Annotated in this window: 38 protein-coding genes, 1 tRNA gene and 2 pseudogenes; 25 read left to right on the forward strand and 16 right to left on the reverse strand. The window is 66.9% G+C overall.

Going from position 1 to position 45,634, the window contains the following annotated elements; all coding sequences use genetic code 11:
* Positions 1-85 precede the first annotated feature (85 nt).
* Positions 86-460 (forward strand): hypothetical protein, encoded by a 375-nt coding sequence (locus PIJ50_RS14860; protein WP_271976308.1) that lies wholly within the window; start codon positions 86-88, stop codon positions 458-460.
* Positions 461-1,376: 916 nt separating this feature from the next.
* Here PIJ50_RS14860 and PIJ50_RS14865 read toward each other — a convergent pair.
* Complete coding sequence (locus PIJ50_RS14865) at positions 1,377-2,249, reverse strand: oxidoreductase (RefSeq protein ID WP_271976309.1); 873 nt, start codon at positions 2,247-2,249, stop codon at positions 1,377-1,379.
* A gap of 83 nt (positions 2,250-2,332) precedes the next feature.
* Between PIJ50_RS14865 and PIJ50_RS14870 the strand changes: the two genes are divergently transcribed.
* Complete coding sequence (locus tag PIJ50_RS14870; RefSeq protein WP_271976310.1) at positions 2,333-3,256, forward strand: LysR family transcriptional regulator; 924 nt, start codon at positions 2,333-2,335, stop codon at positions 3,254-3,256.
* A 331-nt stretch (positions 3,257-3,587) separates the two neighbouring features.
* Here the strand turns inward: PIJ50_RS14870 and PIJ50_RS14875 are convergent.
* A pseudogene (locus tag PIJ50_RS14875) lies at positions 3,588-4,945 on the reverse strand (transposase).
* Positions 4,946-5,350: 405 nt separating this feature from the next.
* Here PIJ50_RS14875 and PIJ50_RS14880 point away from each other — a divergent pair.
* Positions 5,351-9,649, forward strand: a complete 4,299-nt coding sequence (locus PIJ50_RS14880) for a Hint domain-containing protein (RefSeq protein WP_271976311.1) — start codon at positions 5,351-5,353, stop codon at positions 9,647-9,649.
* Positions 9,650-10,198: 549 nt separating this feature from the next.
* Here the strand turns inward: PIJ50_RS14880 and PIJ50_RS14885 are convergent.
* From PIJ50_RS14885 to PIJ50_RS14920, 8 genes are all read right to left on the reverse strand, one after another.
* Positions 10,199-11,686 carry an IS1182 family transposase gene (locus PIJ50_RS14885; RefSeq protein WP_271976312.1) on the reverse strand — a complete coding sequence of 496 codons (1,488 nt, stop codon included), beginning with the start codon at positions 11,684-11,686 and terminating at the stop codon, positions 10,199-10,201.
* Positions 11,683-11,970, reverse strand: a complete 288-nt coding sequence (locus PIJ50_RS14890; protein WP_271976313.1) for a hypothetical protein — start codon at positions 11,968-11,970, stop codon at positions 11,683-11,685. Before PIJ50_RS14890 ends, PIJ50_RS14885 begins: the two co-directional genes overlap by 4 nt.
* A 521-nt stretch (positions 11,971-12,491) precedes the next feature.
* Positions 12,492-13,922: an efflux transporter outer membrane subunit gene (locus PIJ50_RS14895; protein ID WP_271976314.1), complete on the reverse strand. Its 1,431-nt coding sequence runs from the start codon at positions 13,920-13,922 to the stop codon at positions 12,492-12,494.
* A gap of 227 nt (positions 13,923-14,149) precedes the next feature.
* Complete coding sequence (gene ggpS, locus PIJ50_RS14900; RefSeq protein WP_271976352.1) at positions 14,150-15,655, reverse strand: glucosylglycerol-phosphate synthase; 1,506 nt, start codon at positions 15,653-15,655, stop codon at positions 14,150-14,152.
* A 2-nt stretch (positions 15,656-15,657) separates the two neighbouring features.
* The gene (locus PIJ50_RS14905; protein WP_271976315.1) at positions 15,658-16,434 is read right to left on the reverse strand and encodes an HAD-IIB family hydrolase; all 777 of its coding nucleotides are present in this window, start codon (positions 16,432-16,434) and stop codon (positions 15,658-15,660) included.
* Complete coding sequence (locus tag PIJ50_RS14910; RefSeq protein WP_271976316.1) at positions 16,431-17,585, reverse strand: NAD(P)H-dependent glycerol-3-phosphate dehydrogenase; 1,155 nt, start codon at positions 17,583-17,585, stop codon at positions 16,431-16,433. The genes PIJ50_RS14905 and PIJ50_RS14910 overlap by 4 nt, the downstream gene beginning before the upstream one ends.
* Positions 17,586-17,666: 81 nt before the next feature.
* The gene (locus PIJ50_RS14915; RefSeq protein WP_271976317.1) at positions 17,667-18,233 is read right to left on the reverse strand and encodes a DUF1190 domain-containing protein; all 567 of its coding nucleotides are present in this window, start codon (positions 18,231-18,233) and stop codon (positions 17,667-17,669) included.
* 5 nt (positions 18,234-18,238) lie between these two features.
* Positions 18,239-19,444: a glutathionylspermidine synthase family protein gene (locus PIJ50_RS14920; RefSeq protein WP_271976318.1), complete on the reverse strand. Its 1,206-nt coding sequence runs from the start codon at positions 19,442-19,444 to the stop codon at positions 18,239-18,241.
* Between the two features lie 140 nt (positions 19,445-19,584).
* Between PIJ50_RS14920 and PIJ50_RS14925 the strand changes: the two genes are divergently transcribed.
* The 8 genes from PIJ50_RS14925 (at position 19,585) to PIJ50_RS14960 (ending at position 25,993) form a co-directional block, all read left to right on the forward strand.
* The gene (locus tag PIJ50_RS14925; protein WP_271976319.1) at positions 19,585-21,735 is read left to right on the forward strand and encodes an esterase-like activity of phytase family protein; all 2,151 of its coding nucleotides are present in this window, start codon (positions 19,585-19,587) and stop codon (positions 21,733-21,735) included.
* Between the two features lie 183 nt (positions 21,736-21,918).
* On the forward strand, positions 21,919-22,614 hold the full coding sequence (queC, locus tag PIJ50_RS14930) for a 7-cyano-7-deazaguanine synthase QueC (protein WP_271976320.1): 696 nt from the start codon (positions 21,919-21,921) through the stop codon (positions 22,612-22,614).
* On the forward strand, positions 22,614-22,970 hold the full coding sequence (locus PIJ50_RS14935; protein WP_271976321.1) for a 6-pyruvoyl trahydropterin synthase family protein: 357 nt from the start codon (positions 22,614-22,616) through the stop codon (positions 22,968-22,970). Before queC ends, PIJ50_RS14935 begins: the two co-directional genes overlap by 1 nt.
* A complete protein-coding gene (gene queE / locus PIJ50_RS14940) occupies positions 22,967-23,662 on the forward strand; it encodes a 7-carboxy-7-deazaguanine synthase QueE (RefSeq protein WP_271976322.1) in 696 nt (231 codons plus the stop codon). The genes PIJ50_RS14935 and queE overlap by 4 nt, the downstream gene beginning before the upstream one ends.
* Positions 23,662-24,123, forward strand: coding sequence for a preQ(1) synthase (gene queF / locus PIJ50_RS14945; RefSeq protein WP_271976323.1), 462 nt, complete (start codon positions 23,662-23,664; stop codon positions 24,121-24,123). The genes queE and queF overlap by 1 nt, the downstream gene beginning before the upstream one ends.
* A 39-nt stretch (positions 24,124-24,162) precedes the next feature.
* Positions 24,163-24,789 (forward strand): DUF1007 family protein, encoded by a 627-nt coding sequence (locus PIJ50_RS14950; protein ID WP_271976324.1) that lies wholly within the window; start codon positions 24,163-24,165, stop codon positions 24,787-24,789.
* Positions 24,780-25,637 carry a nickel/cobalt transporter gene (locus PIJ50_RS14955; protein WP_271976325.1) on the forward strand — a complete coding sequence of 286 codons (858 nt, stop codon included), beginning with the start codon at positions 24,780-24,782 and terminating at the stop codon, positions 25,635-25,637. Before PIJ50_RS14950 ends, PIJ50_RS14955 begins: the two co-directional genes overlap by 10 nt.
* On the forward strand, positions 25,634-25,993 hold the full coding sequence (locus PIJ50_RS14960) for a DoxX family protein (RefSeq protein ID WP_271976326.1): 360 nt from the start codon (positions 25,634-25,636) through the stop codon (positions 25,991-25,993). Before PIJ50_RS14955 ends, PIJ50_RS14960 begins: the two co-directional genes overlap by 4 nt.
* On the opposite strand, the gene PIJ50_RS14965 is transcribed toward PIJ50_RS14960, so the two are convergent.
* Positions 25,990-27,198 carry a M20/M25/M40 family metallo-hydrolase gene (locus PIJ50_RS14965; protein WP_271976327.1) on the reverse strand — a complete coding sequence of 403 codons (1,209 nt, stop codon included), beginning with the start codon at positions 27,196-27,198 and terminating at the stop codon, positions 25,990-25,992. The two genes, PIJ50_RS14960 and PIJ50_RS14965, sit on opposite strands and share 4 nt — an antisense overlap.
* Before the next feature lie 201 nt (positions 27,199-27,399).
* Between PIJ50_RS14965 and PIJ50_RS14970 the strand changes: the two genes are divergently transcribed.
* A complete protein-coding gene (locus PIJ50_RS14970; RefSeq protein ID WP_271976328.1) occupies positions 27,400-28,713 on the forward strand; it encodes a uracil-xanthine permease family protein in 1,314 nt (437 codons plus the stop codon).
* Here PIJ50_RS14970 and PIJ50_RS14975 read toward each other — a convergent pair.
* Positions 28,710-29,873 (reverse strand): MFS transporter, encoded by a 1,164-nt coding sequence (locus PIJ50_RS14975; RefSeq protein ID WP_271976329.1) that lies wholly within the window; start codon positions 29,871-29,873, stop codon positions 28,710-28,712. The two genes, PIJ50_RS14970 and PIJ50_RS14975, sit on opposite strands and share 4 nt — an antisense overlap.
* A 68-nt stretch (positions 29,874-29,941) precedes the next feature.
* Positions 29,942-30,448 carry a CHAP domain-containing protein gene (locus tag PIJ50_RS14980; protein ID WP_271976330.1) on the reverse strand — a complete coding sequence of 169 codons (507 nt, stop codon included), beginning with the start codon at positions 30,446-30,448 and terminating at the stop codon, positions 29,942-29,944.
* A gap of 263 nt (positions 30,449-30,711) precedes the next feature.
* On the opposite strand from PIJ50_RS14980, the gene PIJ50_RS14985 reads away from it, so the two are divergent.
* Positions 30,712-31,458, forward strand: a complete 747-nt coding sequence (locus PIJ50_RS14985; protein WP_271976331.1) for a 2-dehydro-3-deoxygalactonokinase — start codon at positions 30,712-30,714, stop codon at positions 31,456-31,458.
* 15 nt (positions 31,459-31,473) lie between these two features.
* On the forward strand, positions 31,474-32,346 hold the full coding sequence (locus tag PIJ50_RS14990; protein WP_271976332.1) for an SMP-30/gluconolactonase/LRE family protein: 873 nt from the start codon (positions 31,474-31,476) through the stop codon (positions 32,344-32,346).
* A 6-nt stretch (positions 32,347-32,352) separates the two neighbouring features.
* On the opposite strand, the gene PIJ50_RS14995 is transcribed toward PIJ50_RS14990, so the two are convergent.
* On the reverse strand, positions 32,353-33,087 hold the full coding sequence (locus PIJ50_RS14995) for a CDP-alcohol phosphatidyltransferase family protein (RefSeq protein ID WP_271976333.1): 735 nt from the start codon (positions 33,085-33,087) through the stop codon (positions 32,353-32,355).
* Positions 33,084-33,779, reverse strand: a pseudogene (locus PIJ50_RS15000) (phosphatidylserine decarboxylase); the annotation flags it as partial. The gene PIJ50_RS14995 and the pseudogene PIJ50_RS15000, both read right to left, overlap by 4 nt.
* Positions 33,780-33,929: 150 nt before the next feature.
* Here PIJ50_RS15000 and PIJ50_RS15005 point away from each other — a divergent pair.
* Genes PIJ50_RS15005 through PIJ50_RS15025 form a run of 5 tightly spaced genes read left to right on the forward strand, consistent with a single transcriptional unit; the run spans position 33,930 to position 40,640 of the window.
* Positions 33,930-36,047 (forward strand): TonB-dependent siderophore receptor, encoded by a 2,118-nt coding sequence (locus tag PIJ50_RS15005; protein WP_271976337.1) that lies wholly within the window; start codon positions 33,930-33,932, stop codon positions 36,045-36,047.
* Positions 36,044-36,898, forward strand: a complete 855-nt coding sequence (locus PIJ50_RS15010; RefSeq protein WP_442900748.1) for an ABC transporter substrate-binding protein — start codon at positions 36,044-36,046, stop codon at positions 36,896-36,898. Before PIJ50_RS15005 ends, PIJ50_RS15010 begins: the two co-directional genes overlap by 4 nt.
* A complete protein-coding gene (fhuB, locus tag PIJ50_RS15015; RefSeq protein ID WP_271976339.1) occupies positions 36,895-38,859 on the forward strand; it encodes a Fe(3+)-hydroxamate ABC transporter permease FhuB in 1,965 nt (654 codons plus the stop codon). The genes PIJ50_RS15010 and fhuB overlap by 4 nt, the downstream gene beginning before the upstream one ends.
* Positions 38,856-39,632 carry an ABC transporter ATP-binding protein gene (locus PIJ50_RS15020; RefSeq protein ID WP_271976340.1) on the forward strand — a complete coding sequence of 259 codons (777 nt, stop codon included), beginning with the start codon at positions 38,856-38,858 and terminating at the stop codon, positions 39,630-39,632. The genes fhuB and PIJ50_RS15020 overlap by 4 nt, the downstream gene beginning before the upstream one ends.
* A 9-nt stretch (positions 39,633-39,641) precedes the next feature.
* Positions 39,642-40,640 carry a siderophore-interacting protein gene (locus PIJ50_RS15025; RefSeq protein ID WP_271976341.1) on the forward strand — a complete coding sequence of 333 codons (999 nt, stop codon included), beginning with the start codon at positions 39,642-39,644 and terminating at the stop codon, positions 40,638-40,640.
* Between the two features lie 148 nt (positions 40,641-40,788).
* Here the strand turns inward: PIJ50_RS15025 and PIJ50_RS15030 are convergent.
* A tRNA-Leu gene (locus PIJ50_RS15030) sits at positions 40,789-40,873 on the reverse strand.
* 147 nt (positions 40,874-41,020) lie between these two features.
* Between PIJ50_RS15030 and PIJ50_RS15035 the strand changes: the two genes are divergently transcribed.
* The 6 genes from PIJ50_RS15035 to PIJ50_RS16455 form a co-directional block, all read left to right on the forward strand.
* Positions 41,021-41,992, forward strand: coding sequence for a complex I NDUFA9 subunit family protein (locus PIJ50_RS15035; protein ID WP_271976342.1), 972 nt, complete (start codon positions 41,021-41,023; stop codon positions 41,990-41,992).
* Between the two features lie 14 nt (positions 41,993-42,006).
* Entirely contained in the window at positions 42,007-42,807 is an 801-nt protein-coding gene (locus PIJ50_RS15040) for an undecaprenyl-diphosphate phosphatase (protein ID WP_271976344.1), read from the forward strand.
* A 162-nt stretch (positions 42,808-42,969) separates the two neighbouring features.
* Complete coding sequence (locus PIJ50_RS15045) at positions 42,970-44,406, forward strand: NAD(P)-dependent oxidoreductase (protein ID WP_271976346.1); 1,437 nt, start codon at positions 42,970-42,972, stop codon at positions 44,404-44,406.
* Entirely contained in the window at positions 44,403-45,065 is a 663-nt protein-coding gene (locus tag PIJ50_RS15050; protein ID WP_271976348.1) for a hypothetical protein, read from the forward strand. Before PIJ50_RS15045 ends, PIJ50_RS15050 begins: the two co-directional genes overlap by 4 nt.
* A gap of 11 nt (positions 45,066-45,076) precedes the next feature.
* Positions 45,077-45,487: a GFA family protein gene (locus PIJ50_RS15055; RefSeq protein ID WP_271976350.1), complete on the forward strand. Its 411-nt coding sequence runs from the start codon at positions 45,077-45,079 to the stop codon at positions 45,485-45,487.
* The coding region (locus tag PIJ50_RS16455) for a GFA family protein (protein ID WP_442900749.1) at positions 45,484-45,634 on the forward strand (151 nt) is incomplete at its 3' end. The genes PIJ50_RS15055 and PIJ50_RS16455, both read left to right, overlap by 4 nt.

Below are 45,634 nucleotides of genomic sequence, written 5' to 3' on the forward strand. Positions count from 1 at the left end.
CGACAAAACATCAGGGGGGTCAAAATTGGGCGCCGATACCCCCGTCTAAGGGGTCAAGATTGCATGCCGAAGCACACCCAGCCTCGTGACCGGGCGCCTAATCGACCGATTCGGTTATCTGCTGGTGATGCTGTCGGGCGTGGCGCTGATCGCGGCCGGTGCCATCATCGCCCTGTCGGGAGAACAACTGGCGCATTTCTGGACGACGCTCATTCTGCTGGGCGTGGGTTGGAACCTCGCCTATACCGGATCAACTGTCATGATCGCCAAGGCGAGCGCGCAGGATGTGCGTCTGCAGGGTGCGGCGGACTTCGCCATCTTCGGATTCGTAGCGGCGTCTTCTCTTCTTGCGGGAGCACTTTTTCATCTTGCGGATTGGGTCGCGCTGAATGTGCTCGTTCTCGTAATTCTGGCGTTGGCATCCGGCGCAATCTTGGTGAATCGCCTTCTGTCGTCCTGAGGTGTCTCCGGATCAGACTAGGTCGAAATCCATTGCAGCCGTTGAATATCGCAGGTCAGGCCATTCATGAGCTGCGGGAAGTCGGTTTCGGGCAAACGACGTGAGGCGGCCAAGATTATAGAACGGCGACCGGTCGACGATCAGCATTCGACCGCCCCGCATACATCAAGGGAAAAGCATGCTCCGATCGGGCCACTGCAGGATCCGAACAAGCTTTTGTCACGTTCAGACGATGGCGGACAGCCTAGGTAGATTACGGCGGTTGTCAGCTCCCGCAACCAACAATACAGACCCCAAAGGGTCACCCCTTCGCCTCCAGCCCCGGCAACCCGCCGGGGCTTTCTGTATTGCTGTGGCGTTCCCCAGACCTGAGGGCCAGATAACACGCCGTCTTCCGCCAAGCACAGGATGCCCGCAAGATCGCCCATCAGTTCCATCCGGTGGCCGCCCGGCGCGCCAACTTCCGGATCGATCGTAAGCGTCGCATCTGGCCCCGCCTCGGCGGCTGCCGACGGCGCTCCACGTTCGGTAACATCACCTCGCGGACAGAGCGAGGATGTGCCGGTGAACAAACAACCCTTCCGGAAAACCAGCGGCCAGATCTTCGAGGCGTTCGGGTTCAGCATCCCTGTGAACGACGATGTGGTGGCCGCTGGACGATCAGGACGTGTGGTGTCCGTGCAGGGAGGCAGTTCAGCGGACCAGGAACAGGATGGGCGTTGGATAGGAACGGTGGTATCGGACGGCGACGGTCAACTCCTTCATCTGCCCCAGAATGCAGCCTTCCCGAGGGGAAGGTGCTGGTACGAACGGAGGGCACGTGGCTTGTTGTCGAAATCCTGAAACATCCGCTCTTGGATGTCCTGCAGGCTATAACCGGAGCGGTCGATCGCCGGCCGCCCCAGTCCTTTCAGGTTTACATATCGCCCGCCTGTCCGATCGCACCCAGTCGCGCCGCCTGCGCCGAGGTGAACACGAGGTCCGCCGCCGCCACGTTCTCACGAAGATGGCTGCGGGAGGAGGTGCCCGGGATCACCAGAATGTTCGGGCTCCGCGCGAGCAACCATGCTAGGGTGACCTGCTGGGCACTGGCGCCGGCATCCTCGGCCACGGCCGTCAGTTCCGTTGATTGGAGGGCAGAGAAGCCGCCCAGCGGGAAAAACGGCACGTAGGCGATCCCGTCCTCGGCCAGCTGGTCGATCAGTGCGTCGTCCGCGCGATGCGCGAGGTTGTAGTGGTTCTGAACGCAGACGATGGACGCGATCTCGCGGGCAACGGCCACCTGATCAGCACCAACGTTGCTGATGCCGATGTGGGCGATCAACCCTTCGTCCCGCATCGCCCGCATGACGCGCATGGGGGCCGCGATGTCGTCGTGCAGTCCTTCCATGCGCAGGTTGACGATGGCCAATCGATCGAGACCGAGGCGGTTCAGGTTGTCCTCGACCGACTGACGCAGAAAGGCCTCGTCCCGTCGCAAGTTCCAGCCGCCTTGTTCGTCCCGCCAGGCGCCGATCTTCGTCACCAGAACCAGATCGCCGGCATAAGGGTGAAGTGTCTCGCGGATCAGTTCGTTCGTGACATGCGGGCCGTAGAAATCGCTGGTGTCGATGTGGTCGATGCCGAGTTCGAGCGCCTCGCGCAGCACGGCACGGGCCTCGTCGGGGTTCTTCGGGGGGCCGAAGACGTGAGGCCCGGCAAGCTGCATGGCGCCGTAGCCCATACGGTTTACCGAAAGGTCGGTGCCGGGAAAGGTGAAGCGGCCAGCGGCCGAAGCGGGGGTGGTCATGAGGGTGCTCCTTTGTCCTGATGGCAATCTGGACCGGAAGACGTCGTTTGATAATACGGACATGTCCGGATAGGCTGATCGGCATGCCGAACAATCCGCCGCTGGACGACCTGAACATATTCCTTGCCGTCGTGCGGGCCAAAGGGTTTCGCGGCGCCGCACGAACGCTCGGCCTGTCCCCCGCCACCGTCAGCGAAACCATCGCGCGATTGGAAGCGGGGTTGGACGTTCGCCTGCTGACCCGCACCACCCGCAGCGTGACCCCGACCGAGGCCGGTCGCGATCTTGCGACTCGCATCGCGCCGCTGCTGGCCGAGACGGCCGAGGCGCTGGATGCCATCCGCAGCCGCGACGGTGATCTGCGCGGGCATCTGAAGCTGAACGTGCCGGGGGCGGTGATGGTCGACATCCTGCCGCCGCTGGTGGACCGTTTCCTGACCCTTCATCCCGGCGTTACAATGGAGATCATGGTGGACGACCGCATGGTCGACGCCGTGGCGGCGGGATGCGACGCGGGCATCCGCTATGGCGAGGCGCTGGCGCAGGACATGATCGCCGTGCCCATCGGGCCGCGGCGGCAGCAGGTGGCGCTGGCGGCCGCGCCTTCTTATCTTGACCGCGCGGGAACGCCCGGGCACCCGCGTGACCTGCTGGCGCATTTCTGCATCCGCGGACGGTTCGGCAGCGGCGCGCTCGTCCCGTGGCAATTCGAACGGGGAGGCGAGGTGCTGACGCTCGATCCCGAAGCGCGCCTGATCGTCGGCACGAGCGGATCCGCCGCGATGATCGGGCACGCACTTGCAGGTCAGGGCCTTTGCATGACGTTCCGCAACTGGCTGGAGGCGCATTTCACAACGGGCGCGCTCACCCCCGTTCTGCCCGACTGGTGGCCTGAATTCGAAGGCCCTCATCTCTATTATCACGGGCGCAGGCCACCTGCGCCACTAAAGGCGTTCATCGATTTCCTGCGCGATGCCGAGGTCCGGCCCGATCAGGGCCTCAGATGAAACGCCGCGCCTAGCTTTCCAAAACGCGAACGGCTGCTTTGTCCTGATACTGTTGAAAAGCTTGGCGAGGTGCTTCAAGCGCCCAATCGCTTAGAACATCATGCTGCAATCTGCACCGTTCTACGCGCAAGGGCGAGGCAACTCGGATTTTTTTTGGAAAAGATTTTTAGCCTCGGGATGCTCAAATCAACCAATAGAGTTTTTCGACAGTATATTCAATGAGCTGTCATAGCTCGGCCCAAGCACATCCACAGCCGTAGGTCTGCTCGTAGGAAATTGTGATGAAAAGCTCGATCCAGATCCTGCGATGAGATCGGCCCGCGCGTTCCCTTCACGCCGCTTGCGGGCCATGGGGGAGCAGTTTTGCGAATTTGCGGAGGTTCTGTGCAGTTGCGGCGAGGTGGAACTCGTGTTTGGTGCCGTTTGGGCCGCGCAGGCGAAACGGCCAAGGCGCAGGATGCGCTTGAGGTGGGCGAAGAGCATCTCGACCTTCTTCCGCCGTCGGCTGCTGTCCAGATGAGCGGCGGTTCCGGCAAAGGCGCGGACCTTGTCGCGGACGACTTCATGACAGTGGCGAGAGATCTTGCGGGTGGCCTGGTTCGGCGTGCAGCGGGCCTTCAGGTCGCAGGTGCCGCAGTCCGCCTTGCTGGCGTAGTATCTCCGGAAGCCGTCGCCCCGTAGGCAGGACGCGGCTTGGCCATGGTGCGCCAATACTTCTTCAGCGTTCGGCCGCCGGGGCATGTGTATTCATCAGCCACAGGGTCGAAGCTGAAGGCGGTTCTCGGGAACGTGCCGTCGAGGCGTTCGGTCTTTTCGAAGACGGGAATGTGCTGAGTGATCTCGCGCTCGTCCAGCTAGGCCAGCATTTCGGCCGTAGGCCGTATCGGCCGCCAGGCGTTCCGGCTGCAGATCGAAGCGATCCTTCGTGCAGTCGATCATGGTCCGCGTCGCTCCCACCTCCGCCTGCCGGATGGACCGGCTGGCTTCGACCTCCACGATGACGGCGTTGTCGGTGTCGACCAGGTAGTTGGTGGAATAGGCAAAGATCGCAGGCGCGTTCATGGCGGCGGTCCACTGGCTCGCCGGACCGCTGCAGGACACGAACTTCGGGCGCACCTCGCTGGCCGCGCCGAAGGCGGCATCGTCCAGCGTCTCCAGATACTCGCGGATGGCGCGGGGAGCGGTGGCCTCGTTGATCTGGCTGCCCTGCCATAGTTGTTGGGACATGGATTACATCTTGCCGGCATCGGCGCGGATCAGGCTGGCGTCGGCGGCGAAGTCACGGCCGCCGACCAGTCCTTCGGTGATGCAGCGGTGGACGACCGTCTCGAAGACCTGGCGCAGCAGATCGCTGTCGCGGAAGCGACCAGGGCGGTTTTTGGAGAAGGTCGAATGATCCGGCACCGCCGTGTGCAAGTCGAGCCGGCAGAACCAGCGGTAGGCGAGGTTCCGATGGACCTCCTCGCAGATCCGCCGCTCCGACCGGATGCCGAAGCCGTAGCCGATCAGCAGCTCGGGATTGACGGAAGGGCGGCCCGTGCTGTTGTAGAACGGTGCCAGATGCTGACGGATGCTGCCCAGATCCACGAACCGGTCGATGGCCCGGATCAGGTGGTCCTGCGGGACGTGATCCTCCAGCGAGAACTCGTAGAAGAGTGCGCCTTGCGCCACCTGCCGCGATCCCATCATCCCGATCACCTCCACCACCCATGGCAGGAAGTGAATCAGCGCCCGACCGGGGGATCAACAAGTGTTTTTCAACACAATCAGGACAATCCGGACGTTTAAGTCGTAGTCGCCGAAGAGAAGCGCAGCCGCCCTTTGAGACAGCGATCTGTAAACAGGTCCCGACCAGCTGCCGCGCCTGGCTCATCGGACGCCATGGAACTTCCAATTGTTACATTGAACAATTTTCAATCACCTGTCGCGGATGCAGCGGCCTTCCAAGCGAAACCTCTGCTTCCTTTCCGCAACAGATGCCGCGTTCAGGCAAGCATTTTGATAAATATCGATTAATATTGTTTCTATCTGAGGCTCACCCCCTAAAGTTGCGTCGAATCCGCTTTCCAGCCAAAACCCACCGAAGGAGCCGACATGCCGACGACGTTCAACTGGATTTACCTGGGCCGTTCCACCACGTTTGTTGACCCTACGGAGGGCAACACGACCATCGAGAATGGAGCCGCCCTGCAGGGTACGACCTACGGAGCCCCCGCGGCTCCGCTTTACAGCCGCCTCGTTTCGTCGGAGTTGACCACCAACACCGGACGGGCCGACATCTACGACCCGAACAACTCCACCAACAACGACCAGTTCACGACGACGATCAACGGCACGCAGCAGACGCTGACTTATGATGGTGGCGGCATCTATACCGGCACGATCACCTATGCGAACGGGACCACCGCGACGAGCACCGTCCTGCGGATCGTTCAGGCCACAAATGGCGACCTGTTCCTGGCGCCACCGGCCGTTGGCGGATCCGACCCGACCCTCTCGGCGCAGGCCATTCAATCCCTTACGCTGACAACCTTCAACGGGGCGCTCGATTACCTTGTCGACCGGCAGACGCAGATCTTCAAGGACTACGTCGTGCAAGGCTCCGCCGGCAATGATCTGATCAACGGCAGCTTTGCCGAAGCCGGCGGATCGGATTTCGTTGACGCCAATGACGGGCCCAATGGCAGCAACAACGATGACATCCGGGCGGGCGCTGGCAACGACACGATCCTCGCGGGTCTGGGCAACGACATTGTCGATGCGGGCACCGGCAACGACTCTGTTCAGGGCGGCGCGGGCGCCGACACCCTGAACGGCGGCGCTGATTTCGACACGGTGGACTACAGCGAGTCCACGGCGGGCGTGAACGTCGATCTGACCGCCGGCACCGGGGCTGGCGGAACCGCGGCAGGCGACGTCCTGTCGAACTTCGAAGCCGTCACGGGGTCGGCGTTCAATGACACGCTGACAGGCTCTGCCACGGCGGACTCCCTCCTCGGCGGTGCCGGAGACGATGTTCTGGTCGGCAATAGCGGCAACGACACGCTCACAGGCGACCTTGGCAACGACACGATCACGGGTGGCGCGGGCGCGGACAGCCTGACGGGTGGTGCGGGCACGGACACGGTATCCTACAGCGGCTCGACCGCCGGAGTGGCGGTCAACCTCGCAACTGGTGCCGGCGCGGGTGGTGACGCGGCTGGCGACGTCCTTGGCGGATTCGAGAACATCACCGGCTCCGCCTTCGCCGACACGCTGACGGGCGATGCTGCGGCGAACCTGATCGACGCCGGGGGCGGCAATGACACGGTCATCGGCGGCGATGGGGCCGACACGCTGAACGGCGGCGCGGACATCGATACGGTGAACTACAGCGGGTCGGCGGCGGCGGTAAATGTCAACCTGACCACCGGCCTGGGCGCGGGCGGATCCGCAGCGGGTGACGTGCTGTCGAACTTCGAACATGTGGTGGGCTCGGCCTTCAATGACACCCTGACCGGATCGGTGAACGCCGACTCCCTGACGGGCGGCGACGGTAACGACTCGCTGGTCGGCAATGCCGGCAACGACACGCTGATCGGGGATGCGGGCAATGACACGCTTGCGGGTGGTGCGGGTGCGGACGCGCTGGTGGGCGGCGCAGGGCTCGACCTCGCGGACTACAGCACATCCGGGGGTGCGTTGCAGATCAACCTCGCAACCGGTGCCATCACGGGCGGCGACGCGACGGGCGATACGGTCACCGGTATGGACGGGGCGATCGGAACCAGCTTCAACGACACCATGGTCGGGTTCGACCAGGCGGGTGCTGCGCCCAACTTCTACACGAACGTCTTCTATGGTGCCGCGGGCGACGACGTCCTCTCCGGCCTCGGCGGCGGTGACAGCTTGTATGGCGGCACGGGCAACGACACCATCTATGGCGACCGAGAGGGCAACACCTTTGTGGGCGCCGACGCAGACCTCCTCGACGGCGGTGACGGCAACGATCTTCTCGACGGCGGTGCAGACAACGACACCGTCACGGGCGGCGCGGGCAGTGACACGGTTCGGGGTGGCATAGGCGCCGATTCGCTGGACGGCGGCGCGGACATCGACACGCTGGACTACAGCACCAGCGCGGCCGGCGTGGCGGTGAATCTGGCCACAGGTGCCACGTCCGGCGGAGACGCCGCAGGCGACGTCATCAGCAACTTCGAGAACCTGACCGGTTCCGCGCTGAACGACACGCTGACGGGCGACGCGAACGCCAACACCATCACGGGTGGCGCGGGCGCCGATCTGATCGATGCAGGAGCGGGCGCCGACAATGTGGATGCGGGCGTGGGCGACGACGCGGTGACGGGCGGCGCAGGCGCCGATACCCTCGCCGGGGGTGCGGGCATCGACACCGTGTCCTATTCGGGGTCCACCGCAGGTGTGGCCGTGAACCTGGCCTCGGGGGCCGCTTCGGGCGGTGATGCCGCGGGCGACGTTCTCAGCGGGTTCGAAAACCTGACCGGTTCGGCCAACAACGACACGCTGACGGGCGATGCGAACGCCAACACTATCACGGGCGGCGCAGGCGCCGATCTGATCGACGCGGGCGCGGGTGCCGACAGCGTCGCGGCGGGGGCGGGGAACGACACGGTCATCGGCGGCGCCGGGGCGGACACTTTGGATGGTGGCGTGGACACGGACACGCTGTCCTATGCCGGATCGACAGCCGGCGTGGCGGTGAATCTCGCCACAGGTGCCGCGTCGGGCGGGGACGCCACGGGCGATGTTGTCAGCAACTTCGAGAACGTGACCGGCTCGGCTCTGGCTGACGCTCTGACCGGCGACATCAACGCAAACGTCATCGACGGCGGCGACGGATCCGACCTGATCGACGCGGGTGCAGGGGCCGACAACGTCATCGCGGGCGCAGGCGACGACACGGTGACGGGCGGTGCGGGCGCCGATACGCTGGCCGGCGGCGCGGGCACCGACACCCTGTCCTATTCCGGCTCCGCCGCAGGAGTCAGCGTGAACCTCGCCACGAACATCGTGTCGGGGGGGGACGGCAACGGCGACGTGATCAGCGGGTTCGAGAACCTGACGGGTTCGGGCTTCGCCGACACGCTGACGGGGGACGGGCTGGCCAACACGATCGTGGCGGGCGACGGGGCCGACCTGATCGACGCCGGGGCGGGCAATGACAGCGTCAACGCCGGCGCTGGCGACGACACCGTCATCGGCGGCGCGGGGGCGGACACGCTGAACGCCGACGGCGGAACCGACACGTTGTCCTATGCAGGATCGGCGGCGGGCGTGAATGTGAACCTGGCCACGGGCGCCACGGCCGGCGGCGACGCCGCAGGCGACGTCATCAACGGGTTCGAGAACCTCACGGGCTCGGCCGGCAACGACACGCTGACGGGCGGCGATGACGCCAACACGCTGTTGGGCGGCGCGGGTAACGACAGCCTGAACGGCGGGGTCGGCAACGACAGCCTGAACGGCGGCGACGGCAATGACACGCTGGTGGGCGGAGCCGGCTTTGACACCCTGAACGGGGGCCTTGGCGCCGATGCCATGACCTTCGGGCGGGGCGATCTGGCCGATGGCGGCGACGGAAGCGACACCTTCACGCTGGACGACCTGATCGACAACGAGAATGGCGCGACGAACACGCCGGACGAGGTCATCACCATTGCCGGCGGCGGGCAGGACACCACCCCCGGCGGTGGAGACATTCTGGACCTGAGCGCGAACACCGGCTGGCGCAACACGCCCGGCACCGTGGCCGGATCGGGCACGATCACGCTCTCGGACGGGACGCTGATCAACTACACCGGAATCGAGCAGATCATCTGCTTCACCCCTGGCACGATGATCCGCACGCTGGGCGGCGCCCGCGCGATCGAGACGCTGAAGGAGGGCGACATGGTCCTCACTCGCGACCGCGGGATGCAGCCCATCCGCTGGATCGGCACGACGGCCGTGGCGGGCACCGGAGCGTTCGCACCGGTCCGCCTGCGCAAGGGCGCAGTGCCGGATCTGACGGCGGACCTACTGGTCTCGCCGCAGCACCGGATGCTGGTGGAGGGCTACCGTGCGGAGCTTTTGTTCGGCGAGCGCGAGGTCCTCGCCTCGGCCAAGCACATGGTGGACGATCGCTACGTCACCGTCGAGGAGACGGAGCGCGTGATCTACATCCACATGCTGTTCGACCAGCACGAGGTCGTCTTTGCCAATGGCGCCGCCACCGAAAGCTACCACCCCGCAAGCTATGGTCTAGGCGGTATCTGCGAGGCGGCGCGGGAAGAACTCTTCGCGTTGTTCCCGGACCTGCGCTCCATGCCCGAAGCCTATGGCAAGACGGCCCGCCGCGTGCTCAAGAGTTTCGAAGCCCGCGCATTGGCTTGGTAAGGCCATAAAAGACATGAATCAGGAAAGCGCGGAGCGAAAGATCCGCGCTTTCACTTACCATCCTGGACACCTGCGCGACCTGATGCCTTGGGCCGGGCGCGCTTGTCATGAATGATCAACCGGAGCTTGAACCGGCAGCCTCTCCTTATGAACGACGGAGTTACAGAGAGCCGGTCACAGGGCTCTTGCCGTGTTCGACAAGGTCTGTCCCTTTTCCGCTCCTTAACCCTGCGCAGCGAGAGCTTCGTAGACGCGGCGAAGATCATGGAGCAGGTTGCCCAAGGTGATATCGGCGGGCAGGCCCCTAGCGGTGGCGGGATTAGGAACAAGGCCACATACGTAAGGTTCCGTCGCGTGCACGCTTAGATTGCAATCGACTTCGGTCAAGGGTTTACGATCCATGGCGAGCGTCCCCTCGGGTTCTCTTCGAACGTCCGCTGTGGGCTTAGGCTGTGTAGAAACTCATCGCCGATGACAGCTTGTTTCGGCGAGGATGAGAATGATCCGCCATGGGACAGATTTCGGCAGGACGTGGGTTGAGCGTCCTTTTCAGGCTTTCACCTCGGCCCTCAGCCCGCGGATCCCGATCAGCGCCACCATGCGCTTGATGTTGTAGGCGAGGACGTTCAGCGCAATTTCCGTCTTCACGTTCCTCAGCCTGCGGGTCAGGAAGTGGCTCGTGCCCATCCAGCCCTTGAGGGTGCCGAAGGGGTGCTCGACGGTGCCGCGGCGCACCGTCATCGGTTCTGTCAGTCCGATCAGCCTGGCCCGCGCCGCCCCGATCAGGTGCTCGTGCGCCCACCGCGTGATCCGGCGCTCCTTGCCGGTCGTGCAGCGGGTCTTCATCAGGCCGCCGCCGCAGTCGCCGGTCCAGTAACGGCGCAGTTCCAGCCCGTCTTCCTCGGTGGTGTAGCGGTAGGTCAGCGCTTGTCCGGCAGGGCAGCGATAAACATCCGCATCAGCCTCGTAGGCGAAGTCGGGCTTCACATACATGCCCTTGACCCGGTTCGGTGATGTCTCCGGCTTCGGGACCGTCGTGGTGATGCCTGCCTCATGGCAGGTCAGGATCTGCCGCCCGCTGAAGTAGCCCTTGTCGGCCAGAACATGCATGATTTCGCGATGAAGCGCCTCCTGCGCGGCCCGTGCCATTGGCATCAGAAGGTCGCGATCGTGGCCCTGATTGGTGACGTCATGCACGACGATCAGATGCGTTTCCGCATCGACGGCGGTCTGGACGTTGTAGCCGACCATGCCGCTGTTCCGCGCGCTCGTGGCCATGGCGCGGACATCGGGATCGCTCAGGGAGATCTGTCCCTCCGGTGCATCGGCCAGCGCCCGATCCATGGCTTGCGGATGCTGGATGTGCTGGCGGACGCGGCCGTAACGCTTGGCCAAGTGCGCGACCTTCTCGGCCCGGACCCCACCTTCCTCCTGCCGATCCACCCGGACCATCTCGGCAGTGTAACGTTCCACGTCCGCCTCCAGATGGGCGATGCGGCTGGCGATCTTGCCCTTGGTGAAGTTCCGGTCGCGGGAGTTCACCGCCCGGGACTTGCTGCCGTCAATGGCGACGCATGCGCCCTTGAGCACACCGATGCGTCGGCACAGCTCCATGAACCGGGCGCAGGTGCGGCGGATGTCAGGGCCGTTGTCGCGGCGGAAGTCGGCGATGGTCTTGTGATCGGGCACCAGCCGGCCGGTCAGCCACATCAGTTCGACGTTGCGTCCCGCTTCACGTTCCAGCCGGCGGCTCGACGGGATCCGGTTCAGGTAGCCGTAGATGAACAGCTTGAGCAGAACGGCAGGATGATAGCCCGGGCGACCGGTTCGAGCGTGCGCCGCCCGTCCGAACCCCAGGTCTATCAGATCAAACTCGTCGACGAAGAGGTCGACCACCCGGACTAGGTGATGCGAACCGTAGAACGGGTCGAGGTCGAATTCGGCACGCACAAGCGCCGCAAGACCGTCCATTCCCTTCCGGAAGTCGACAGGCTGGGTTGCGATGTAGATGCGGAAGTGGCCGGATGGCGTGATCATCGGTCACCCTCCAGAACCTTCAGCACAGCCAGAAGAGCGTCCACCGGATAGTCGGCAGGTATGCACAGCGCTGTGTAACGCCCTTGTATGCGGATGAAGGACGCGGTGGGGGCAACATCCTCGACGGCCTCCTGCCGTTCCTCCAGAAGCGTCACCTCCTTGAACATCTGGTACGACTTGCGCCACGGCCGGGAGTGTGCGCCTTTCCCGATCACTTCCGCCTTCCACTGGTAGATCTGAGATGTCTCGACCTTGCAGACGTCCTTGATGTCGCCGACCGTCATCTCCTTCGCGGCCAGCTTGCCAGCAATGAAGCGCTTGAACTCGAGGGACCAGAGGCGGCCACCACATCGTCGTTCACAGGGATGCTGAACCCGAACGCCTCGAAGATCTGGCCACTGGTTTCCGGAAGGGTTGCTTGTTCACCGGCACATCCTCGTTTTCTCCGCAAGGTGATGTTACCGGACGTGGAGCGCCGCCGGCAGGCGCGGGGGCAGGCGCCGGATGCAACGCTTACGTTCGATCCGCGGAACAGGACGCTCGCTAGTCCCCCCCACTGGGGTTCACCACGATCCGGTCGATCAATCCGCGGATCGTGTCCTTGGCTTCAGGCGCGCACTCCGCCAAAGATGCTACATTATCCGCGCCTTTGAACAGTGTCGCAAACGGCGCGGCGCCAAGCTAGCGGGCAGGAACAAGAATACCCGCGTTACAGGCTCCGCCTTAAATATGCCACGCAGCGATATACAGTTAATCTGCATAGTTCGAAAGCCCGTCTGCCTTGATCTCAAACGGGCTTATCTTCTTAGTTCGCCGCCACCTGAGCCGGCGTCGCAGCAGGTGCGGCAGCACGTGGGCCGATGCCAGCCCCGGCCGTGGCCACTGACAGCGTGACATAGTTCAGCGCCTGCTGACGGATCGCCTGCGCCAAGGAGTTGCGGGCGTCCAGAAGCGAACGCTCGGCGTCCAGTACCGTGAAGAACTCCGTGTCGCCGATGTCGAAGCTGGTGCGCGCCAGGTCCACCGCCTCTTGTGCCGCGCTGACCAGACGGCGTTGCGCTTCGATATTGCGGGCGTCGCGGTTGTAGGCGGCAAGGGCGTTCTCCACCTCCTCGACCGCGTCCAGCACCGTCCCCTGATAGGCCAGACGTTGCTGCACCGCTCGAGATTCCGCGATGGACAGGTTGGCGTTGTTGGCCGCGTTGAAGATCGGCAGGTTCAGTTGAGGGCCGAAGCTCCACGTCTTGATGGTGCCACCGCCCGAAATCTGCGTGGGCGTCACCGTTCCCGTCAGCGACAGCGACGGGAAGAACGCCGCGCGCGCCACGCCGACGTTGAACACGCTGGCCGCATACTGACGTTCCGCTGCCAGAACGTCCGGACGGTTGCGGATCGCCTCGGCCGGCACGCCGACGCTGGCGCGGAAACGGGGGCGCGGTTGCGGGCCGCCGCTTTGCAGCATGGCCTTCAACGTCGAAATCCGCTGGTTCGTCAGGGTGCCAAGGCTGTTCACCGCCTGATCGTAGCCGACCTCCAGCGAAGGAAGCTGCGCCTCGGCCTGCGCCACCAGCTGCTGGGCCTGAACCAGTTCCAGACGCGGCGCGCTGCCGTATTCCACCTTGGTCTGCGTCAGATCCAGCGATTCGCGGCGGCTGGAGATGCTTTGACGCGTCAGCGCGATCGCTTCCTGATAATAGCGCGCCGTGATGTAGGACTGCGCGATCGCCGACATCATGGTCAGGCGCGCCACGTCCACTGACAGATAGGCCGCGTCCAGCTGGGCCGAAGCGGCGGCACGGGCGTTGCGGTTGCGCCCGAACAGGTCCAGCGTCCAGGACACGTTGCCCGTCACCGACGAGGATTCGACCACGGGGCTCGCGCCTTCCGGCCGCCCGCGCGAGGCGGAGGCCCCGAGCGACACGTCCGGGATGTCGTTGGCGCCCGTCAGGCGGGCGTTGGCCCGCGCCTCGTTGATCGCCTCGATCGCCTGGGCCACGTCCAGGTTCCGTGCCAGACCGGCCGTCAGCAGCTGGTTCAGGCGGGAATCGTTGAAGGAGGCCCACCACTGCTGGCCCCGCGTCACGTCCCGTTCCGGCGCCGGCGCGCTGAACGTCGCCGGCAGGTCGGCCGTGGGGGCGGTGTAGTCCATGGCGCAGCCCGCCAGGAAGATGGCCGCCAGCGCCAGCGCAGTGGTGTTACGCGCAACACGAAGAAGGGGGGAGGGCGTCTCGCTCATCACATCGATCTCATCTCTGACGGGCGGGAGGAGCCCGTTCCTCGTTTTCCGTGAACATCCGACCCCGTGTCATTGAAACGAAACGTTCGTTCGGATACTTGCCTCGGTCTTACGCTGGCTTCAAAGACGAGTAAACACCCCTTGAGCCTGCAAGACAATCGCGCGCCTGCAGGGGTGTCGTGCAGGCGAACCGGGGTGGCGGCGGGGCCTGAACCCCGCCCGTTCTGTCAGCTCAGGCCGTCCTGCGGCGGGGCCAGAAGTTCGCGGAAGTGCCGGGTCATCCGGTCGGACCAGGCCGCGATGCTCCACCTTTTGGCGGACTGGCGCAGCTCCACCATGCGCGAGGCCCGCTCCTCGGGCCCCATGGCCAGCGCCTGGTCCAGCGCACGGTCCATCGAGGCGTGGGAGAACGGGTTGACCGGGATCGCGCCGTTCAGCAGCACCGCGCAGCCCGCGAATTCCGACAGGATCAGCGCCCCGTCATCGCCCGTCGCCTTCGCCAGGCAGTATTCGGCCGCCACAAGGTTCAGCCCGTCCGCCAGCGGCGTGATCGACGCCACGTCAGCGGCGCGGTAGTAGGCCACCAGTTCCGCCAGCGGGATCGCGGTGGAGATCAGCGACACCGGCTGCCATTCAAAGGTGCCGTGCGTGCCGTTGATGCGGCCGGTCAACTCCTCGATCTTCTGCTGGACCTCCTCATAGGCGGTCATGTTCCGGTTCGCGCCCACCGACACCAGCATCAGGCGCACCTTGCCGTGCAGTTCGGGGCGGCGGTTCAGCAGCCGCTCGAAGGTTTCCAGCTGCTCGATGTTGCCCTTGGTGTAATCGGTGCGCGACACGGACACGACCAACTGGCCTTCGCCCATCCAGTCGCGGATGGCGCGGACCTTTTCCTCCACCTCCGGCGCCTCAGCCAGATCGGACAGGTAGTCCACATTGACGCCGACGGGATTGACCTCGATCCGGATCTTGCGGCCGCGATGCTCCATCAGGGTGGGGGTGAACCGTTCCGACAGCGCGGCCCCGCGGGGGGTCATGGTGTCGGCCGTGTGTTCGTCCGAAATCGTCCGCGCCCGCGTCAGCGAATGCGCAACCGAGGCGAAGTTCTGGGCATAACGCGGAATGTGGAAGCCCACGCTGTCGCAGGCCAGAAGCGAACGGATGATCTCCTCCCGCCAAGGCAGGACGTTGAACATGTCGGCCGAGGGGAAGGGCGTGTGGTGGAAGAAGGCGATCTTCACGTCCGGCTTGATCTGGCGCAGGTAGCCGGGCACGAGCCACAGATTGTAGTCGTGCACCCAGACCACACCGTTGTCCGACACCTCGTTCGCGGCGGCTTCGGCAAAGGCCCAATTCACTTCGCGGAAGGTGGACCAGTCCACGGGGTCGTAATTGTACTTTTCCTTGAAGCCGTGAAGGATCGGCCAGAACGCTTCCTTCGACGTCACGTGGTAGAAGCTCGACACCTGCTCCTTGGTCAGGGGCAGGCGGCTGACCTTGTACTTGCCATAGGAGTCGTCGATCTCGATCACGCGATCGAAGGATGGGTTTGCCGGATCCTCGGCGTGCTTCCACGCGACCCAAGCGCCGTTGCCCATGCGCCCCATCACGCCCTTCAGCGTGGGGACGATGCCGTTGGGCGACCGGTTCTCGCGCAGCTCCACGGTGCCGTCCTCGTGCTCCACCTCCTCATAGGGTTGGCGGTGATAGACGACAACAAGATCGGATTTCACGCTCATGCGGTCACCTCGTCCGGGGCTTCGGGGTGCAGTTGGAAGGCGCGGATCGCCTCGGCGATGCCGCCGGTGCCTGGCAGGGCGCAATGGCGCGCCCGGGGCAGATCGCGCGTGGCGTCCAAGAGGCCCTGTTCGCTTTCGCCCACCACCGCGCCGTGCAGGCCCGTCTGGAACATCGACAGGTCGTTCAGCGTGTCGCCCGCGACCAGCACGCGTTCGGGGTCGATCCCCAGCTGGTCCAGCAGGCGCAAAAGCGACGGCCCCTTCGACACGCCCCCCGGCAGCACGTCCAGATAGCATCCATGAGAGATCAGGATGTCGAAGCCCGCCTCCTTCAACGGCGCCACGCTGGCCGGATCATAGGTTTCCGGATCCCAATGATAGCTGACGCGGTGGCGGAAGGGTGTGTCCTGTTCCACCAGCCCCGGCGCGTCCTTCAGCGTCCGGCGCACCAGATCGCCGCGGTCGCCCCACACCTCGCGGATATGAGCCTCCAAGGCGTCGATCGGCGTCACGGTGCCGTTGTCCAGGCCGGCGATGGTGGTGCCCACGTCGCCCACCACGTAGTCGGGCCATGGCATGATGCCGTCGCCGCACATCTGCGCAATAAAGGCCGGATCGCGGCCGGTCACGAAGATCAGGCCGACATCCTCCCGGCGCGCCTCGATCCAGTCGTAAAGGATGCGGCGCATGGCGTCGGTGCCGCCCAGAAAGGTGCCGTCCAGATCGGTGGCCAGCACGAAGCGCCAGTTTTTGGGGTCTCGGGTCTGGGTCATTGGAATTTGTCCTCGAAATGGCGGGTGACGGCCTCGACCGCCGGGTGATCCATCTGCAGGTTCATCGCGCGAGGCTCGGCACTCAGGGGCGCGGCCCAGTAGTTCGCGAAAGCGATCGCGATGGGCTGGCCCTCGGCGGTGATGGCGCGGACCATCTCGCAGATCGGCATGTTCAGGCCCAGCTTGCGGGCCAGATCGGTCACGGTGATCGCGTTGTGGCGGCCTTCGACCACCACCGGCTGGCCGTCGAACACGGCCTCGTCGGGCACACCCTGCCCGCGCTGGAAGCCGTAGGAGAAGTTGCGCGACTGGCGCGACGAACAGGTCAGGATCAGGTCACCGAGGCCACCAAGACCCGTCACCGTCTCGCGCCGCCCGCCCAGATGCACGGCCAGCTCCTTCATCTCGTCCAGGCCGCGGGTGATGATCGCGGCGCGGGAATTGTCGCCAAAGCCCGCCCCGGCCAGGATGCCGCAGGCGATGGCGATGACGTTCTTTACGGCGCCCCCCACCTCGACCCCCGCCATGTCGTCCGAGACGTAGGGGCGGAAGCTGCCGGTGGTCAGCGACAAGGCCATGCGCACGGCGGCCCGGTCCGCGGGCGCCACGTCCGGCTGGGTGGTGCAGGCCACGGTGACGGCGGTGGGATGCCCGGCGGCGGTTTCCTTGGCGAAGGTCGGCCCAGTGACGGCGCCGATGGGGCGGCCGGGGGCCACCTCCTCCACCACGGCGGACATCAGAAGGCCGGTGTCGGCCTCGATCCCCTTTGCGCAGACGAAGATGGGCACGCCGGGCGCGGCCAGCGCGCCGATCTGGGCCGCCATCTCGCGAATGGTCAGCGAGGGCGTCACCAGCAGCACCGCCTCCGCCCCGTTCAGCGCCTGCGCCAGATCGGTGGTGGGCCGGATGGCATGGGGCAAGGCGATGTCGCCGAGATAGCGGGGGTTGCGGTGGGTATCGGTCATCGCGGCGGCCAGCACCGCGTCCCGCATCCAAAGGCGGGTGTCGCGCCCGGCGCGGGCGGCCACGGTGGCCAGGGCGGTGCCCCAGGCGCCACCGCCGATCACGGCGATGCGGTCAAAAGGACGGGTGACAGTCGCGACAGGTTGCGACCCGTTGTGTGGCGGGTGTGTCTGTGTGTCGTTTTGCATATGCGCCTTGTTATAGGCGAAGATTCGCCCGAAATCCACCGTGCCACCCAAGATTGGCACAGGCGGGACGCAAATGCAGGCTTATCCGCCCATGGTCGACCGCGCCGCGCCGCTGGATCCGAAGCCGCCCCGGCGCATCGCGTCGGCCTGCGTCATCGGCGGCTTGCCGATGGTGCTGGGGGCCTTGTTGAAGGCGGTGGCGTTCATCGGGCCCTTGCCGGTGTTGGTCGCAACCTTGGTGCCGCCGGGGGTGGCGTACCGCCCGTCGGCCGTGCGCGACAAGGGCTGGCTCATGAACCCGCCGCGTCCGCCCAGCATCTGGCCGATCAGCATCCCCGCCAGCAGCGGCATGAAGGAAAAACCGCCGCCCGGCTGCGCCTGCTGTTCGCAGTTGCCCGCGCCGTGCTGCTCCTCGCACACGGCCAGCGCGTCATAACGGGGGGCCGTTTCATTGTGATCCGCCTGCGCCTGCGCAAAGGCCGCGTCGCAATCCTCGGCGGTGAAGGCAAGGCTGCCCTGTTCCACCTGCGCCTTACAGGCCGCGGCGTTCGGGAACGAGGAGGCTTCGGTCTGATCCTCCTTGCAGCCCGACAGGGCGAAGGCGGCGCCCATCAGCGTCAGGGCCACGGTGGCGGAACGTTTGCGCATGGGCGTCATCCTTGGATGAAATGGGGCTTGAAGCGGGACAGATCCTGCGTGATCCGGGCCCGATCCTCGCGGATGCCAAGGCCGGCACAGGTTTCCCCCACGATCCAGGCCCCCAGAACAGGGCGGAAACCGTCGAAGACCGGCAGCGGAACATAGGCCTGCACAACCTTCGGATGATCATCATAGGCGCGATCGGTGGCGGTTTCCAGCGGGCGGCCGTTTTCCAGGATGTCGATCGACGATCCTTCCCGCGAAAAGATCGGTTTGACCACATGGCCGGCCTTCAGCGCGTCGCGCGCCCGGTCGAACAGGGGCGATCCGCCGGTGCCGTCGCGCAGGGCGCCGGCCACGTCGTTCAGGAAGAAGGCGGGCAGCAGGTTCGGGTGGCCCTCGAACATCTCCCACAGCACGGGCAGGATGGCCTTGTTCGACACCAGCGCCTTCCACGGCGGCTCGATGAACCGCGCGCCCGAGGGGACGATGGCCGCGCCGAACTCGTCCCGGAAGATGTCCTCCCACGGATAAAGCTTGAACAGCGTGCCGATGACGCGGTCCTCGGCGTCCAGGAACTGGCCCTCCGCGCTCAGCCCGATCTTTTCCAGATCGGTGTAATGCGCGCCCATGCCGCCTTCGCGCGCGGCCCAGGCCATGGCCTCCACCGTGGCGTAATCCTCGGCGTTGCCGGCGGCGGCGGCGAAGTGGATGTCGGTGTTCGCGGGGAACAGCTCGCGGAAGCGTTCGGCCAGCGCCTCGTGCAGGCCGTTGAACTGGTCGGCCCCTTCGGGCAGCACGCCCGCCTTGATCTGGTCCTCCAGCCACTGCCACTGGAAGGACGCGGTTTCGTACAGCGAGGTCGGCGTGTCCGCGTTGTATTCCAGCAGCTTCGCGTCGCCCCCGTCATAGGCCAGATCCATGCGGCCATAAACCTCGGGCGCGAAGGACCGCCAGCTGGTCGCCACCAGATCGCGGAACCCCGGAGGGATGCCCATGCGGTCCATCAGCCGTTCGTCCTTCACGATGCGGTCCACGGCCTCGCGGCACATGCCGTGCAGTTCGGTCGCGGGATCCTCGATCCGCGTCTCGATCTCCTCCAGCGTGAAGCGGTAGGCGGAGGTTTCGTCCCAATAGGGCTCGCCATGCATCTCGGCGAAGGTGAAGCCGGTTTCGGCTTCGCGCTGGTCCGCGCGGGGGGTAAGGCTGATCTTTTCCATGAACACCGTTGGGCCAAAGCGGAACGCCCGCGTCAAGTCCCAGATAGGGTTCGGCGTGGGTTCACGCAACTGTCACATCCCTGTGATGCGCGTGTCACCTTGCCGCGTCAGGTGTCGCGGCAACGAACATGAGGACCCACATGAACCGATACGCGCTTTCCTCGATGCTGGCACTGGCGGCCGCCATGCCGGCCGCGGCCGAAACGACCTTCAACCGCATCGCCTCCTTCGCCACGACCGAGAACATGGCCGAGGGCGAGGATCGCGCGCAGCCGACCTCGGCCGAGATCATCTCGGTGTCGGAAGACGGGATGACGCTGGTCTATTCCGACAGCCCGCACGGGGTTCTGGGCTTTGTCGACATCACCGACCCGACGCAGCCGAAGCCCCTGGGCAACGTGGAGATGGAGGGCGAACCCACCACCGCCGTCATCATCGGCGACCGCGCCTTCGTGGGCGTGGACACGTCCGACAGCTTCACCGAGCCCTCGGGCCAGCTGCGCATGCTGGACATGAAGACGGAAGAGGTTCTGGCCTCCTGCGATCTGGGCGGGCAGCCGGATTCGGTCGCCAAGTCCAAGGACGGCAGCTTCCTGGCCGTCGCCATCGAGAATCAGCGCGACGAGGACGTGAACGACGGCGCCCTGCCGCAGATGCCCGCCGGCTTCGTGGTGAAGCTGCCCGTGACGGACGGGACCATCGACTGCGACGCCATGCAGACCATCGACCTGACCGGTCTGGCCGACATCGCGCCCGAAGACCCCGAGCCGGAATACGTGGACATCAACGACGCGGGCGAGATCGTCGTCACGCTTCAGGAAAACAACCACATCGTCATCATCGGCGCCGACGGGAAGGTCGCGTCGGATTTCTCGGCCGGCACCGTGTCGCTGGACGGGATCAACACGGAAGATGACGGCGCGCTGTCCTTCGACGGCAGCCTGACCGACATTCCGCGCGAACCCGACGGCGTGCAGTGGCTGGGCGACGACCACATCGTGACGGCCAACGAAGGCGACTGGAACGGTGGTTCGCGCGGCTGGACGATCTTCGACCGTGACGGCACCGTCGTCTACGACGCCGGCAACAGCTTTGAACATGCCGTGGCGGCCATCGGCCACTATCCCGACAAGCGGTCCGACGCCAAGGGTGCCGAGCCTGAGTCGATCGAGGTCGGCACCTTCAACGGCACCACCTACGTCTTCGTCGTGTCCGAACGCGCCTCGGTCATCGGCGCCTATGACGTGACCGATCCGGCAAAGCCGGTGCTGACCCAGATGATCCCCTCGGGCGTCAGCCCCGAAGGTCTGGTCGCCATTCCCGCCCGCAACCTCCTCGCCTCGGCGAACGAGGCCGATCTGGGCGAAGACGGCGGCGCGCGCGCCCATGTCATGCTGTTCGAGCCTGGCACGGGCCCCGCGGCCTATCCGATGCTGACCTCCGAAGGCTCCGACCCGCTGATCGGCTGGGGCGCGCTGTCCGGTCTGGTCGCCGGCGAGGGGACGACGCTTTATGCCGTGTCCGACAGCGTTTATGGCAAGCAGCCCGCGATCTACACGATCGACGCCGCGCAGACGCCGGCGAAGATCACCGAAAAGCGGATCGTGACGCGCGACGGCCAGCCGGCTGAAAAGCTGGATCTGGAAGGCATCACCACGGACGGGGCCGACGGCTTCTGGCTCGCCTCCGAAGGCAACACGGAAAAGGAGATCCCGCACGAGATCCTGCACGTGGGCGCCGATGGTGCGATCACCGAGGAGGTGACCCTGCCCGAGGCCCTGCTGGAAGGCGAAAAGCGCTTCGGCTTCGAGGGCATCGCCAAGGTCGGCGACGTCCTGTGGATGGCCGTCCAGCGCGAATGGAACGACGAGGCTGGCCATGTGAAGCTGCTGGCCTATGACTCGGCCAAGAAGGAATGGCTGGGCGGCGTGTCCTACCCGCTTGAGGAAAAGGGCGACGGCTGGATGGGCCTGTCCGAGATCACCGTCCATGGCGATCACGCCTATATCGTGGAGCGTGACAACCTGATCGGCGACGCCGCCAAGGTGAAGAAGATCTTCCGCGTGGCGCTGGACCAAATGCAGCCTGCGATGACCGACATGCCCGTTGTCACGAAGGAAGAGGTCCGCGACCTGATCCCCGACCTGAAGCGTACCCACGGCTATGTGGTCGACAAGGTCGAGGGCTTCGCGATCACTTCCGACGGCGAAGGCTGGGTCGTGACCGACAATGACGGCGTGGACGACAGCTCGGGCGAGACGCTGTTCTTCTCCATCGGCAAGTTGAAATAAGGGGTCGGACCCCTTCGGATCGAACGGTTTCTATGGGGCGGCGGGCCAGAAACCCGCCGCCCTTGGCGTTTCCGGGGTCGGCCCTTCAAGATTTCGTTGCTTGCGTTCGGGGGCGGTTTCGCCGTAGACGCGCCCCGTCCCGGTCGCAGCCTACCCGGGTGATCAAAACAAGGGTTTGAACACATGAAGACGATCGTCATCTGCTCCGGCGGGCTGGATTCCGTGTCGCTGGCGCATGTTCTGGCCGCCGAAGGGCATCTTTCGGCGCTGGTGTCCTTCGACTACGGCCAGCGTCACCGCAAGGAGCTGGACTTCGCCGCCCGTGCCGCCACCCGGCTGGGCGTGCCGTTCCACCGGATCGACATGCGCGGCATCGGCGCGGCCCTGACCGGTTCCGCCCTGACCGACGATGTGGACGTCCCCGACGGCCATTACGCCAAGGAAACGATGCGCATCACCGTCGTGCCCAACCGCAACGCGATCATGCTGACCATCGCCTTCGGCGTGGCCGCGGCGCAGGGGGCCGATGCGGTGGCCACGGCCGTGCATGGGGGCGACCATTTCATCTATCCCGACTGCCGCCCCGCCTTCACCGAGGCGTTCCAGACGATGCAGGACGCGGCGCTAGACGGATACGCCTCCGTCCGGCTGGTGACGCCCTATGTGCACCGCAGCAAGGCCGACATCGTGGCCGACGGCGCGCGCGTCGGCACGCCCTTTGCCGAAACGTGGTCCTGCTACAAGGGCGGCGACCTCCATTGCGGCCGCTGCGGCACCTGCGTCGAACGGCGCGAGGCGTTCGATCTCGCGGGCGTTCCAGATCCGACCGATTACGCCGATCCCGACTTCTGGCGCCACGCGGTGGAGGGGCACCGCTGATGTACCGGATCACCAAGGAATTCGCCTTCTGCGCCTCGCACCAGCTGGTGGGCCTGCCCGAAGGGCACCAGTGCGGCCGCCTGCACGGCCACAACTACGTCGTCGTGGTCGAACTGGCCTCCGCCACCCTGAACGCCCACGGCTTCGTGCGCGACTACGGAGAGTTGAAGGCGCTGAAGGACTACATCGACACCACCTTCGACCACCGCCACCTGAACGAGGTGATGGACGACGATCTGGTGACGGCCGAAAAGCTGGCCCGCCATTTCCACGACTGGTGCGCCGTCCTGTGGCCCGAGGTGACGGCGGTGCGCGTGTCCGAAACCCCCAAGACCTGGGCGGAGTACCGGCCATGATCCGCGTGTCCGAGATCTTCGGCCCAACCATCCAGGGAGAGGGCGTGCTGATCGGGCTGCCCACGGTCTTCGTCCGTTCAGGCGGGTGCGACTACCGGTGCAGTTGGTGCGACAGCCTCCACGCCGTCGACAGCGCCTTTCGCGACACCTGGACCCCCATGACGGCCGAGGCGATCCTGACCCGGATCGAGGATCTGTCGGGCGGCCGGCCGCTGACCGTGTCCCTGTCGGGCGGCAATCCCGCCATCCAGCCCTTCGGCCCGCTGATCGCGGCGGGGCAGGACAAGGGGTATCGCTTCGCACTGGAAACCCAGGGGTCCATCAGCCAGCCGTGGTTCGTGCGGCTGGACACGCTGGTGTTGTCCCCCAAACCCCCCAGCAGCGGGCAGGACACGGATTGGGACGCCTTCGCGCGCTGCCTTCTGCCGGGGCCGGAAACGGTGATGAAGATCGTGGTCTTCGACGATGCGGACTACGCCTTTGCGCGCGACGCGGCGGCCCGCTTCCCGCACCTGCCGCTGTATCTTCAACCCGGCAACCCGATGGTGGACGAGGCGGCGGCCGTGGATCAGAACGGCCTCGTGGACCGGATGCTGTGGCTGATCGACAAGACCGTGGCGGATGGCTGGTTCACCCCGCGCATCCTGCCGCAACTGCATGTCATCCTTTGGGGCAATAAAAGGGGCGTATGATGGAAGAGAACATCTATTCGGGGCTGAAGCAGCTGGGCGGCGCGACCGTCATGCCCCAATCGCCCGAGGAGGCGGTGCTGGAACGGGTGAAGAACCCGCAGGACGTGTCCTACCTCGTGCGTTTCACCGCGCCGGAATTCACCTCGCTCTGCCCGATGACGGGGCAGCCCGACTTCGCGCATCTGATGATCGACTACGTGCCCGGCGACTGGCTGGTGGAATCGAAGTCGCTGAAGCTGTTCCTCGGGTCATTCCGCAACCATGGCGCGTTCCACGAGGATTGCTCCGTCCTGATCGCGCGGCGGCTGGTGGAGTTCCTTGATCCGCAATGGCTGCGCATCGGCGCCTACTGGTATCCGCGCGGCGGCATTCCGATCGACGTCTTCTGGCAGACGGGCGAACCGCCAAAGGGCGTTTGGATCCCTGAACAGGGCGTGCCGCCCTATCGCGGACGCGGCTAAGTGAATTGCGCGGCGGTTCGGGGCGGGGTAGCCAAGGGCATGTTCCGTCGCGCCCTTCTCCTCGCCTGTCTTGCCGCCTCGCCCGCCGGGGCGCATCCGCATGTCTTTGTCGACGAATCCGTCGGCTTCCGGATGGACGGGGACGCCCTGACCGGGCTGCGGATCGTCTGGCTGTACGACGCGTTCTCCACCCTCGTCCTGTATGACCAGCTTTGGCTGGACGAGGATGGCGATGGCCAGCTGAACGCCGAGGATCTGCAGAAGGTCGCCGCCGGCGAAACCGAATGGGCCGAGGATTACGAAGGCGACACCTACCTGTTCCACGGCAACGCCAAGGTGCCGCTGACCCGTCCGGAAAACGGCACCGCCCGCATGGTGGGCGACCGGGTGGAGGTGACGTTCGACCTGCCGCTGGCCGACCCCCTGCCCATGGCGGGGCAGGAGGTGGTGCTGAAGATGTACGCGCCCGACTATTACTACGCCTACACCGCCAAGGCCGTGCTGGACACGCCCGAAGGCTGCCACACGCGCATCGTGCCCTTCACCCCCGACAGCGTCAGCCTGCGCCTTCAGGCCGAACTCGCAAAGCTGGGAACCGAGGAGATGCCCGACGATCCCAACATCGGCGCCAACTTCGCCGAGGAAGCGCGGCTGGCATGCGACTGATCGCGGGGCTGGCGGCCGCGGCCCTGCTGGCCGTCGTCCTGATCGGGCTGGGGGATCACTACGGGCTAGCCGCGCTGGGCTGGGCGTCCGGCGTGCAGCAAAAGGTGCAGACCGAGATGGCGGGCGTGATCCGCGCGATCAAGGCGGGCGACCCCTGGGCCCTTGCCACCCTCTGCGGGCTGAGCGGGGCCTACGGCTTCCTGCACGCGCTGGGGCCGGGGCATGGCAAGGTGCTGCTGGGCGGGGCTGCGCTGGGCACCACGGCCACCGCGCGCCGCATCTTCGCGCTGGGGGCGGCCGCCAGCCTGGCGCAGGCGCTGGGGGCCATCCTTCTGGTGCTGGTGGTCGTGAACCTGTTCCGCCTGACCTCGCAAGAGGCGTCGGCCCTGGCCGAGGGGGCGCTTGCCACCTTCAGCCGTCTGGCCATCGCCGCCATCGGCGCGCTGCTGGTCTGGCGCGGGCTGCGGGCGCTGCGGGCCGAACAGCACCATCATCACCATTGCGGCTGCGGCCATTCTCACGGCCCCACGGCGGCCGAGGTGACGAACCTGTCGTCCCGGCGCGAGACCTTCGCCCTGATCCTGTCGGTCGCGGCACGCCCCTGCACCGGCGCGATCTTTCTTCTGGTCATCGCCTGGCGCTTCGGGATTCCCGGCGCGGGGGTGCTGGGGGTGCTGGCCATGGGGCTGGGCACGGCCGCGCTGAACGCGCTGGCCATCGGCGGCGGGCTGGCCGCGCGCCGGCTGGCCTGGCTGGGCCGCCGGACGGGCAACGCACGCCGGGCGGGCGTGCTTCAGGTGGCGGCGGGGGCGGCGGTCGTGGGCCTGTCCGCGCTGACGCTCGCATGAACGACGCGCTGAACCTTGTCGGCCGGGTGCTGATCGCGCTGCTGTTCGTGGGCGGCGCGCTGCAGAAGGTGACCGAGCCCGCCCCGGTGGAAGGGATGATCGCGGGTCTTGGCTTGCCGGGTGGGCTCGTCTGGCCGGTGGCCCTGTTCGACCTGATCGCGGGCGTGCTCCTGGTGACGGGGCCGCGCGTGCGGCAGGTGGCGCTGGTGATGGCCACCTATTGCATCCTCACCAGCTGGTTCCACTGGCAGCTTCGGGCCGATCCGTGGCAGGTCACGATCTTCGTGAAGAACTGGGCCATCGCCGGCGGCCTTCTGGTGCTGGCCGCCAGCGGTCCGGGCCGCTTCGCGCGCTAGACCTCCATCCCCGCGGTGCCAAGGATCGCGGCCAGCGCGGCGTTCAGCCCGCGCAGCGACAGCTCCGGCTCCACATCGATCCATTCCTCCAGCGTGTGGGCCCGGCCGCCCGCGCCACCGCTGCCGAATTTCACCGCCGGGATCCCCAGGCTCATCGGGATGTTCGCGTCGGTGGAGGAGGCGGAAAGCACCGGCGTGAACCCGAAGGCGCGGATCGCCTCCATCGATGCGGTGACGATGCGCTGGTCATGGCCCGTGCCGCCCGCCGGACGCGCGCCGATCTGCGCGGCCTCGGCCCGGATGGACCCGTTGGCGGTGTCGCCGCGCGCGTTCTCGTTTTCCACCGCCGTGGCGATCAGGCGGTGCATCTCTGCGTCGATCCGGGCCAGTTCGGCGGGCGAGGTCGAACGCAGGTCCACCTCCACCCACACCTCCTCGGGGATGGCGTTGATGGAGGTGCCGCCCCCGAACACGCTGGCGCAATAGGACGTGCGGGGATCGGCCGGCACCTCGATCTTCGACAGGCCCACCAGCATCTCGCCCATGGCATAGGCGGGGTTCACGGTGCCGAAGGCGCCAAGGCTGTGCCCACCCGGCCCCCGGAACGTCACGCGGTATCGGTTGGACCCGACGGCCCCCGTGACCAGATCCGGCGTCTCGATCCCGTCGATGGTGAAGAAGGCGGCCACCTTGTCGCGATACGCCCCTTCGGTGAAGAAGTGGCGCACGCCGCGCAGGTCGCCTTTCCCTTCCTCGCCCACGTCGCCCATGAACAGGATGTCATGCTCGGTCCAGATGTCGGCCGCGTCCAGCGCGCGGACAAAGGCCAGAAGGGCCGCCAGCCCGCGCGTGTCGTCGCCCACGCCGGGAGCGAACAGCTTCGTGCCCTCGCGCCGCACGGTCACGTCCGTGCCTTCGGGGAACACAGTGTCCAGATGCGCCGACACCACAACCAGCGACCCGTTGCCCCGCCCGCGCCGCAGCCCGGTCACGTTGCCGATGGCGTCGGTCGTCACATCCTCCAGCCCCAGCGCACGAAACCGCTCGGCATAGGCCGCCGCGCGCCGTTCCTCCCGGAAGGGCGGGGCGGGGATTTCGGTCAGGGTGACGATCTCCTCCACGAACCGGTCGTGATCCGCGCGCAGCGCGTCGGTCGCGGTCGTGAACCGGGGGTGGGAGAGAATGGTGGTCATGTCGAAGGTCATGGGCGGGCTCCTTTGCCGGTCCACCATTTTCCGGGCGGCGGCGGGATGCAAGGCCGCCGGGGGTGCACAACGGCCACGCAAGGGCACCTGCCTGCAGAAAGGCCGTGCGCGCCGCGGGGGCTGGATGTAAGCCGACCGTCAGGTCGCGCGCCGTGCCCGGAGGCCGCACCCCCTTCAAGACCGGGCCGACAGGAGGTGCATGTGAGCTTCTTTCCCCGCTGGACGCCCGCCACGGGCCCCATGGTGCAGCCGGATGAACGGCTGGGCTGGGGCGCGACGGTTCCCCTTGGCCTGCAACATCTGGTTGCGATGTCGGGCTCGACCATCCTTGCGCCACTCCTGATGGGGTTCGATCCGAACCTGGCCATCCTGTTTTCGGGCATCGGCACGCTGATCTTCTTCGTGGTGACGCGGGGAAGGGTTCCCAGCTATCTCGGCTCCTCCTTCGCGTTCATCGCGGTGGTCATCGCGGCCACGGGCTATGCGGGGCAGGGGGCGAACGCGAACATCGGCGTGGCGCTGGGCGGGATCATCGCCTGCGGGCTGCTGTATGCGCTGATCGGCGCGCTGGTGATGGCCACGGGCACGGCTTGGGTGGAACGGCTGATGCCTCCCACCGTCACGGGCGCCGTGGGCGCGGCCATCGGCCTGAACCTCGCCCCCGTCGCCACGCAAGGGATCGAGGGGACGGGCCCGCACATGCTGGTGGCGCTGCTGACGGTTCTGGCGGTCGGGCTGGTCGCCGTCTATGCGCCCCCGGCCATCCGCCGGGTGTCGATCCTTGCGGGCATCCTTGTGGGCTATGGCGCCGTGCTGATCCTGGGCAACGGCCTTGGCCTTCTGCCGGGGGTCAATTTCGGGGCGCTGGCCGCCGCGCCGTGGTTCGGCTGGCCCACCTTCCACGCGCCGGTGTTCGACAGCCGCGCCATCTGGCTGATCGCCCCCGTCGCCATCATCCTCGTGGCGGAGAATCTGGGCCACATCAAGGCCATCGGCGCGATGACGGGCCGCCCCATGGACCGCTGGATCGGGCCTGGCTTCATCGGCGACGGGATCGCCACGATGGTGTCGGGCGCCGGCGGCGGCACCGGCGTCACCACCTATGCCGAGAACATGGGCGTCATGGCCGTCACCCGCGTCTTCTCCACGCTCGTCTTCGTGGTGGCGGCGGTGGTGGCGATCTTCCTCGGATTCTCGCCCAAGTTCGGGGCGCTGCTGGGCACGATCCCCGCGCCGGTGCTGGGCGGGCTGTCGGTCGTGGTGTTCGGCCTGATCGCCGCCGCTATGGTGCGTCTGTGGGTAGACAACCACGTCGACTTTTCCGACCCGCGCAACCTGATCACGGTCGGGGTCACGCTGGTGTTCGGGGCCGGCAATTTCGGCATCACCCTGGGCGGCTTCACCGTCGAAGGGATCGGCACGGCCACTGTGGCGGCGATCGTGCTATATCAGCTGCTGGGCCTGCGCCGGGCCGATCGCGTGGTCCTGCCGATGGACGAGGCGTCGGGCCGCTAGGCGCGCCGTTCCAGAACCAGGAAGGCGGCCAGCGCCAGCGCCGGCGCCGCCATCCCGATCAGGGCGGCCGCAAGCCAGCCGCCCTGTTCATAGGCCAGCGCGCCAAATCCCGACCCCACGGCCCCGCCCACGAAGAAGGCGGCCATGAACAGCCCGTTCAGCCGGTTGCGCGTGGCGGCGCCCAGCGCGAAGATCTCCCTCTGGCTGAGGACGAGGTTCATGCCGATCGCCGCGTCCAGCACGATTGCGGCCACCGTCAGCACGATCAGCCCCGGCACCAGCGACAGCGCAAAGGCCGCGATGGCCAGCAGCAGCGCCGCCAGCGTTGCCACCCGCGTGTGGCCCGCATCGGCCCACCGCCCCGCCGCCGGCGCGATCAGGGCCCCCGCCACGCCAGCCAGTGCGAACAGGGCGATGCCGCGCTGGTCCAGCCCGTAGCGTTCCGCCAGCAGCAGGGGCGTCACCGTCCAGAACAGGCTGAACACCGAAAACAGCGCCGCGTGATACAGCGCCCGCCGCCGCAGCACTGGCGTGTCCCGCACCAGCCCCATCATGGAATGGAGGAGGGAGCCGTAGCTCATCCCGCCCTGCGGCATGCGCTTGGGCAGGCGCAGGCGCAGGGCGACGCCCAGCATCACCATGGCCCCCGCCGACAGGGCATAGACCATGTGCCACCCCGCCACATCGGCGATCAGGCCCGACACGGGGCGGGCCAGCATGATGCCCAGCAGCAGCCCGCTCATCACATTGCCGACCGTGCGGCCGCGGGTGGCCTCGTCGGCAAGGGCGGCGGCGAAGGGCACCAGCACCTGCACGGCCACCGCCCCCAGCCCGACGGCCAGCCCCGCCGTCAGGAACAGCGCCGCCGATCCGGCCAGCCCCGCCACCACCAGCGCGACCGTCAGGCCCGCCATCAGCGCAAGGATCAGGCGGCGGTTTTCCATCAGGTCGCCCAAGGGCACCAGAAACAGCAGTCCCAGCCCATAGCCGACCTGGGTCAGCGTCACGGTCAGGCCGGCTGCGCCGGGCGACAGGCCCAGATCCCGCGCGATGGGGCCGGCCAGCGGCTGCGGATAATAGAGGTTCGCCACGATCAGCCCGCAGGCGGCGGCGAACAGAAACACAAGCCCGCGGGACAGCGGGCGGGACGGGTCGGTCATGAAAGCCTCGGGGAGGATGCGTCGTTCGCGCGCACCCTAGCGCCGGACATCCGCCGGCGCATCCCCGTTCACGACAGGTTGGCCGCGCGGTAGATGAAGCCGTAGGTCGGATACACCGCGCCAAAGCTGTTGTAGCGGTTCTGCACGCGCACCTGCGACCAGTCGTTCTTTTCGGACACGTCGATCACCATCGTGTCGGTGGTGATGCGGTTGCGTTCCCAGTTGGCCTGATCGACCAGGATGCGGCGCGAATCCACCACATGCGACACCACGGCCACATGGCCCATCGGCATCTTGTGCGTCTTGCGGAACGTCAGCACCGACCCCGCCACGGGCACCAAACCCTTGGGGTAGTTGGCCCCCGCGCCTTCCCACCAAGTCCAGGCGTTGCCCTTGATCTCGATCCCTGACACAGCGCGGGCGAAGGGCACGCACCAGATCCGGCGCAGGTGGCGCATGTCCTGCGTGGCGTCGTTGACGGCCACCCGAAGATCGTCGCGGGTCATCTGTTCGACATAGACCTGACGCGCCCCGGCGTCGGCGAAGGCCGTCCCCGGAAGGGTTAGGGAAAGCACAAGAAGAACCCGTCCGAAAACTCCGGCCATCCGCATTGTCCGCAATATCCCCGATCGTGCAGGCGCTGGTCCTGCCGCGCCTGCCCCATACAGACGCCTTGTCACGCGATCTTCTTTCCGTGAAAGCCCGCCCCCCGCGCAACCTTTTCGGCGCACCGCGCAGTGACCTGCGCGAAAACCTGCCCATTTGGGCGGGACATGGGAACAAAGTCGCTGATGCCGGATGCATTGATCTTCGCCGGTCTTTCGCCCATCTGCCGGTCATGGACTGGATCGCGGTGGATCGTGGCGCACGCCTGCGCTTGTGGAAGATGAACGGGACCACGGTGCTGGGACGGGCCGACGCCCCCCGCCCCGAGACGCGGGAGGCGCTGCTGGCGGCCCTGCCCGAACGAAGCGGGCCCGTGGTCGTGGCGGGGGCGGCGGACCTGTGGGACCTGTGGTCACCCCTGCCTGCCGCGGTGCCCGCGCCGGTTCTGCGGGACGGGCTGCACCTTCTTCCCGGGCTGAGGCAGGACCGCCCGCTGCCCGATGCGGTGAACGGGGCCATGGCGCCCATCGCGGGGCTTCTGGCGGTGCATCCGCAGTTCGACGGCACCCTCGTGGTGGCGGGCGAACGGACGGTCTGGGCCTCCCTCAGCGCGGGGGAGGTGACGGACACGCGCAGCACGCTCACGGGCCGCCTGTTCGACGCGCTGGCCACGGGCGGCACGGTGGACGAACGGGCCTTCGCGGCGGCGCTGCCCGCCACGCTGTCGCGCCCGGAAACGCTGGCCGCGCAACTGGCGGTTCCCGGGCGGGACGACGCGCATCTGGCTGCCGCCCTGATCGGCGCGGAACTGGCGGCAACAAAGGCGTGGTGGCTGGGTCGGTCCGTTCTGGTCACCGGGGAAGGCGCGCTGCCCGATTTGCTGGTGCGGGCCCTTTCGGCGCAGGGCGTGTCGGCCCGTGCTGTTCCGGAGGAGGAGTTGTGGCTGGCCGGCCTGCGCCCGCGCCCCATATCCGCCTGAACGGCAGGAGGCGGCATGCAGGTATTCGACGCGACGCGGTGCGAACTGGGCGAGGGGCTGTTGTGGCATCCCGAACGCGGGCAGATCTTCTGGCTCGACATTCCGGGACAGCGGCTGCACAGCCGGACGGACGCCGGGCCCTTGTCGTGGGACTTGCCCGAAACCGTGTCCGCGCTGGGCTGGATCGACCGCGACCGTCTGCTGCTTGGGTCGGAGACCGGCCTGTTACGGTTCGACCTGCGGGACGGTGGCTGGGACCGTCTGGTCGCGATCGAAGCGGACGATCCCGGCACGCGCGGCAATGACGGCAGCGCAGACCCCTGGGGCGGCTTCTGGCTGGGCACCATGGGCCGGAAGGGCGAGGAGGGGCGGGGCGCCCTTTATCGCTGGTATCGGGGGGAACTGCGGGTGATCCGCAAGCCGATGACCACGCCCAACGCCATGGCCTTCGACACGGCGCGCAACCGGATCTATGTCAGCGACACGCCGGACCACATTGTCTGGATGTGGACGCTGGACGCCGAAGGCTGGCCCGAGGGCGCGCCGCAGGTGTTCCTTGATCTGTCGGTGGAAGAGCTGAACCCCGATGGCGGCGTCGTGGACACTGAAGGGCGGTTCTGGTCGGCGCAGTTCGGCGCGGGCCGCGTCGCCTGCTACAGCCCGGAGGGAGAGTTCCTGAGGGCCGAGCCCTTGCCCGCCTCGCAGACCAGTTGTCCTGCCTTTGGCGGCCCCGATCTGGACGTGCTGTTCGTCACCACGGGGCAGGAGAACATGACGGCCGAGGAGCGGGCCCGGGAGCCGCAGGCGGGCATGACCTTCCACGCCCGTCTTGTCCTTGATGGCCGCCCAGTGCGTGGAACAGCGGCCCCGCGAGTGGATGCGAGCTGACGCGCCTCAGTCCTGCGACGGCTTTTTCCGCCACAGGCGCGGGCGGCGGACCGACCACAGGACCACCAGAAGATAGGCCACGTCCAGCGCCAGCAGCCCCTGCCATGGCCAGGTGAACAGGATCGCGCCCAGCGCGATCACGCCCACAAAGACATAGCGCATGTTCTGCGGGCCCAGCTGCACCAGCTTCAGGGACGGGGTGCGGATGCGGCTGATCAGCAGCCAGCCCACAAAGACCAGCCACAGCGCCACCACGGCCGGGGGCAGCGGCCCGAAGGCGCGATCCACCGCGATGGGCATCAGCGCCAGCATCGCCCCGGCGGGCGAGGGGACGCCGGTGAACCAGCCCGGCATCGCGTCCGCCTCGGTTGACTTGGTGCCGACGTTGAAGCGCGCCAGCCGCATGACGCAGCAGATCACGTAGATCAGCACCGCGACCCAGCCGAGGCCGCCGGTCCCGAACAGCGTGAAATAGACCAGAAGGCCCGTCGCCGCGCCGAAGTTCAGAAAATCGGCGAGGCTGTCCAGTTCGGCCCCGATGGCGCTTTCGCTTTGCAGCATCCGGGCCAGACGCCCGTCCAGCCCGTCAAGGATGGCCGCCAGCACGATCAGCAGGATCGCCTGGTCGGGCCGTCCCTCGATCGCGAAGCGGATGGCGGTCAGGCCCGCGCAGATGGCGCCCAGCGTCATCAGGTTGGGCACCTGCTGCGCCAGGCTCAGGCGGCGGGGCGGGCGGCTCATGTCGCGCGGGCGGGCAGGGCCGCCTGTTCGCCGGTCAGGCGGGCCAGCACGGTTTCGCCGGCGATGGTGGTCTGGCCGGGGGCGACCAGCGGCTCCACCCCGTCGGGCAGATAGACGTCAAGGCGCGACCCGAAGCGGATCAGGCCGAAGCGCTCGCCCGCGACCAGCGGCTCCCCTTCCTTGACGAAGGGCAGGATGCGGCGGGCGACCAGACCCGCGATCTGCACGCAGGCGATGTCATGCCCCGTGGGCGTGCGGATCAGAAGCGCGTTGCGTTCGTTGTGGATCGACGCCTTGTCCAGCGACGCGTTGAAGAACTTGCCCGGCGTGTAGGCCATCTTCGTCAACAGCCCCGACACCGGCGCGCGGTTCACGTGCACGTTGAACACCGACATGAAGATGGAGATGCGCATCCGCGGCGTGGGGTCCAAGCCCAGTTCCGGCGGCGGCACCGCCCGTTCCATCTGCGAGATCAGGCCGTCGGCGGGGCTGATGACCAGCCCGTCCCCGATTGGCGTGTACCGGACCGGATCGCGGAAGAAGTAGTAGCACCAGATCGTCAGCACCACACCGAGCCAGCCCAAGGGCTCCCACAGCCAGAACAGGATCAGCGTGACGACGGCGAAGATGCCGACGAAACGCCACCCTTCGGGATGCATGGGTTTGAAGACGACGTCGGACATGCGCATGGGCGAGGATTTCCTTTTCGGGTTCGGCTGTGAATATCGTCAAATATGGGGTTCCCGCAACACCGACCCGAAATCTTACTGAAACAGTAGGATTTCATTGCCGACCGCAGATGCGCTTGATATGGGGCCTCCATCGCGTTTTCGGAGGGTTCCATGCGTCTTCACCGTCCACTTCTTTTGGGTGCCAGCGTGCTTGCGCTGACATGTGCCGCCCAGGCGCAGACCGAGGTGACGGTTCTTGCGCCCATCATCGTGGACGGATCCGAAGATCCCACCGGTCCCGCCGGCGGCTTCGTGGCCACCTCGCAGGCCAGCGCCACGAAGACCGACACCCCCCGTCTGGAAACGCAGCAGACCGATTCCGTCGTGACGGCCGAACAGATCGAGGCGCAGGGCGCCACCACGCTGGGACAGGCGCTGAACTATTCCTCCGGCGTGTTCGGCGAACCCTTCGGTCTGGACGCCCGCGGCGACAGCCCGCGTCTGCGCGGCTTTGATGGCGGCAACTCGCAGTTCCTGAACGGGCTGAAGCTGCTGCGGACCTCCACCACCCCGTCGTTCGAGGTCTACGGGCTGGAGCGGGTGGAGGTGCTGCACGGCCCCGCAGGCGTGCTTTACGGTGCGGGCAACCCGGGCGGCATGATCAACCAGATCCAGAAGCGCCCCCAGTTCGACGATTTCAACGAGGCGGGCCTGTCCTTCGGCACCAACCAGCGGGCCGAAACCTTCTTCGACCTGAACCGCACGATCACGCCCGACGTGGCCTACCGCTTCACCGGCGTGCTGCGCCACCAGAACGGCAACGCCGAGGAGATCAACGACGACCGCGTCTACCTTGCCCCCAGCGCGACATGGGAGATCGACGGACAGAACACCGTGACCTTCCTCGGCTCCTATCAGTGGGACAACCCGGAGCAGCCGACGGCGACGGACATCTCGACCCTCGCCTCGGGCAACGATCCGCTGGGCCCCGACTTCTATCTGGGCGAGGAGAATTTCAACGAGTCCGACCGCCGGCAGATCAATGTCGGCCTGGAGTGGGAGCATCGGTTCAACGACAGCTGGACGCTGAACCAGGCGTTCCGGTACCAGACGTTCGACTGGGACTACCAATGGCTGTATTTCAGCGCGTTCAATTCCGACGACACGGTGGCACGGGCCGCGATCCGGCAAGGCGAGGACACCTCCACGCTGAACCTCGACACCCGTCTGAGCGGTGAGGTCATGACAGGCGCGGTGCAGCACAAGCTGCTCTTCGGGCTCGACATCCGCAAGTTCGACGAAAAGCTGAGCACCGAATTCGGACGGGCCGGCACCACGGGCGTCCTGCCGCCCCTGTCGATCTCCGATCCCAGCTACGGCTCCGACATCGATCCGGAATGGTGGTACACCTCCACCAGCGATCTGACCTTCCGGCAGACGGGTCTGTACGTTCAGGATGAACTGTCCTTCGGCGGCTGGCGCGCGAGCCTGGGCTTGCGCCACGATTGGACCAGCCGGGAGGGCGAGACCTACACGAACTTCGCGGGCGGCACCGATATCGACCAGGACGCCAGCGAGACGACGGGCCGCGCGGGCCTGTCCTATGTCTTCGCGAACGGCCTTGCGCCCTTTGTCAGCTATTCGACCGCCTTCGACCCTCTGACGGAAACCGACGCGGTGTCGGGGCGTGTCCTGGATCCCACGACGGCCAAACAATGGGAGGCCGGCGTGAAGTACGAGCCCACGTTCTTCCGCGGCTTCTTCACAGCCTCGGTGTTCGATCTTGAACAGGACAATGTCAGCGTGCGTGTGCTGAACGCCTCGGGCGTGCCGGAAACCCGCCAGCGCGGACAGGTGCGGTCGAAAGGCTTCGAGCTGGAGGGCACGGCGGAACTGACGGACAACTGGACCGCCAAGGGCGCCTACAGCTACACCGACGCCGAAACCGAAAGCGGTGACTTCACCGGGCTGACGCCGGAGAACTCTCCCGAAGATGTGGCCAGCCTCTGGGTCGGCTATGATTTCGCGGACGGAACGCGGCTGGAAGGGCTGAACGTGGGCGGTGGCGTCCGCTACATCGGGGAACGCTTTGGCGATGCCAGCAACCTTTACAAGATGAGCGACGAGACGCTGCTGGACGCCTCGGTCAGCTATGAACGGGAAGCGTTCGAAGCCCGCCTGACGGTCCAGAACCTGACCGACGAGGAGTATCTGGCCAATTGCGGCACGTTCGGCTGCACCTATGGCGCCGGGCGCACCGTCGTGGCGGACATCGCCTACAAGTGGTGACACGGCGGCGGGTCCTGTCGCTTCTTGCGGCGTCCTTCGTGGCGCCGCGCCTTGCGCTCGGCGCGGTCCCCCTGCGGCTGGCGGCCGTGGACTGGGCGATGCTGGAAACGGCCATAGCCCTAGGCAACACCCCCGTGGCGGCGTGCGAGGTGAAGGGCTTCCGGCGCGACGCCGTGACGCCCGTGCTGCCGCCGGACATCGTCGATCTGGGTCTGCGCGGCGCGCCCAACTTCGAACTGATGCAGATCGTGCGGCCCGACCTGATCCTGTCCTCCCCCTATTACGTCCGTCACCTTGCGCGGATGGAGCCGATCGCCCCCGTCCTGACGCTGCCCTTCTTCGTGCCGGGGGAGGCGCCCTTGCCCAAGGCCATGGCCGCGCTGACCGAATTGGGCGCGCGGATCGGGGCCGATCCCGCCCCGGCCCTTGCGGCCGCCGAAGCGGAGTTTGCCGCGGCCCGCGACCGGCTGGCCCCTGTTGCGGACCGGCCCGTCTATCTGGTGAACATCGGCGATTCGCGGCACTTCCGGGCCTTTGGAGCCGACAGCCTGTTCGGCAACGTGCTGGAACGGGCGGGCCTGACCAACGCCTGGGCCGACCGCACGCGGTTCGCCTTCACGGCCTCCGTCCCGATCGAGGCGCTGGCCGCGCGGCCCGAGGCGCGGATCGTCGTGATCGGCGCCCCGCCCGTGCAGACCGAAGCGGAGTTGCGCCGTTCCGTCCTGTGGAACCACCTTCCCGCCGTGGCCGAACGCCGGCTGCACCGTCTGCCCGAAATCAGCCCCTTCGGGGGCATCCTCGCCGCTCGCCGCTTTGCGACCGAACTGGTCCACGCGCTGGGGGCGGCATGATCCGCGCTTTGCCCTTCTTTTTGGCCGCGGGCGTGGCGGCGGCCCTGTGGGTCCATGCGGCACTGACGCTCGTGCCGCTGTCGGACTGGCCCGCATGGCCCTTTGATCCCGACACCATGACCCTGCCGCAGATCCTTTTGGCCTTCGGGCAGATGCCGCGCGGTGTGGTGGCGCTGTTGGTGGGCGCGGCGCTGGGCCTGTCGGGGGCGGTGTTGCAGGCGGTCTTGCGCAATCCGGCCGCCGATCCAACAACGCTCGGCATTTCCTCGGGCGCGCAGCTGGCGGTGGTGGTGGCCACGATCTTCGCGCCGGGCGTGCTGGACGGGGGGCGCTGGCCCGTGGCGCTGGCCGGGGCGGGGATCGCGGCGGGGCTGGTGGTGGCGCTGGGCGCGCGCCGGGCCTTCGCGCCCGTGACGATGGTCATCGCGGGGCTTCTGGTGGGGCTGACGGCGGCGTCCCTGTCCACTGCGATCACGCTGGCGCAGGGAGAGTATCTGCTGACGCTGGTGATGTGGAACAGCGGATCGCTGGTGCAGCAGGACTGGTCCACCGTGCGCGGGCTGGCGGCGGTTCTGGCGGTCTGCGCCGTGGGGGCGGCGCTTCTGGCCCGCCCGCTGCGGGTCCTGTCGTTGGGCGAAGGGGCGTCCGCGCTTGGCCTGAACGTGGCGGGGGTGCGGCTGGCCGTGATCGGGCTGGCGGTCTGGCTGGCAGCCAGCGTCACGGCGGCCGTCGGGCTTGTGGTCTTTGTCGGCCTTGCCGCGCCGGCCATTGCCCGCGCCGCCGGGGCACGGCGGCACGGGCAGGTGCTTTTGGTGGCGCCGCTGGCCGGGGCGCTGCTCCTGTCCCTTTGCGATGGCGCGGTCCTGTGGGTTGCCGGTGCTGGGGGCGAGATGTTTCCCACAGGTGCCGTGACCGGCCTGATCGGCGGGCCGCTGCTGTTGTGGCTGACGATGCGGATGCGCGTGACGGTGCCGCCGCAGCGTGATGGCGGCGGCGCGGTTCCCCGCCTGTCCCGCCCGTTGCCGGTTCTGGCGCTGTTAGCGGGGGCGCTGGCGCTGGCCGTCCTTGCGCTGATCTGGGTGGGCCGGGTGCCGGGCGGATGGGTGGTGCTGGACGCCCAGAGCTTTGCCGATTTCCTGCCCACCCGCCTGCCGCGTCTTGCGGCAGCGGGGGCGGCGGGGGCGATCCTTGCGCTGGCGGGGGCGATCCTGCAGCGGATGACGGCCAATCCCCTCGCCTCGCCCGAGGTGCTGGGCGTGTCGGGCGGCGCCTCGCTGGGTTTTGCGCTGGTGGTGTTTCTTGTGGCGCAGCCCACGGCGGGGGGGCTGCTGGCGGGTACCATGGCGGGCGGGGCAGTTGTGCTGGCCGTGGTGGGCGCGCTGGCCCTGCGGGCGGGCGCCACGCCCGAACGCCTTCTGCTGGCGGGCATCGCGCTGTCCTCCCTCGCCTCGGCCGTGCTGTCGGCGATGATGAGCCTGGGGGACGCGCGATCCTGGAAGGTGCTGGAATGGCTGGGCGGGTCGTCGGCGGCGGTGACGCCCACGGGGGCCGGGGCGCTGTGCATCCTTGCGGTGGTGGCCTTGGCGCTGGCGCTGGCCATGACGCGCTGGCTGGCCGTGATGCCCTTGGGCGACGGGGTGGCGGGGGCGCTGGGGCTGCCGCTGCGGCGCGTCCGGCTGGCGCTGATCCTTCTGGCGGGCTTTGGCACAGGGGCAGCGACGCTTCTGGTCGGGCCCCTGTCCTTTGTCGGCCTGATGGCGCCACACATCGCGCGGCGGTCTGGCTTCGCCCGGCCGGCCGGGCATCTGGCCGGGTCTGCCCTGATCGGCGCGCTCTTGATGATCCTGTCGGATTTCGGCGCGCGCATGGCCACCTTTCCCTATGAACTGCCGCTGGGCCTTTTCGCGTCGCTGATCGGCGCGCCCTATCTGGTCTGGCTGATCCTGCGGAGGCACGCATGACCCCCCTTTTCGACCTGCGCGACCTGCGGGTGTCTGTTCCGGGCCGCGTGCTGCTGCACGGCGTGTCGCTGTCGATCCCGGCCGGGCGGATGGTGGCCCTGATCGGGCATAACGGGTCAGGCAAGTCGACGCTTCTGAAGACGCTGGCGCGCCAGATGCGGCCCGAATCGGGCCATCTGGCGTTCGAAAGCCGGGCGCTGGCTTATTGGCCCGCCCGCGATCTGGCGCGGCGTCTGGCCTATCTGCCGCAGCACACCCCGCCGGCCGAGGGGATGACGGTACGCGAACTCGTGGCGCTGGGCCGTTATCCATGGCACGGCGCGCTGGGCCGCGTTACGCCCCATGACCGCCGGGTGGTGGAGGCCGCGATCGCCGAATGCGGCATCGGCCCCTTTGCCGACCGGCTGGTGGACACCCTGTCGGGCGGCGAACGCCAGCGGGCGTGGCTGGCCATGACCGTGGCGCAGGAGGCGGGCTGCCTTCTGCTGGACGAACCGATCAGCGCCCTCGACATCGCCCATCAGGTGGAGGTGCTGTCGCTGGTCCACCGCATGTGCCGCGATCAGGGGCGCGGGGTGATCGTGGTGCTGCACGACGTGAACATGGCCGCCCGCTTCTGCGACCAGGTGATCGCCCTGCGCGCGGGACACGTCGTGATGCAGGGCACGCCTTCCGAACTGATGACAGAGTTGTGCTTGGCTAAAGTTTACGGAATTGGTATGGAAATCGTGACTCAGCCATCGACCGGCGCACCGGTCGCTTTTCCGCGTTAGGAGACAGCCTTGGAACGGACGACGGCTTTTCTGGATATTCCTGCGGCGACCTTTCTTCCCGGCCTGATCCAGCGCGCGGCGGAACTGGAAATGGCGGTGGCCGACACCCCGCGCGGCAAGGCGGTAGAACTGTATTACGGCACGCTGGAGGTGATCGACACCGGCCCGCGCACCACGGTGGAACTCACCTCCTCGGACGCGGCGCGGCTTTTGAACCTGCGCGACACGCTGACCTGGCATCTGGACCAGGTCGGGCTGAAGCATTGCATCACCTGGGCCAAGATGAAGGGCGGCGCCAACCCGGCGAACCTGGCGCTGGGCCACGTGGTTTGGGTCAGCGAGATCTCCCCTAATTTCACGCGGGTGCGGCTGGCGGGGAACTACACCCGCTTTCTGGAAGGCGGCTTCCACTTCCGCCTGCTGCTGGGCCCGAAGGAACTGGGCTGGCCGTCCACCGACGACACCGGGGGCACGGTCTGGCCCGGCGGGTTGAGCCAGTGGCACCGCCCCGTCTACACCGTCCGCGGCATCTGCCCGGAAGGGCGCTGGATCGACTTCGACATCTTCCGCCATGAAGGCGGCCGCGCGAACGACTGGATCGCCACGCTGGAGATGGGCGAGGAGGTCGGAATCACCGGCCCCGGCGGCACCGGCCATGTCGAGGCCCCGTGGGTCGGCCTGTTCGGCGACGAGACCGCCCTTCCGGCGGTGCTGCGTATGATTCGCGGCGCGCCCGAGGGCACGTGCGGCGAGGCGGTGCTTCTGGTGCCGACCAAGGCCGATATCCAGACGGTAGCCCTGCCCCCCGGCATCACCCTGCGCTGGCTGTGCCGCGACGAAGGCGGTGTTCTGATGGACGCCTTCCGCGCCCTGCAGGTGCCCGAAGGCCCCCGCTACGTCTTCTACGCCGGTGAAAAGGCCGAGGTGGCGGCGGCGCGCGATCATGTCGCGACGCTGGGCCTGAAGCGGGGCGAGGCGCACACGCTGGTCTACTGGACCGCCGACTGACCCGATCAGGTCAAAGTTTCAGAAGATGCGCGATGGGCCCGGCCTGTCGCGCATTTTTCTTTGCGGCGCCGTAAGGTCCACGCCGGCAAAGCCTTGGCCCATAACGACAAAGCCCCGCAGCCGAAGCTGCGGGGCTTTCGCCAAGACTTGGTGCCCAGAAGAGGACTCGAACCTCCACGCCTTGCGGCACACGGACCTGAACCGTGCGCGTCTACCAATTCCGCCATCTGGGCCGATGTCGTGAGCGGTGATCTACCGACCTGCGCAGGGGGTGTCAACGGGCAATCGCAAGATTTTTGCAAGAACGTCACAAGACTTGCCCGACCCCTTCTGCCAGCGTATCTCGAACACCGTAAGCCAAGGCCCGGGAGAATTTGGGGATGAGCAAGCTGGTCACGATCTTCGGAGGGTCCGGTTTCGTCGGGCGCTATGTGGTGCAGCGTCTGGCCCGCGAAGGGTGGCGCATCCGCATCGCCGTCCGCCACCCGAACCAGGCGCTGTTCCTGAAGCCCTATGGCGCCGTGGGGCAGGTGGAGCCGGTCTTCTGCAACATCCGCGACGACGCCTCGGTGCGGCAGGTGCTGCAGGGGGCGGACGCGGTGGTGAACTGCGTGGGCATCCTGAGCCCCGGCGGCCGCAACACGTTCAAGGCGGTGCAGGCCGAAGGCCCCGGCCGCATCGCGCGGCTGGCGGTGGAGGCGGGCGCGACGCGTCTGGTCCATCTGTCGGCCATTGGCGCGGACGCGGGAAGCGACATCCCCTATGCCCGCACCAAGGCCGAAGGTGAGGCGGCGGTTCTGGCGGCCTTCCCCACGGCCGTGATCCTGCGCCCCTCCGTCATCTTCGGGCCGGAGGACGATTTCTTCAACAGATTCGCCGCCATGTCGCGCCGCTGGCCGGTGCTGCCCGTGGTGCATGGTAAGACGCGGTTCCAGCCGGTCTATGTCGATGACGTGGCCAAGGCCGTTGTCGCCGGGATCGAGCGTGCGGCTCCGGGCGTCTACGAACTGGGCGGTCCGATGCCTGAGGCGTTCCGGGACCTGATGCGCCAGATGCTGACCATCGTGATGCGCAAGCGCCCGCTGCTGGATCTGCCGGTCGGTCTAGCCGGCGTCATGGCGGCGACGCTGGACGGCGTGCAGAAGATCACGGGCGGGCTGGTGTCCAACAAGACGCTGACGCGCGACCAGCTGCGCCTTCTGGCGCGCGACAACGTCGTGTCGCCCGGCGCCCGCGGCTTTGCCGACCTCGACATCGCCCCGCAGGCGTTCGAAGCGGTGATCCCCGAATACCTGTGGCCCTTCCGGCCGACGGGCCAATACGCGCGCCTGCGCCCCTCCATCAAACTTTGAAGGTCTGAACACCGATGCACGACGCGCTCGAAGCCCTCTTCCTTGGCGTGGTGGAGGGGCTGACCGAGTTCATCCCCGTCTCCTCCACCGGTCACCTTCTTCTGGTAGGGCATTTCATCGGCTTCGAAAGCGCCGGCAACAGCTTTGCGGTGATGATCCAGCTGGGCGCCGTTCTTGCGGTGCTGAGCGTCTATGCCGCCCGCCTGTGGGAGGTGGTGCGCGCCGCCCCGCACGATCCGGCCGCGCGGCGCTTCGTGGCGTCCGTCCTGATCGCGTTCCTGCCGGCGGTGGTGATCGGGGTGCTGGCGCATGACCTGATCAAGACCGTCCTGTTCGAAACCCCCCGCCTGATCGCGCTGATGCTGATTCTGGGGGGCGTGGTGCTGTTGTTCGTGGACCGGATGGCGGTTGCGCCCAAGCATGACGATGCGATGCGCCTGCCGGTATGGACCGCGTTCCGCATCGGGCTGATCCAGTGCCTTGCGATGATTCCGGGGGTATCCCGGTCCGGAGCCACGATCGTGGGGGCGCTGGCCTTGGGGTGCAGCAAGAAGGCGGCGGCGGAGTTCTCGTTCTTTTTGTCCATGCCCACGATGCTGGGGGCCTTCACCTACGACCTTTACAAAACGCGCGACCAGCTGGACGCGGGGCAGGCGGGGCTGATCGCCATCGGCTTTGTCGCGGCCTTTCTGTCCGGCCTCTGCGTGGTGCGCTGGCTGCTGGGTTATGTGGCGCGGCGTGGCTATGCCATCTTCGGATGGTGGCGAATCGTGGTGGGCACCTTGTCCCTGATCGCCCTGTCGGTGTGGGGCTGACAGCTATAGGTAATGTATGATGACCTATAAATTTGCCGATCCCACGAGGTTTCGGCGGTAGACGCAAAAATTACTGCATAAATGTCAGCTTTGCTGACTTTTATATGCAAATGTCCTGTGCCAGAAAGCGTTCGACCGCCTCTTCGCAAGGATTGCCCTGCCATGGCCACCCAGCGCATGCTGAAATTCGTGACAACCGAACGGGAGATGCCGGAAAAGCGTCTGCCCGATCTGCGTTCGCAGGATTTCGACGAGATTTACCGTGAATTCGCGGATGCCAAGGCGGCGGAGCAGTCCAGCCGGTGCAGCCAGTGCGGCGTGCCCTATTGCCAGTCGCACTGCCCCCTGCACAACAACATCCCCGACTGGCTGCGCATGACGGCCGAGGGGCGGCTGGAGGAGGCCTACAACCTTTCCCAGGCCACCAACACCTTCCCCGAGATCTGCGGCCGCATCTGCCCGCAGGACCGTCTGTGCGAAGGCAACTGCGTGATCGAGCAGTCGGGCCACGGCACCGTCACCATCGGGTCGATCGAGAAATACATCACGGACGCGGCGTGGGAACGCGGCTGGGTCAAGCCCGGCCTTCCGATTGCAGAGCGGACGGAGTCGGTGGGCATCATCGGCGCGGGTCCCGGAGGCCTGTCGGCCGCTGACATGCTGCGCCGTCAGGGCATCCAGGTCACCGTCTACGACCGCTATGATCGCGCGGGCGGGCTGCTGACCTATGGCATCCCCGGTTTCAAGCTGGAAAAGCACGTCGTCATGCGGCGGGTGGAGCAGCTGGAGCAGGCGGGCGTCCAGTTCGTGCTGAACTGCAACGTGGGCACCGACATCAGCTTCGACGCGATCCGTGGCCAGCATGACGCGGTCCTGATCGCGACGGGCGTCTACAAGGCGCGCGACCTGTCCGGCGACGGTATCGGCGCGCATGGCATCGTGCCCGCGCTGGCCTACCTCACCGCGTCGAACCGCAAAAGCTTCGGCGATGAGGTCGAGGCTTATGACAACGGCAACCTGAACGCAGCGGGCAAGCGCGTGGTCGTGATCGGCGGCGGCGACACCGCGATGGACTGCCTGCGCACCGCGATCCGTCAGGGCGCGACATCGGTGAAGTGCCTGTATCGCCGCGACCGGGCCAACATGCCCGGATCCCAGCGCGAAACGCAGAACGCCGAGGAAGAAGGCGTGGAGTTCAACTGGCTGACCGCGCCCAAGGGCTTTGTCGGCACGGATCACGTCGAAGGCGTGATCGTGCAGAAGATGCGCCTGGGGCCGCCCGACGCCACGGGCCGTCAGGCGCCCGAGATCATCGAGGGCGGCGACTATGTGGAGCCGGCCGATCTGGTCATCACCGCCCTCGGCTTCGAGCCGGAGGACCTGCCCTCGCACTGGAACGCGCCGGATCTGGGCACGACCCGCTGGGGCACGATCAAGGCGGATTTCCGCAGCCATGCCACGAACATCCCCGGCGTCTATGCCGTGGGCGACATCGTGCGCGGCGCCTCGCTGGTGGTCTGGGCCATCCGCGACGGGCGCGAGGTGGCGGGCGCCATCCTCGATTATCTGGCGGCCCCGGCCGCGGTGGCGGCGGAATGATCCGCGCGGCGCTTTTGTGCCTGGCGCTGCCGGTGTCGGCGCAGGCGGCGGGGTTTTCCCCGCCCGACGGCTGCACCACCACGCTGACGGTGCAGTCCAAGCAATGCCGGGTGTCGAACTACTACACCTGCCAAGGCGATCCGGCCGGCACCCAGTGGCGCATCGACGCCGACCAGCAGGGTCCGTTCTTCCTGACGCAGACGAATGCCGAGGGGGAGTGGCTGCAAAGCCATGACGGCGCCCCCGAGGGCGCGCAGCGTCTGGGCCAGGTGCAGGACCCCGGTTCCATCCGCACCCTGTTCGATCAGGGGCAGGACGGCTACGACTTCTGGCTGGAGCGTGAGGACGGCACCCGCACCCATGTCACCGGCCGCGACAAGCTGACGGGGGAGGTGGCGGTCATCGACGGGCAAAGCCTGGCGCGGACCCGCTTCTCCTATGCCGAGACGGACGAGAACGGGACGGTCCTGCGCCAGTCGCGCGGGCAGGAATATGTCAGCCGTGAGCTGGGCAGCTTCTTCGCCGGCCCGACCGAACATTCGGACGGGGCCGGCGGATGGCAGCCGTCGAACGGCAGCCCGATGACCTTCGCCTTTCCCGGCGACAAGGGGTTCGAGGCCAGCCAGCCGATCTTCGACTGCGACGCCGTGATTTCGTAAGGGAGAACGAGATGACGACCGGACATTGCCTGTGTGGCGCCGTGCGCGTCACGATCACCGACCTGCCGAAGGGCTTCGGCATCTGCCACTGCAAGATGTGCCAGCGGTGGACCGGCCTCGCCTTTGCCGCCATCGAGGTGCCGGACGCCCACGTGACGGTGGAAGGGGCGGCGCATGTGAAGGCCTTCCGTTCCTCGGACAGCAGCACGCGGTCGTTCTGCGACACCTGCGGATCGACGCTGTGGTTCCGCGACGATGGCCAGTCAAGCTATGAAATCCCGCTGGGGATGCTGGACGACACGGAGGGCCTGACCGTCACGCATGAGGTCTTCGTGGACCGCAAGGCTGCGGGTTGGTCGGTGGGCGGGCATCACCGCATGGAAACCGAGGCCGACTATTTTGCGCGAAAGGGGCGGTCATGAACGGACATTGCCTGTGCGGGGCCGTGCAGGTCGCGCTGACCGAACGGCCGGACGATCTGCATGTCTGCCATTGCGGCACCTGCCGCCGTCAGGGCGGCGTCGGCTTTGCCCTGATGGTGAAGGCCGGTGCCCTGACGGTTCAGGGCG

Origin of the sequence: Falsirhodobacter sp. 20TX0035 (genome assembly GCF_028307215.1) — a bacterium.
Classification (GTDB): Bacteria; Pseudomonadota; Alphaproteobacteria; order Rhodobacterales; family Rhodobacteraceae; genus Falsirhodobacter.

Excerpts from the sequence above, each read along its gene's own strand:
- PIJ50_RS14995 (WP_271976333.1), bottom strand. The coding sequence starts at position 33,087 with ATGAGCCGCCCGCCCCGCCGCCTGAGCCTGGCGCAGCAGGTGCCCAAC.
- PIJ50_RS15020 (WP_271976340.1), top strand. The coding sequence starts at position 38,856 with ATGACCCCCCTTTTCGACCTGCGCGACCTGCGGGTGTCTGTTCCGGGC.
- PIJ50_RS14975 (WP_271976329.1), bottom strand. The coding sequence starts at position 29,873 with ATGACCGACCCGTCCCGCCCGCTGTCCCGCGGGCTTGTGTTTCTGTTC.
- queE (WP_271976322.1), top strand. The coding sequence starts at position 22,967 with ATGATCCGCGTGTCCGAGATCTTCGGCCCAACCATCCAGGGAGAGGGC.
- queF (WP_271976323.1), top strand. The coding sequence starts at position 23,662 with ATGGAAGAGAACATCTATTCGGGGCTGAAGCAGCTGGGCGGCGCGACC.
- PIJ50_RS14870 (WP_271976310.1), top strand. The coding sequence starts at position 2,333 with ATGCCGAACAATCCGCCGCTGGACGACCTGAACATATTCCTTGCCGTC.
- PIJ50_RS14950 (WP_271976324.1), top strand. The coding sequence starts at position 24,163 with ATGTTCCGTCGCGCCCTTCTCCTCGCCTGTCTTGCCGCCTCGCCCGCC.
- PIJ50_RS14880 (WP_271976311.1), top strand. The coding sequence starts at position 5,351 with ATGCCGACGACGTTCAACTGGATTTACCTGGGCCGTTCCACCACGTTT.
- PIJ50_RS15040 (WP_271976344.1), top strand. The coding sequence starts at position 42,007 with ATGCACGACGCGCTCGAAGCCCTCTTCCTTGGCGTGGTGGAGGGGCTG.
- PIJ50_RS14935 (WP_271976321.1), top strand. The coding sequence starts at position 22,614 with ATGTACCGGATCACCAAGGAATTCGCCTTCTGCGCCTCGCACCAGCTG.
- PIJ50_RS14910 (WP_271976316.1), bottom strand. The coding sequence starts at position 17,585 with ATGCAAAACGACACACAGACACACCCGCCACACAACGGGTCGCAACCT.
- PIJ50_RS14915 (WP_271976317.1), bottom strand. The coding sequence starts at position 18,233 with ATGCGCAAACGTTCCGCCACCGTGGCCCTGACGCTGATGGGCGCCGCC.
- PIJ50_RS14960 (WP_271976326.1), top strand. The coding sequence starts at position 25,634 with ATGAACGACGCGCTGAACCTTGTCGGCCGGGTGCTGATCGCGCTGCTG.
- PIJ50_RS15035 (WP_271976342.1), top strand. The coding sequence starts at position 41,021 with ATGAGCAAGCTGGTCACGATCTTCGGAGGGTCCGGTTTCGTCGGGCGC.
- PIJ50_RS14920 (WP_271976318.1), bottom strand. The coding sequence starts at position 19,444 with ATGGAAAAGATCAGCCTTACCCCCCGCGCGGACCAGCGCGAAGCCGAA.
- PIJ50_RS14905 (WP_271976315.1), bottom strand. The coding sequence starts at position 16,434 with ATGACCCAGACCCGAGACCCCAAAAACTGGCGCTTCGTGCTGGCCACC.
- PIJ50_RS14965 (WP_271976327.1), bottom strand. The coding sequence starts at position 27,198 with ATGACCTTCGACATGACCACCATTCTCTCCCACCCCCGGTTCACGACC.
- PIJ50_RS14925 (WP_271976319.1), top strand. The coding sequence starts at position 19,585 with ATGAACCGATACGCGCTTTCCTCGATGCTGGCACTGGCGGCCGCCATG.
- PIJ50_RS14985 (WP_271976331.1), top strand. The coding sequence starts at position 30,712 with ATGGACTGGATCGCGGTGGATCGTGGCGCACGCCTGCGCTTGTGGAAG.
- PIJ50_RS14890 (WP_271976313.1), bottom strand. The coding sequence starts at position 11,970 with ATGACGGTCGGCGACATCAAGGACGTCTGCAAGGTCGAGACATCTCAG.
- PIJ50_RS15045 (WP_271976346.1), top strand. The coding sequence starts at position 42,970 with ATGGCCACCCAGCGCATGCTGAAATTCGTGACAACCGAACGGGAGATG.
- fhuB (WP_271976339.1), top strand. The coding sequence starts at position 36,895 with ATGATCCGCGCTTTGCCCTTCTTTTTGGCCGCGGGCGTGGCGGCGGCC.
- queC (WP_271976320.1), top strand. The coding sequence starts at position 21,919 with ATGAAGACGATCGTCATCTGCTCCGGCGGGCTGGATTCCGTGTCGCTG.
- PIJ50_RS15055 (WP_271976350.1), top strand. The coding sequence starts at position 45,077 with ATGACGACCGGACATTGCCTGTGTGGCGCCGTGCGCGTCACGATCACC.
- PIJ50_RS14990 (WP_271976332.1), top strand. The coding sequence starts at position 31,474 with ATGCAGGTATTCGACGCGACGCGGTGCGAACTGGGCGAGGGGCTGTTG.
- PIJ50_RS15005 (WP_271976337.1), top strand. The coding sequence starts at position 33,930 with ATGCGTCTTCACCGTCCACTTCTTTTGGGTGCCAGCGTGCTTGCGCTG.
- PIJ50_RS14895 (WP_271976314.1), bottom strand. The coding sequence starts at position 13,922 with ATGAGCGAGACGCCCTCCCCCCTTCTTCGTGTTGCGCGTAACACCACT.
- PIJ50_RS15050 (WP_271976348.1), top strand. The coding sequence starts at position 44,403 with ATGATCCGCGCGGCGCTTTTGTGCCTGGCGCTGCCGGTGTCGGCGCAG.
- PIJ50_RS14865 (WP_271976309.1), bottom strand. The coding sequence starts at position 2,249 with ATGACCACCCCCGCTTCGGCCGCTGGCCGCTTCACCTTTCCCGGCACC.
- PIJ50_RS14955 (WP_271976325.1), top strand. The coding sequence starts at position 24,780 with ATGCGACTGATCGCGGGGCTGGCGGCCGCGGCCCTGCTGGCCGTCGTC.
- PIJ50_RS14885 (WP_271976312.1), bottom strand. The coding sequence starts at position 11,686 with ATGATCACGCCATCCGGCCACTTCCGCATCTACATCGCAACCCAGCCT.